Source organism: Streptomyces sp. NPDC004732, assembly GCF_040609235.1.
Classification (GTDB): domain Bacteria; phylum Actinomycetota; class Actinomycetes; order Streptomycetales; family Streptomycetaceae; genus Streptomyces.
Genome location: NZ_JBEXJR010000022.1, coordinates 56,774 through 97,397, shown reverse-complemented (window position 1 = coordinate 97,397; position 40,624 = coordinate 56,774). Strand labels below are relative to the sequence as shown.

At 71.7% G+C, this 40,624-nt stretch carries 41 protein-coding genes and 1 riboswitch (1 of these 42 only partly in view); of the genes, 18 read left to right on the top strand and 23 right to left on the bottom strand.

Annotated elements, in window-relative coordinates:
• Positions 1-158: 158 nt before the first annotated feature.
• The 3 genes from ABZV77_RS40340 to ABZV77_RS40330 all read right to left on the bottom strand — a co-directional run bounded on the left by ABZV77_RS40340 (position 159) and on the right by ABZV77_RS40330 (position 2,272).
• Positions 159-572: a DUF3040 domain-containing protein gene (locus ABZV77_RS40340; protein ID WP_356267970.1), complete on the bottom strand. Its 414-nt coding sequence runs from the start codon at positions 570-572 to the stop codon at positions 159-161.
• Between the two features lie 275 nt (positions 573-847).
• On the bottom strand, positions 848-1,627 hold the full coding sequence (locus ABZV77_RS40335) for a methyltransferase (RefSeq protein WP_356267968.1): 780 nt from the start codon (positions 1,625-1,627) through the stop codon (positions 848-850).
• A 96-nt stretch (positions 1,628-1,723) separates the two neighbouring features.
• Positions 1,724-2,272, bottom strand: a complete 549-nt coding sequence (locus ABZV77_RS40330) for an SAV_6107 family HEPN domain-containing protein (RefSeq protein ID WP_356267966.1) — start codon at positions 2,270-2,272, stop codon at positions 1,724-1,726.
• Between the two features lie 160 nt (positions 2,273-2,432).
• On the opposite strand from ABZV77_RS40330, the gene ABZV77_RS40325 reads away from it, so the two are divergent.
• From ABZV77_RS40325 to ABZV77_RS40305, 5 genes are all read left to right on the top strand, one after another.
• Positions 2,433-3,245 carry an ATP-binding cassette domain-containing protein gene (locus ABZV77_RS40325; RefSeq protein ID WP_356267964.1) on the top strand — a complete coding sequence of 271 codons (813 nt, stop codon included), beginning with the start codon at positions 2,433-2,435 and terminating at the stop codon, positions 3,243-3,245.
• A complete protein-coding gene (locus ABZV77_RS40320; protein WP_356267962.1) occupies positions 3,217-5,301 on the top strand; it encodes a YhgE/Pip domain-containing protein in 2,085 nt (694 codons plus the stop codon). The genes ABZV77_RS40325 and ABZV77_RS40320 overlap by 29 nt, the downstream gene beginning before the upstream one ends.
• 47 nt (positions 5,302-5,348) lie before the next feature.
• Positions 5,349-5,969, top strand: a complete 621-nt coding sequence (locus ABZV77_RS40315) for a TetR/AcrR family transcriptional regulator (RefSeq protein WP_356267960.1) — start codon at positions 5,349-5,351, stop codon at positions 5,967-5,969.
• 630 nt (positions 5,970-6,599) lie between these two features.
• Entirely contained in the window at positions 6,600-7,214 is a 615-nt protein-coding gene (locus ABZV77_RS40310) for a DUF4126 domain-containing protein (protein ID WP_356267958.1), read from the top strand.
• Between the two features lie 63 nt (positions 7,215-7,277).
• Positions 7,278-8,777 (top strand): NAD(P)/FAD-dependent oxidoreductase, encoded by a 1,500-nt coding sequence (locus tag ABZV77_RS40305; RefSeq protein ID WP_356267956.1) that lies wholly within the window; start codon positions 7,278-7,280, stop codon positions 8,775-8,777.
• Positions 8,778-8,820: 43 nt separating this feature from the next.
• Here ABZV77_RS40305 and ABZV77_RS40300 read toward each other — a convergent pair whose 3' ends face one another.
• From ABZV77_RS40300 to ABZV77_RS40280, 5 genes are all read right to left on the bottom strand, one after another.
• Positions 8,821-9,702: a hypothetical protein gene (locus ABZV77_RS40300; protein WP_356267954.1), complete on the bottom strand. Its 882-nt coding sequence runs from the start codon at positions 9,700-9,702 to the stop codon at positions 8,821-8,823.
• Positions 9,703-9,756: 54 nt separating this feature from the next.
• Complete coding sequence (metF, locus tag ABZV77_RS40295; protein WP_356267952.1) at positions 9,757-10,674, bottom strand: methylenetetrahydrofolate reductase [NAD(P)H]; 918 nt, start codon at positions 10,672-10,674, stop codon at positions 9,757-9,759.
• A 103-nt stretch (positions 10,675-10,777) separates the two neighbouring features.
• A complete protein-coding gene (gene thiE / locus ABZV77_RS40290; RefSeq protein ID WP_356267950.1) occupies positions 10,778-11,434 on the bottom strand; it encodes a thiamine phosphate synthase in 657 nt (218 codons plus the stop codon).
• Between the two features lie 97 nt (positions 11,435-11,531).
• On the bottom strand, positions 11,532-11,897 hold the full coding sequence (locus ABZV77_RS40285; RefSeq protein ID WP_356267948.1) for an Rv2175c family DNA-binding protein: 366 nt from the start codon (positions 11,895-11,897) through the stop codon (positions 11,532-11,534).
• Between the two features lie 98 nt (positions 11,898-11,995).
• The gene (locus tag ABZV77_RS40280) at positions 11,996-13,159 is read right to left on the bottom strand and encodes an FAD-dependent oxidoreductase (protein ID WP_356267976.1); all 1,164 of its coding nucleotides are present in this window, start codon (positions 13,157-13,159) and stop codon (positions 11,996-11,998) included.
• 217 nt (positions 13,160-13,376) lie between these two features.
• Positions 13,377-13,490: riboswitch (TPP riboswitch) on the top strand.
• On the opposite strand from ABZV77_RS40280, the gene thiO reads away from it, so the two are divergent.
• The 6 genes from thiO (at position 13,488) to ABZV77_RS40250 (ending at position 19,318) form a co-directional block, all read left to right on the top strand.
• On the top strand, positions 13,488-14,702 hold the full coding sequence (gene thiO, locus ABZV77_RS40275) for a glycine oxidase ThiO (protein WP_356267946.1): 1,215 nt from the start codon (positions 13,488-13,490) through the stop codon (positions 14,700-14,702). Its footprint overlaps the riboswitch before it by 3 nt.
• Positions 14,699-14,911, top strand: coding sequence for a sulfur carrier protein ThiS (gene thiS / locus ABZV77_RS40270; protein ID WP_055570174.1), 213 nt, complete (start codon positions 14,699-14,701; stop codon positions 14,909-14,911). The genes thiO and thiS overlap by 4 nt, the downstream gene beginning before the upstream one ends.
• Before the next feature lie 6 nt (positions 14,912-14,917).
• Entirely contained in the window at positions 14,918-15,712 is a 795-nt protein-coding gene (locus tag ABZV77_RS40265; RefSeq protein ID WP_356267944.1) for a thiazole synthase, read from the top strand.
• Between the two features lie 101 nt (positions 15,713-15,813).
• Entirely contained in the window at positions 15,814-17,772 is a 1,959-nt protein-coding gene (gene pknB / locus ABZV77_RS40260; protein ID WP_356267942.1) for a Stk1 family PASTA domain-containing Ser/Thr kinase, read from the top strand.
• Between the two features lie 58 nt (positions 17,773-17,830).
• On the top strand, positions 17,831-18,715 hold the full coding sequence (locus ABZV77_RS40255; protein WP_356267940.1) for a deoxyribonuclease IV: 885 nt from the start codon (positions 17,831-17,833) through the stop codon (positions 18,713-18,715).
• Positions 18,716-18,805: 90 nt separating this feature from the next.
• Positions 18,806-19,318, top strand: a complete 513-nt coding sequence (locus ABZV77_RS40250) for a DUF4396 domain-containing protein (protein WP_356267938.1) — start codon at positions 18,806-18,808, stop codon at positions 19,316-19,318.
• A gap of 53 nt (positions 19,319-19,371) precedes the next feature.
• Here ABZV77_RS40250 and ABZV77_RS40245 read toward each other — a convergent pair whose 3' ends face one another.
• Positions 19,372-20,004, bottom strand: a complete 633-nt coding sequence (locus ABZV77_RS40245) for a sulfite oxidase-like oxidoreductase (protein ID WP_356267936.1) — start codon at positions 20,002-20,004, stop codon at positions 19,372-19,374.
• A gap of 165 nt (positions 20,005-20,169) precedes the next feature.
• Between ABZV77_RS40245 and bfr the strand changes: the two genes are divergently transcribed.
• A complete protein-coding gene (bfr, locus tag ABZV77_RS40240) occupies positions 20,170-20,649 on the top strand; it encodes a bacterioferritin (protein WP_055568502.1) in 480 nt (159 codons plus the stop codon).
• On the opposite strand, the gene ABZV77_RS40235 is transcribed toward bfr, so the two are convergent.
• Both ABZV77_RS40235 and ABZV77_RS40230 read right to left on the bottom strand, forming a co-directional pair.
• Positions 20,646-20,903: a (2Fe-2S)-binding protein gene (locus ABZV77_RS40235; RefSeq protein WP_356267974.1), complete on the bottom strand. Its 258-nt coding sequence runs from the start codon at positions 20,901-20,903 to the stop codon at positions 20,646-20,648. The two genes, bfr and ABZV77_RS40235, sit on opposite strands and share 4 nt — an antisense overlap.
• A gap of 161 nt (positions 20,904-21,064) precedes the next feature.
• Positions 21,065-22,417 carry a class II 3-deoxy-7-phosphoheptulonate synthase gene (locus tag ABZV77_RS40230; RefSeq protein WP_356267934.1) on the bottom strand — a complete coding sequence of 451 codons (1,353 nt, stop codon included), beginning with the start codon at positions 22,415-22,417 and terminating at the stop codon, positions 21,065-21,067.
• Positions 22,418-22,719: 302 nt separating this feature from the next.
• On the opposite strand from ABZV77_RS40230, the gene ABZV77_RS40225 reads away from it, so the two are divergent.
• The gene (locus tag ABZV77_RS40225) at positions 22,720-24,645 is read left to right on the top strand and encodes an anthranilate synthase family protein (protein ID WP_356267933.1); all 1,926 of its coding nucleotides are present in this window, start codon (positions 22,720-22,722) and stop codon (positions 24,643-24,645) included.
• Here the strand turns inward: ABZV77_RS40225 and ABZV77_RS40220 are convergent.
• The 5 genes from ABZV77_RS40220 to ABZV77_RS40200 form a co-directional block, all read right to left on the bottom strand.
• Positions 24,591-25,595 (bottom strand): 2-hydroxyacid dehydrogenase, encoded by a 1,005-nt coding sequence (locus tag ABZV77_RS40220; RefSeq protein WP_356267931.1) that lies wholly within the window; start codon positions 25,593-25,595, stop codon positions 24,591-24,593. The genes ABZV77_RS40225 and ABZV77_RS40220 overlap by 55 nt on opposite strands.
• Positions 25,596-25,680: 85 nt before the next feature.
• The gene (locus ABZV77_RS40215) at positions 25,681-26,718 is read right to left on the bottom strand and encodes a 6-phosphofructokinase (protein WP_356267929.1); all 1,038 of its coding nucleotides are present in this window, start codon (positions 26,716-26,718) and stop codon (positions 25,681-25,683) included.
• 134 nt (positions 26,719-26,852) lie between these two features.
• Positions 26,853-27,506, bottom strand: coding sequence for a response regulator transcription factor (locus tag ABZV77_RS40210; RefSeq protein ID WP_055568507.1), 654 nt, complete (start codon positions 27,504-27,506; stop codon positions 26,853-26,855).
• Between the two features lie 116 nt (positions 27,507-27,622).
• On the bottom strand, positions 27,623-28,873 hold the full coding sequence (locus ABZV77_RS40205) for a DUF5931 domain-containing protein (RefSeq protein WP_356267927.1): 1,251 nt from the start codon (positions 28,871-28,873) through the stop codon (positions 27,623-27,625).
• A gap of 43 nt (positions 28,874-28,916) precedes the next feature.
• On the bottom strand, positions 28,917-29,678 hold the full coding sequence (locus tag ABZV77_RS40200) for a lysophospholipid acyltransferase family protein (protein ID WP_356267972.1): 762 nt from the start codon (positions 29,676-29,678) through the stop codon (positions 28,917-28,919).
• 132 nt (positions 29,679-29,810) lie between these two features.
• Here ABZV77_RS40200 and ABZV77_RS40195 point away from each other — a divergent pair, with 132 nt between their 5' ends.
• The 4 genes from ABZV77_RS40195 (at position 29,811) to ABZV77_RS40180 (ending at position 33,045) form a co-directional block, all read left to right on the top strand.
• Positions 29,811-30,590: an alpha/beta fold hydrolase gene (locus ABZV77_RS40195; RefSeq protein ID WP_356267925.1), complete on the top strand. Its 780-nt coding sequence runs from the start codon at positions 29,811-29,813 to the stop codon at positions 30,588-30,590.
• Positions 30,583-31,230, top strand: coding sequence for a hypothetical protein (locus ABZV77_RS40190; protein WP_356267923.1), 648 nt, complete (start codon positions 30,583-30,585; stop codon positions 31,228-31,230). Before ABZV77_RS40195 ends, ABZV77_RS40190 begins: the two co-directional genes overlap by 8 nt.
• Before the next feature lie 200 nt (positions 31,231-31,430).
• Positions 31,431-32,057, top strand: a complete 627-nt coding sequence (locus ABZV77_RS40185) for an RNA polymerase sigma factor (protein ID WP_356267921.1) — start codon at positions 31,431-31,433, stop codon at positions 32,055-32,057.
• Positions 32,050-33,045, top strand: a complete 996-nt coding sequence (locus ABZV77_RS40180; protein ID WP_356267919.1) for a CU044_5270 family protein — start codon at positions 32,050-32,052, stop codon at positions 33,043-33,045. Before ABZV77_RS40185 ends, ABZV77_RS40180 begins: the two co-directional genes overlap by 8 nt.
• On the opposite strand, the gene ABZV77_RS40175 is transcribed toward ABZV77_RS40180, so the two are convergent.
• The 6 genes from ABZV77_RS40175 to ABZV77_RS40150 form a co-directional block, all read right to left on the bottom strand.
• The gene (locus tag ABZV77_RS40175) at positions 33,029-33,793 is read right to left on the bottom strand and encodes an endonuclease/exonuclease/phosphatase family protein (RefSeq protein WP_356267917.1); all 765 of its coding nucleotides are present in this window, start codon (positions 33,791-33,793) and stop codon (positions 33,029-33,031) included. The two genes, ABZV77_RS40180 and ABZV77_RS40175, sit on opposite strands and share 17 nt — an antisense overlap.
• A 75-nt stretch (positions 33,794-33,868) precedes the next feature.
• Positions 33,869-34,822 (bottom strand): ROK family glucokinase, encoded by a 954-nt coding sequence (locus ABZV77_RS40170; RefSeq protein ID WP_055568491.1) that lies wholly within the window; start codon positions 34,820-34,822, stop codon positions 33,869-33,871.
• 52 nt (positions 34,823-34,874) lie between these two features.
• A complete protein-coding gene (locus ABZV77_RS40165; protein ID WP_356267915.1) occupies positions 34,875-35,360 on the bottom strand; it encodes a DUF5304 domain-containing protein in 486 nt (161 codons plus the stop codon).
• 34 nt (positions 35,361-35,394) lie between these two features.
• A complete protein-coding gene (locus ABZV77_RS40160) occupies positions 35,395-36,555 on the bottom strand; it encodes an ArsA-related P-loop ATPase (RefSeq protein WP_356267913.1) in 1,161 nt (386 codons plus the stop codon).
• A gap of 156 nt (positions 36,556-36,711) precedes the next feature.
• The gene (locus ABZV77_RS40155; protein WP_356267911.1) at positions 36,712-37,152 is read right to left on the bottom strand and encodes an SRPBCC family protein; all 441 of its coding nucleotides are present in this window, start codon (positions 37,150-37,152) and stop codon (positions 36,712-36,714) included.
• Positions 37,153-37,227: 75 nt separating this feature from the next.
• Complete coding sequence (locus ABZV77_RS40150; RefSeq protein ID WP_356267909.1) at positions 37,228-38,004, bottom strand: metallophosphoesterase; 777 nt, start codon at positions 38,002-38,004, stop codon at positions 37,228-37,230.
• Between the two features lie 298 nt (positions 38,005-38,302).
• On the opposite strand from ABZV77_RS40150, the gene ABZV77_RS40145 reads away from it, so the two are divergent.
• The gene (locus ABZV77_RS40145) at positions 38,303-40,099 is read left to right on the top strand and encodes an AMP-dependent synthetase/ligase (RefSeq protein ID WP_356267907.1); all 1,797 of its coding nucleotides are present in this window, start codon (positions 38,303-38,305) and stop codon (positions 40,097-40,099) included.
• A gap of 223 nt (positions 40,100-40,322) precedes the next feature.
• Here the strand turns inward: ABZV77_RS40145 and ABZV77_RS40140 are convergent, their stop codons facing one another.
• Positions 40,323-40,624, bottom strand: the 3' portion of a protein-coding gene (locus ABZV77_RS40140; protein ID WP_356267905.1) for a glycosyltransferase family 4 protein. The gene runs 841 nt beyond the window's last position; 302 of the gene's 1,143 nt are visible here — the last part of the coding sequence; the start codon falls outside the window, past its right edge — the gene reads right to left on this strand; its stop codon occupies positions 40,323-40,325.

Genomic DNA, 40,624 nt, shown 5'->3' with positions numbered 1-40,624 from the left:
GGGGGGCGGGGCCCGGGCCGTTCGTCCGCGTCTCGCATCTCCCCCCGCGCGGGGTTGGGGGCGCCGGGGCGATGCGGCGGTGGGGGGTGGCCGCCCGATCGGGCGGCCACCCCTCACACATGCATTCGTCTGTTCGGGTCAGCAGCGAACCGCTCGGTTCACTGGCCGCCCTGTTGTTCGTCGCGGCGACGCTGCCACCGCTGCTCGATGCGGTTCATGACGGAGCGGCGCTGCCTCGCCTGCCGTGGGGACGCCTGTCCGCCTGGTGCGGCGGCCGCGCCCGAAGGCTGTTCGCCCGGCTTCGGCGCCTTGCGCCAACCGGTGACGGCGAGCACCGCGCAGCCCAGCATGACGAGGAACCCCACCACGCTGATCCAGATCTGCTGGGCGACCATTCCGGCCATGAGAAGGGCGATGCCCACAAGGAAGCCCACGACCGCTTGGTAGACCCGCTTCCGGGTGTACGTGCGCAGCCCGCTTCCCTCAAGCGCTGTCGCGAACTTGGGATCTTCGGCGTACAGCGCTCGCTCCATTTGCTCGAGCATGCGCTGCTCGTGCTCCGAGAGCGGCACGGAGTCCTCCTCATCGTGCAGTCGCCGGGGCGACCGGGGGTCCCCTTCAGGATAGGCAGGGAATCGCCCCCGTGAAACCCGCCCCTCTGCGCCAACTTCGCCAAACCGGACCTGCACTCCGCTCCGGCTCGCTGAAGCGTGCATTCCCCAGCGGCCGAACCGTCATGCAGAACGGTGTCCCTCGATCATACGGCGCCCGTAGCCCGTTCGGGGGGCCTGTGGCGTACTCCATGTGCGGCTGCGTCCCTGATCAGCCGGTGAACCGCGGGAGCACCTCAGGCCTCGGACGCCTCTCGCGCCTCACCGAGCACGTGCAGCTGCGTGGCCACGGCATGGAAAGCGGGCAGCTCCGCGGCCGCGGCCTCCAGCTGGAGAAGGGCCTCCAGGGCGCCCGGCTCGGTGTCCACGAGGACGCCGGGGACCAGGTCGGCGAAGACCCGGACGCCGTGCACCGCGTCGACGCGCACGCCCGCGGCCTCGACCAGCTCGGTGAGCTGCTCGGCGGTGAAGCGCCGCGGCACGGGGTCACCCGTGCCCCAGCGGCCCGCCGGGTCGGTGAGCGCGGTCTGCGCCTCCTTGAAGTGCCCGGCGAGGGCCCGGGCGAGCACGGCGCCGCCGAGGCCCGCCCCGAGCAGGCTGAGGACACCGGCGGGACGCAGCGCGTCGACGGCCAGGCGCACGCCCTCGGCCGGGTCGTCCACGTACTCCAGGACGCCGTGGCACAGGACCGCGTCGAAGCCGCCTCGCTCGACGACGTCGAAGAGCCCGAGCACGTCGCCCTGGACGCCGCGCACCCGGTCGGCGACGCCGGCCTCGGCGGCCCGGCGCTCCAGCGCGAACAGCGCGTTCGGACTCGGGTCGACGACCGTGACGCGGTGGCCGAGACGGGCGACCGGCACCGCGAAGTTGCCGCTGCCGCCGCCGGTGTCGAGCACGTCCAGTTCGGTGCGCGACTCCCGGCCGGTGACCTTGACCCGGCGGTCGAGGGCGTCTTTCAGGACGTCCCAGACCACGGCGGTACGAAGAGAAGCGCGGGGGCGCATCGGGTCCGACACGGCAGTTGACTCCTCGGCGCGGGGGTGCGGATACCTCCACCCTATTGCCTGCGCCGTGGTGCCAAGGCCATGTGTCCCACCGTGCGGACGCGCCGGTCAGCCCGCGTCCGGCGGCTCCCTTCCCGCGTCCTGCGACTCCTGCCGGGGCTGGGGCAGCACGGGCTGGAGCACGAGCATCCGCTCGACGATGCGCAGGAACATCGCCACGTCGCGAAGGAGGTCGTCGGCGTCGCGGGTGGTGGCGGCCGCCGCTATGCCCGCCTCGGCTCGGGCCCTGCGGGCGGCGCCGGAGGCGAACAGGGCGCTCCACTCGGTCAGTTCGGGGGCTATCTCGGGGAGGACTTCCCAGGCGCTGCGGATGCGCTGCCTGCGGCGCGGGCTCGTCTCCGGGCAGCCCCGCGCGGCCAGCACGGCGGCCGCGGTGCGCAGGGCGGCGAGGTGGGCGGTGGCATAGCGCTCGTGCGGTGCTTCCAGGTGCGCGGCTTCGTCGATTCCGGCGCGGGCCTGGGCGAGCAGTTCGAGAGCGGCGGGCGGGGCGGTCGCGCGGCGCAGGACGGGGTGGACATCGCTCGCCGGGCCGGTCAGTGAGGGAGCAGGGCCGACGGCGCGGTGCCGGTGGGCGGCTGCTGCGGAAGTGCTGGCCATGACGAACCTCCTGTCGTCGTGTGACGGCGCAGTGGCCGTATGTGCTCATCGTGGAGTACGCCACTGACAATCGGCTCTGACCTGGGACTTTGCCTCGATCGAGGGTTCGGGCTTACTTTTGAACTGACCAGTCAGTTCAAAAGAAGGGGCAGGGGGGACTGTGGACGGTCCGACCGACGGCGCGCGCGGAGCCGCCGTCACCGCCGAGGACTTCGGGCTCAAGGGGCCGCGGGGCTGGGCGTTCCGCGGCATCGGGATCAAGGCGGAGCCCGGGGCGCTGATCGCGCTGGAGGGCCCTTCGGGGTCGGGCAGGACCTGTCTGCTGCTGGCGCTCACGGGGCGGATGCGCGCCACCGAGGGCCACGCGTCCGTGGGCCGCTTCCGCCTGCCCAAGCAGCTGGCCGCGGTGCGCAGGATCAGCGGACTCGGGCCGGTGCCCGGCGTCACCGATCTCGACCCGGCCCTGACCGTCGCCGAGCACCTGCGGGAACGGGCGCTCCTGGAGCGGCGGTTCGGCGGTTCGCTGCGCGGGCTCCTGCGGCCCCGCAGCGAGCGGGTGAACGAGACGCGGCTGCGCATCGACACCGCGCTGGCCGCCGTCGGGCTCGACATGGAGACGCTGCCCAAGGGGCGGCGGACCGCCGTGCGCGACCTGGAGAGGCTCGAGGCGCTGCGGCTCTCCGTGGCGCTTGCCCTGGTCGGACGACCGCGCGTGCTCGGCGTCGACGACACCGACCTGAAGCTCTCCGACGTCGAACGGGCCGAGGCCTGGGGCATGTTGAAGTCCCTCACGGACGGCGGGACGACCGTCGTGGCGGTGTGCAGCGAGGCGCCCCAGGGCGCGGTCGTGGTCCGCACCGGCCCCCGCCCCGAAGCGCACACCGACGAAGCACACACCAACGAAGGCACCGACGAACGCACCGACGAGGACAAGGAGACGGCGGATGCGCTCGCCGAAGCTCGCCGCGCTTGAGCTCAGGCGCTTCGGCAGGGGGAAGCTGCCGCGTGCCGCGCTCGTCGCGCTCCTGCTGCTGCCCCTGCTGTACGGCGCCCTGTACCTGTGGTCCTTCTGGGATCCCTACGGCCGCCTCGACCGCATCCCCGTGGCGCTCGTCAACGACGACAAGGGGGCCTCCGCGCAGGGCAAGAAGCTCGCGGCGGGCGACAACATCGTCGAAGGGCTGCGCGACAGCAACACCTTCGAGTGGCACGAGGTGAGTGACGCCGAGGCGCGCAAGGGCGTCGAGGACGGCACGTACTACCTGTCCCTGACGATGCCCACGGACTTCAGCAAGCGCATCGCGTCGAGTTCGGGGGACTCTCCGGAGACGGGCGCCCTGAAGGTCCGCACGAACGACGCCAACAACTACATCGTCGGGCAGATCTCGCGGACGGTCTTCTCCGAGGTGCGCTCCGCCGCGTCCACGAAGGCCTCGCGCTCCTTCCTCGACAAGATCTTCATCTCGTTCTCCGACATCCACGGGGCGACGAAGAAGGCCGCCGACGGCGCCGACCGGCTGGACAGCGGCATCGGCAAGGCCGAGAAGGGCTCCAAGGACCTCGCGAACGGCCTGGGGGACGCCAAGGACGGCAGCGGCGACCTGGCCGGGGGCATCAAGAAGCTCCACAAGGGTGCGGGCGACCTGGAGGTCGGCTCGAAGAAGGTCGCGGACGGTACGCAGCAGCTGGCCGACAAGGTCAACGGCACGGCGGACCAGGTGCGGCCCTTCCTGAAGGACAACGGCAAGACGATCGGGGACACGGCACAGCTCGTCGCCGACTCCTCCAAGGCGATGCGCCACCACCTGTCCACCTGGGTGAAGCTGGCCCCCGGGGCGGCCGAGGGCGCCAAGGACGCCTCCCGGATCATCGGCGAGTTCTACACCCAGCAGTGCGAGAAGGCCCCGGTCCCGGACCCGCACTGCGCGAAGTTCAAGGACGCCAAGAAGTCCGCGGAGAACGTGTCGGCCATCGCGGACGACATGAACACCGTGGTCAAGGACCAGAACAGCGACGTCAAGCAGCTCGACAAGCACCTGGCCACGCTGGAGAAGAAGTCGCAGGCGCTCGCCGACCGCGCCCCGCACCTCGACGAGGACCTGAACAGCGCCGTCACGCAGATCAACGACCTCAACAAGGGCGCGGGCAAGGTCGCCAAGGGCGCCACGAAGATCCACACGGGCCTCGGCACCGCCAAGACCGGCGCCGGGGACCTCGACGAGGGCATCGGCAAGCTGGAGACGGGCGCGAACGACCTCAAGGGCGGCATGTTCAAGCTGGCCGACGGCTCCGGGAAGCTGTCCGGCGGGCTGCACGACGGCGTCAAGAAGATCCCGGACTACGACAAGAAGGACCGCGACGAGCGCACCGGCGTCATGGCCGACCCCGTGCAGCTCGCCTCCCAGTCGATGCACAAGGCGCCCAACTACGGCACGGGATTCGCCCCGTACTTCATCCCGCTGTCCCTGTGGGTCGGCGCGATGGTGGCGTACATGCTGATCCAGCCGCTCAACCGGCGCGCGCTCGCCGCGGGCGCCTCCGCATGGCGCATCGCGCTGGCGGGCTGGCTCCCGGTGGCCGCCCTGGGGGTCCTCCAGACCGCGGCCCTGCTCTCCGTCCTGCACTGGGGCCTCGGCCTGCAGATGGCGCGGGCGGCGGGGACGGTGGGCTTCCTCTGCCTGGTGACGGCGTGCTTCGCGGCGATCGTGCAGTGGCTCAACGCCCGCTTCGGAGCGGCCGGACGGATCCTCGTCCTCGCCGTGCTGATGCTGCAGCTGACGTCGGCGGGCGGCACCTACCCCGTTCAGACCAGCCCCGGCTTCTTCAGTGCGATCCACCCCTTCCTGCCGATGAGTTACGTCGTCGAGGCGCTCCGGAGACTGATCACGGGCGGCGGCCTCGGTCCCGTCTGGCAGGGCTGCGCGGTGCTGACGGCGTTCACCGTGGGCGCCCTCGCGCTCACGGCGCTCTCCGCGCACCGCAAGCAGGTGTGGACCCTCGACCGGCTGCACCCGGAGCTGAGCCTGTGAGCACGGCGGAGCGGGGACGGCCTGCGGAACCTGTGAGAATCAGGCCCATGGACAGCAGTGCAGGCAGCACCCGCCGCGAGGCGACCCGGCAGAAGCTCTACGAAGCCGCCGTCACCCTCATCGCGGAACAGGGCTTCTCGGCCACGACGGTCGACGAGATCGCCGAGCGGGCCGGAGTCGCGAAGGGCACCGTCTACTACAACTTCGCGAGCAAATCGGTCCTCTTCGAAGAGCTGCTGCGGCACGGCGTCGGCCTGCTCACCGCCTCCCTGAAGGAGGCCTCCGAGGAGGCGGCGAGGAGCGGCGGCCGCAAGGTCGACGCCCTCGACGCGATGATCCGGGCGGGCCTGGTCTTCATCAACCGCTACCCGGCCTTCACCCAGCTCTACGTCGCCGAGCTGTGGCGGACCAACCGGGCCTGGCAGTCCACCCTGCTGGTGGTCAGGCAGCAGGCCGTCGCGGTGGTCGAGGACGTGCTGCGGGCCGGGGTGGAGAGCGGCGAGCTCAGCGAGGAGATCGACATCCCGCTGACGGCCGCCGCACTCGTCGGCATGGTGCTGGTCGCCGCGCTCGACTGGCAGGCCTTCCAGCCGGAGCGCTCGCTCGACGACGTCCATGCGGCGCTGTCGCGGCTGCTGCAGGGCCGGGTCAGCGGCACGCGCGCGTAGCCCTGCGTTTCCGGTTTCCGCGGCACGGCAAAAGGCGCCGGTGCGGTGCCCCCTGTTCCCAGGCGGCACCGCACCGGCGCTTTCTTCGTCCCCCCGTAACCCCCGTGCAACCCCCGTATGGTCGTCCCCCCGAGTCACCCCCGTACCTCGCTCCCGCCGTGTGGCGGGGGCGAGCGGCCAAGGGCGCGGCGCCGTTCCGCCGCCCCGTGTCGGCGGTACCGGCGCTGCGCCCTTCTCCGTGCCCCACACTCTTCCGTCTCCGCAGGTGGGGGCCCATCCGCGCGCGTACTCATCTCACTCACTAGGTACGGATACTCAGACACCCGTGCTCATCCCCAGGCCGATCCGGTCATTCGCTGTGCCGTGCCTGCTCACGTGCGGGAACAAGCGGGGCCCTTGGGCCTGGTGGGGTGGGGCCATAGGTCCTTGGTGCTTTACTCCGCGCCATGAACAGGCAGATGGTTCTGGCCGCAGGCTTTGGTGCCCAGTGCTTCTGAGGGCGGACACGTACGGCCATCTGACTCCTGGCACTGTGGACACCGCCGTTTCGGTGTTGGATGTGGCCATGGCTGCATGACGCCACCTCAGCACCCGAGCTAACAGACTGCGAAGTCGCAGGTGGGAGGCATAGTGTCGGTGCTCCCCCTGGTGTTCACCAGCGGCTGGGCGAGCGGGATCAACGCGTACGCCGTTGTCCTGCTGCTCGGCATCTTCGGAGCGACCGGTGTCAGCGACGAGGTGCCCGAGGCGCTCCAGCGGCCCGATGTGCTGATCGCGGCCGGAGTGCTCTTCCTCTGCGAGGCCGTCGCCGACAAGATCCCGTACGTCGACTCGGTCTGGGACACGGTGCACACCGTGATCCGGCCGGTGTCCGGCGCCGTGGTGGGGGCGCTGCTCGCGGGCCAGAGCGGGTCTCTCTCCGACCTGGCGGCGGGCGCCGTGGGCGGGTCGACCGCGCTGGCCAGCCATGCGGTGAAGTCCGGCACGCGGATGGCGATCAACACCTCGCCCGAGCCGTTCAGCAACTTCGTGATGAGCACGGCCGAGGACCTCGGGGTCGGCGGCCTCATCAGCTTCGCGATGTTCTATCCGGAGGCCGCGGCGGTGATCGCGGCCGTGCTGCTGGTGATCGGCCTGTTCCTGATGTTCTTCCTCGTCTCGCGGATCCGCCGGTTCCTGCGGCGCAGGGCCCAGCGGCGCGAGGAGAAGCAGCTCGCGGGCCGCACGGGGGCGCCGCCGCCCTGAGCGTGCCCCGCCCGGACCGGGGTCGCGGCGTGACTGTCAGTGGCTGCCGATAAAGTCCCTGGCATGGCACGGATTGTGGTGATCGGCGCAGGTCTCGGCGCGATGTCGGCGGCGGCCCGGCTGGCCGTCGCGGGACACCGGGTGGTGGTGTACGAGCGCGGGCAGACGTTCGGCGGCGCGGTGGGCCGCGTCGAGCGGGACGGCTTCGCCTTCGACACCGGACCGGGGCTGCTCCTCCTCCCCGCGGTCTATCGCGACTTGTTCGTCAAGACGGGCAAGGAGCCCCTGGAGAAGTGCGTCGAGCTGTCCCAGGTGGAGCCCGCCGTGCGCCATGTCTTCGCGGACGGCACCACGGCTGACCTGCCGAACGCCTCGCGTGCGGGCGTGGGCGAGGCCCTGGACACGGCCCTCGGCGCGGGCGCGGGCGCCCGCTGGTCGGCGTTCATGAACCGTGCGAGGGAGGCCTGGGACCGCACCCGCCGCCCCCTCCTGGAAGAGCCCCTCTGGCCGAACTGGGAGGTGCTCGCCGACCGCGAGCCCTATCCCTCGGTGCCGCTCAAGCGCCTGCTGCGCCGCGAGCGCCGCGCGGCCACGCTCAGCGAGGTCGGCGAGCTGGAGCTGGGCGGTGACGCGCGCCTGATAGCGCTCCTGGAGCAGTTCGCGCTCGCACACGGCCTGGATCCCCGCACGGCCCCGGCGAGCGCCGCGGTCCTGCCCTACCTGGAGCAGACGTTCGGCACCTGGTCGGCGCGGGGCGGCATGCACGCCCTGGCCCGCGCGGTGCACGAGCGGTGCGTGGCCCGGCGGGTCGAATTCGTGTTCGGCGCTGCGGTGACGCGGATCGTCGAGAAGGACGGCCGGGCGGCGGGCGTGGAGCTCGCGGACGGCACCACCGCGGAGGCGGACTTCGTGGTCGCGGGCGTCGCGCCCACAGCCCTGGACGCCATGCTGCCCGGTGTGAACATACGGGCGGAGGGTGACGTCCCGGCGCGTTCCGGCCTGCCCAGCCGCCTGACGGTCCTCCTGGCCCTGTCCGGCGCGCGCCCCGAAGGCGCCCCCCTGCGCACGGTGCTGCACTCCGCCGACCGCCAGGACGAGCTCGACCGCCTCTTCGGCGAGCGGCCCGGACTGCCCCTCTCCCCCACGCTCGCGGTGCTCCGCCCCGACGACCCGGAGCTGACGCCGGACGCCGCGCACGAGGCGGTGACGCTCACGGCGACGGTGCCCGCGCACCTGGAGGTCACGGCGGAGGACGTGGAGCGGGTGATCGCCCGCGCCGAGGCCGTGGTCCCGGAGCTGCGGAGCCGTCTGCTGTGGCACGAGGTCCGCACCCCGGCCGACGTCGCGGAGGCCACCGGAGCCGACGGCGGCGCCGTCCCCGCCCCGGCGCTCGCCGCGGCCGACGGGAAGCTCCTGCAGCCGTCCAACAGCACCCGGCTGCCGGGACTGTTCGCGGTCGGCGGCTGGGCCCACCCCGGCGGCGGCCTGCCCCACGCGGGCATGTCGGGCACGCTGGTCGCGGGGCTGATCGTCGAGGGCCCGGAGTTCCGCGGCTCCCGGTGACCGCCCCGCCGGGCCCCGCGATGGCTCAGTGGCGGTACGTGGCTCAGTAGCGGTACTGCTGCTCGTTGTAGCCCGAGCCGTCGTAGTCCCCCGCGTGGCCGCCCTGGTAGGGGTAGGGCTGCTCCGGCGGGAGTTCACCGCTGTACGGCTCGTCGGTGGTGCGCTGCTGGGGCACCCAGACGCCGCCGGGCGGGGTGTCCTGGTACGTCCCGCCGAGCCCGCCGCCGTAGGTGTCGCCTCCGTAGGGGGCGTACTGCTGCTGGTCGCCGTAGGTGTCGTAGCTCTGCCGGGCGCCGTAGGTCTGCGTGCCGATGTACGGGTCGGAGTACGCGGCGTACTGCTGCTGGCCGGTCTCGTCGTATCCGTAGTTCTGCTGGTCGTAGCCCGCGTAGGCCGCCGCGTCGTAGCCGTAGCCCTCGCTCTGGTGGGCGTCGCCCGCGGTGGGCGGGGCGTAAGGCGCGTCGCTGTACACGCCGTACTGGCCGGTGTCGTCGGGCATGGGTTCGGGCGCGTACACCCCGCCCGCGGGGAGGTCCGGGTCGTGCGCGGGGACGTCAGGGCCGTGCGCGGGCGGCGGCGGGACCTCTTCGTATTCCAGGTCGGAGACCTGCAGCGTCGGCTCCTTCGCGGCGCCCCGCCGCGGCGCCCTGCGGCGCTTGCTCAGGCCCGGCTGCCCGCCGAGCGCCCAGCCGGTGGAGAAGCCCTTGCGGAACGACAGCGTCACGTACGTCTGGCCCGTGGCGAAGGCGATGGCGCCGAGCCCGATGATCCACACCGACGGGATCAGCACCCCGACGACGACACCGAGGAAGCCGCCGAAGGCCAGCAGGCGCCAGCGCAGCCTGGCCTTGTACTGCAGCAGCACCTCGCCGAGCAGCCACAGCGCGACGAATCCGAACGCGATGTAGAGGACCGTCCAGCCCATGTACGCCCCTCTCCCCTGCGGCCGCCCGCTGGTACGGGTACGGGTACGGCCGATTCAGGCCTGGTGGTGCAGGCCCAGATTTTCGTAGATTTCCAGCGTCGCCGTGGAGTTGTTGAGCGTGATGAAGTGCAGTCCCGGCACACCTTCGGCCAGCAACCGCGCGCAGAACTCCGTCGCGAACTCGATGCCAATGGAGCGTACAGCGGCTGGATCGTCTTTGACCGCGAGGATCCGCTCTTTCAGCTCGGGCGGGAACACGGCGTTGCTGAGCTGGGGCAACCGGTCGAGCTGGCGGACGTTGGTGACCGGCATCATCTCGGGGATGATCGGCGTCTCGCAGCCTGCCGCCTCGACGCGGTCGCGCAGCCGCAGGTACTCCTCGGGGTCGAAGAACATCTGCGTGATCGCGTAGTCCGCGCCGGCCCGGCACTTGTCGATGAAGTGCCGGGTGTCGGACTCCCAGTCGGGCGAGCGCGGGTGCATCGCGGGGAAGGCGGCGACGCCCACGCAGAAGTCGCCGGACTCCTTGATGAGTTCGACCAGCTCGGCGGCGTAGGTGAGGCCCTCGGGGTGCGCGATCCAGTCGCCGAGCGGGTCGCCGGGCGGGTCGCCGCGGACCGCGAGCATGTTCCTGATGCCCGCGTCCGCGTACTGCCCGATGATGTTGCGCAGCTCGGCCACGGAGTGGTCGACCGCGGTCAGGTGCGCGACGGGCGTCAGCGTCGTGTCGGCGACGATCTGCTGGGTCTCCTTGACCGTGCCGGTGCGCGTGGAACCACCCGCTCCGTAGGTCACGGAGACGAAGTCCGGGGCGGCCGCCTCGACCCTGCGCAGCGCGTTCCAGAGGTTCCGCTCCCCCTTCGGGGTTTTCGGCGCGGAGAACTCGAACGAGAACGTCGTCTTACCGGTCGCGAGCATGTCGCGCACGGTGCGTGCGCGGTCAGTCCTGGTCGAAGCTGTGCCTAGGGCCATATGGGCAGGTTAGCCAGGCCGTGGCGGTCACCCAACCGGACCCTGGAGTTTTGGCCGGTTTGCCGGTTTCTTGTCCACGGATCGGACACTCCCGGGCTGTTGCTCACACAGACGTACGAAGCCGCTTCGCGAACTCGGCCGCGGCCGCGCCCGGGTCGTCCGCCTCGGTGATCGCCCGCACGACGACGACGCGCCGTGCGCCTGCCTCGAGCACCTCGTCGAGGTTGTCCGCGTCGATGCCGCCGATGGCGAACCAGGGGCGGTCCGTGCCCAGCGAGGCCGTGTAACGGACCAGGTCGAGGCCCGGGGCGTGGCGGCCCGGCTTGGTCGGCGTGGGCCAGCACGGGCCCGTGCAGAAGTAGTCCACACCCTCCTGGACGGCGGCCGCGGCGGCCTCCGACTCGGCGTGGGTGGAGCGGCCGATCAGCACGTCGTCGCGGCCGCCGAGGATGGCGCGGGCCGCGGGGACCGGCAGGTCGCCCTGGCCGAGGTGCAGCACGTCGGCGCCGATGGCGTGGGCGACGTCCGCGCGGTCGTTCACCGCGAGGAGCTTGCCGTGCCGCCGGGCGGCGTCCGCGAAGACCTGGAGGTGCTCGAGCTCTTCAGCGGCCTCCATGCCCTTGTCGCGCAGCTGCACGATGTCGACGCCGCCCGCGAGGACGGCGTCGAGGAACTCGGGGAGGTCCCCCTGGCTCCTGCGGGCGTCCGTGCACAGGTAGAGCCGGGCGTCGGCGAGCCGGTCGCGGTGGTCGGCGGCCATGGAGAAGTCCCCCCGTTGTCGGTGGCGTGCGGGCCGCGTGGTGTCACGCGGCCCGCACGCCGGACGATGTGTTCAGGTCAAACGGCCTTGCGCCTGCTCAGACGGCGAGCGCCTGGGCGCGGCGCTTCACCTCCGTGCCGCGATTCTCGCTCAGCGCCTGCGCGGGGGTGCCGGGCAGGGTCGGGTCGGGGGTGAAGAGCCACTCGAGCATCTCTTCGTCGGAGAAGCCGTCGTCCCTCAGGAGCGTCAGGGTGCCTGCGAGGCCCTTGACGACCTTGTCGCCGTCGATGAAGGCGGCCGGCACCTGGAGCGCACGGTTCTCACCGCGGCGCACAGCGATCAGCTGGCCCTCCTTGACCAGCTGGCGCACGCGGGTCACCTCGATCTCCAGCATCTCCGCGATGTCGGGGAGGTGCAGCCAGTCGGGGACGAGAGCATCAGTCTTTGCGTCAATCTCGGTCACGGGTCCAGCGTATCTCTGGCAGGCGGCCCGCACCGGATGGCGTCGTCCCGCTACGGAACGGCCTTGTCGTCCTGCTACAGAACGGCCTTGCCGCCCCGCTACAGAACCGCCTTCTTGAGCGGCACCGACGGATCCGCCGTCAGCGTGGGATCCAGCCGTGCGGCCGACTCGATCAGCTTGCGGCCCTGGGCCAGGTCCCTGGGGCGGCCCACGGCGAGGACCGCGACCAGGGCGCCGTCCCGCAGCCAGCACACCGACCAGGCCATGCCGCCGGGGTCGCCCCGCCACACCATCTCGTCCGCCCCGGCATGGTGACCCGCGTACTGCACGAAGCGGCCGAACTGCTCCGACCAGAAGTACGGCACGGGGTCGTACGCGGCGGGCGTCTCGCCGATGATGTTCGCCGCCACCGTGCGCGGCCCCTGGAGGGCGTTGTCCCAGTGGTGCACGAGCAGCCGCTCGCCGTACCGGCCCGAGGGGAAGGAGGAGCAGTCGCCGACCGCGTACACATCGGGCGCCGAGGTGCGCAGGCCCTCGTCGGCCACGACCTCGCGGTTGCTGCCCAGCTCGATGCCGGAGCCCGCGAGCCAGCCCGTCGCGGGCCGCGCCCCGATGCCGACGACGACGGCGCCCGCGGGCAGCCTGGTCCCGTCGGACAGGACGACGACGCCGGGTTCGACGCTCTCCACGCGCGCGTGGGTGCGCAGCACCGCTCCGGAGTCCGCGTACCAGCCCGCCATGGGGGCCGCGACCTCCTCCGGCAGCGCCCCCGCGAGCGGTCGTCCCGCGGCCTCGACGACGGTGACGGAACAGCCCGCCTCGCGCGCGGCCGTCGCGAACTCCGCGCCGATCCAGCCCGCCCCGACGACCACCACGTCGTGCTGCGCCGCGAGCACCGGGCGCAGCCGCTCGGCGTCGTCCAGGGTGCGCAGGAGGTGGACCCCGGGGACGCCTTCGGTGCCGGGCAGCCGAATCGGTTCGGCGCCGGTCGCCAGGACCAGGACGTCGTACCGGAGTGGGCCGTCGGCGGTGTCCAACTCATGGGCGTCGGGGCGCACCCCGGTGACGTCGCGGCCCAGGCTCAGCTCGATGCCGAGCGCCTCGAAGTCGATGTCGAAGGCCGATCCCTCCGCCTTGCCGAGCAGTACCGCCTTGGACAGCGGCGGCCTGTCGTAGGGCTGGTGCGGCTCGGCCCCTACGAGGGTGACCGAGCCCGCGAAACCCTGTTCGCGCAGGGCCACCGCGGTCTGCACCCCGGCCATCCCCGCGCCGACGATGACGACGTGGCGCTCCGCCTGTCGCGGCTTCCCGCGCTGCTGCTGCTCGCTCTGCCTCTGCTGCTCGCTCACCCGATCACTCTAGGGCGGTTGTCGAGGGCGCCCTCAGATGTGGTCGGGGAGATCTCTGACACAACGTCACCGCCCATACCCGGACAGCTCCCCTACTGCCGCACGAAGCGACGGGCTAGGGTGGCCCGTGCAGAGCACTCGCGGGAGCCCGGACGCACCGGGCTGAGAGGGAGGCTGGGACGGCCTCCGACCGTACGAACCTGATCCGGGTCATGCCGGCGAAGGGAGGGGCTGGACGCCCATGCATTCACGTACGACACCACCATCCGCCGCCTCTGACGTCCTGGTCGTCGGAGGCGGCATCATCGGCCTGGTCACGGCCTGGCGGGCCGCCGGGCGCGGACTGTCCGTGGCGGTCGTGGACCCCGCTCCCGGCGGCGGCGCCGCCCAGGTCGCGGCGGGCATGCTGGCCGCCGTCACCGAACTGCACTACGGCGAGCAGACCCTGCTCGGCCTCAACGTCGAATCCGCCCGCCGCTACCCCGCCTTCGCCGCCGAACTGGCCGAGGCGACCGGGCACGACCTCGGCTACCGCGCGTGCGGCACGCTCGCCGTCGCGCTGGACTCCGACGACCGCGCCCACCTGCGCGAACTGCACGACCTGCAGCGCCGGTCCGGCCTCGCGTCCGAGTGGCTGACCGGCCGCGAGTGCCGCCGTCTTGAGCCGATGCTCGCGCCGGGCGTACGCGGCGGGCTGCGGGTCGACGGCGACCACCAGATCGACCCGCGGCGGCTCGCGGGGGCGCTCGTGGTGGCCTGCGAGCGGGCCGGTGTGGTCTTCCACCGCGCCATGGCCGAGCGCCTCTCGGTCGTACGGGACCGGGCGCGCGGCGTCGTCCTCGCGGACGGCACCGAGCTGGGCGCGGACCTGACCGTGCTGGCGGCGGGCAGCCTCAGCGGGCGCCTCGCGGGCGTCCCCGACGACGTCCTGCCGCCCGTGCGGCCCGTGAAGGGCCAGGTGCTGCGGCTGACGGTGCCGAAGCCGTACGCGCCGTTCCTGAGCCGCACCGTGCGGGCCGTGGTGCGCGGCAGCCACGTCTACCTCGTGCCGCGCGAGAACGGCGAGCTCGTCGTGGGCGCGACCAGCGAGGAGCTCGGCTGGGACACCACGGTCACCGCGGGCGGCGTGTACGAACTCCTGCGGGACGCGCACGAACTCGTGCCCGGCATCACCGAGCTGCCCCTGACCGAGACCTGCGCGGGACTGCGCCCGGGCTCTCCCGACAACGCGCCGATGCTCGGCCCCACGCGGCTCGCCGGACTCCACCTGGCCACCGGGCACCACCGCAACGGCGTCCTGCTGACGCCCGTCACGGGTGACGTCATGGCGCATGCCCTGACCACGGGTGAACTCCCCGAAGAGGCACTCCCGTTCACCCCGCGCCGCTTCGACGGCGCCACCCCCGAAACCCTCGCCCCGCCCCGCACCCAGCACGTCACGGAGCAGCCCGCATGAGCACGCCTTTCGCCGTTTCCGTCAATGGGGAAGAGCGCGATGTGGCCTCGGGCACCACGCTCGACGCCCTCGTGGCCACCCTCTCCTCGGCGCACTCCGGTGTCGCCGCCGCCCTCAACGAAACCGTCGTCCCGCGCGCGCAGTGGCCCACCACGGCGCTCTCCGCGGGCGACCGCGTCGAAGTACTCACCGCCGTCCAGGGAGGCTGAACGACCATGGCAGACGACCCCTTCGTCATCGGCGGGCTCACCCTCTCCTCGCGCCTGATCATGGGCACGGGCGGGGCGCCGAGCCTCGACATCCTGGAGCGGTCCCTCGTCGCGTCCGGCACGGAGCTGACCACCGTCGCGATGCGCAGGCTCGACCCGGGCGTCCAGGGCTCGGTGCTCTCCGTGCTCGACCGGCTCGGCATCCGCGTCCTGCCCAACACCGCGGGCTGCTTCACTGCGGGCGAGGCGGTCCTCACCGCCCGGCTCGCGCGTGAGGCGCTCGGCACCGACCTGGTGAAGCTGGAGGTGATCGCCGACGAGCGCACCCTGCTGCCCGATCCGGTCGAGCTCCTGGACGCCGCCGAGACCCTGGTGGACGACGGCTTCACGGTCCTGCCCTACACGAACGACGACCCGGTGCTCGCGCGGAAGCTGGAGGACGTGGGCTGCGCGGCGATCATGCCGCTCGGCTCGCCCATCGGCTCCGGGCTCGGTATCCGCAATCCGCACAACTTCCAGCTGATCGTGGAGCACGCGCGCGTGCCGGTGATCCTCGACGCGGGCGCGGGCACGGCATCCGACGCGGCGATCGCGATGGAGCTGGGGTGCGCGGGCGTGATGCTCGCCTCCGCGGTGACGCGGGCGCAGGAGCCGGTCCTGATGGCCGAGGCCATGCGGCACGGGGTCGAGGCCGGACGCCTGGCGCACCGGGCGGGGCGGATTCCGCGACGGCACTTCGCCGAGGCGTCGTCGCCCGCCGAGGGCATGCCGCGCCTCGACCCGGAGCGCCCCGCGTTCTGAGTACCCCCCGGGGGCTCCGCCTGTTACAGCTCGGCTGCAGTCCGGGCGTGGGGGCGCCCGCCCGGGACGAGGTGTCCGTGGCGGCTCGTAGACTCCCCTGCGTGGACACGACCCTTCAGGACCCGCTCGTCGGGCAGCTGCTCGACAGCCGTTACCGCATCGACGGGCGCATCGCGGTCGGCGGGATGGCCACGGTCTACCGGGCCGTGGACACCCGCCTCGACCGCGTGCTCGCGCTCAAGGTGATGCACCCGACGCTGGCGGCCGACGCCTCCTTCGTCGACCGGTTCATCCGCGAGGCCAAGTCGGTGGCCCGCCTCTCGCATCCGAACGTGGTCGGCGTCTTCGACCAGGGCACGGACGGGTCGTACGTCTACCTCGCGATGGAGTACATCGCGGGCTGCACCCTGCGCGACGTCCTGCGCGATCGCGGGGCCCTGCAGCCGCGCGCCGCGCTCGACATCCTGGAGCCGGTCCTCGCCGCGCTCGGCGCCGCGCACCGCGCCGGGTTCGTGCACCGCGACATGAAGCCGGAGAACGTCCTCATAGGGGACGACGGCCGGGTGAAGGTCGCCGACTTCGGGCTCGTCCGCGCGGTGGACACCGTCACGAACACGACGGGCACCGTCCTCGGCACCGTCTCCTACCTCGCCCCCGAGCAGATCGAGCACGGCACGGCGGACACCCGCGTGGACGTGTACGCCTGCGGGGTCGTGCTCTACGAAATGCTGACCGGCGCCAAGCCGCACTCCGGGAACTCCCCCGCCCAGGTCCTCTACCAGCACCTCAACGAGGACGTGCCGCCCCCGTCGGCGGCCGTCCCCGGGCTCGCCTTCGCCCTCGACGAGCTGGTCGCCTCCGCCACGGCGCGCATCCCCGACATCCGTCCGTACGACGCGGTGGCGCTCCTCGCCCAGCTCAGGGAGGCGCGGGCCACCCTGACCGAGGCGCAGCTCGACGCGGTGCCGCCGCAGGCGCACGCGGCGGCGCAGGACGGCTCCGAGGACCGCACGAGCGTGATCCCGCGCGCGGCGCGCCCCGTCCAGCTCCCGCTGCCCACCGACGGCGAGCAGGGCGGCCAGGACGCGCTGAACCGCACCAGCATCCTGGCGACTCCGCCCCCCGGCCCGCCCGCTCCGCCCGCCCCCGCCCGCGCCTCCCGCAGGCGGTTCGACCCGCGCCGCCGCACCCTCGTGGTCATAGCCGGCGTCCTGCTCGCCCTCGGCATCGGCACCGGCGTCTGGTACATCAACTCGGGCCAGTTCACGAAGGTCCCGCCGCTCCTGGCGAAGACCGAAGCGCAGGCGAAGCAGCGGCTGGACGACGCCGGGCTCGACGTGAAGGGCATCAAGCGCACCTACAGCGACACGGACAAGCGCGGCACGGTGATGAACACGGACCCCGCGCCGGGCGCCCGCATCCGGCAGAACGACGGGGTGACCCTGACCATCTCGCTGGGCCCGGAGACCGTGAAGGTCCCGGACGTCAAGAACATCCCGCTGGCCAAGGCGAAGAAGGAGCTGGAGAACTCCGGACTCGAACCGGGCATGGTCACCAAGAGCTTCAACGAGGACATCGACAAGGGCTCCGTGATCAGCACGGACCCGCGGGCGGGCTTCACCCGCAAGGCGGGCTCGGCCGTCGCCCTGGTCGTCAGCAAGGGCCGCCCGGTCGAGGTCCCCGACGTGACGGGCGAGTCCGAGGAGGACGCCACCGCCGACCTCGAGGACGCGGGCCTGAAGGTCGAGATCGCGCCGTCGCGGGTCAACTCCGACGAGGACAAGGGCGATGTCGCCGCGCAGTCGCCCGTCGCGGACAAGACGATCGCCGAGGGTGACACGGTCGAGCTGACGATCTCCAAGGGCCCGCCGATGATCGAGGTCCCCGACGTCACCGGCATGAGCGTCGACGAGGCCACGGAGAAGCTGGAGGGAGCGGGCTTCGAGGTCGACGAGGACCGCGGCCTGCTCGGCATCTTCGGGGACACCGTCAAGAAGCAGTCGGTGGACGGCGGCGACACCGCTCCCAAGAATTCGACGATCACCATCACGATCCGCTGAGCCTCCCGCCCGGGGACCCCTGCGGGGGCCTCCCCGGGCGCGTGCCACCCTTGACGGCGTGAGCAGCAACAAGTCCCCCAGCGCAACGTCCCGCAACCCCGTCGGCGGCCATGTCCCGGTGGCCGGCGGACTCGCCTCCGTCGGCCTCTCGTACGCCCGTGAGCTCGGCGCGGAGACCGTCCAGGTCTTCGTCGCCAACCCGCGCGGCTGGGCGACCCCGCCCGGCAACCCGAAGCAGGACGAGGAGTTCCGCGCGGCCTGCGCCGCCGAGCGGATCCCCGCGTACGTCCACGCGCCGTACCTCATCAACTTCGGCTCGCACACCGAGGCGACCGTCGACAAGTCCGTGGACTCCCTGCGCCACTCGCTGCGCCGGGCGCGCGAGATCGGCGCCCTCGGCGTCGTCGTGCACACCGGCTCCGCGACCGGCGGCCGGGAGCGCGCCGTCGCCCTGGAGCAGGTGCGCGACCGCATGCTGCCGCTCCTCGACGAGCTGACGCACGACGACGACCCGTTCCTGCTCCTGGAGTCGACGGCGGGCCAGGGCTCCTCGCTCTGCTCCCGCACCTGGGACTTCGGCCCGTACTTCGAGGCGCTGGACTCCCACCCCAAGCTCGGGATCTGCCTGGACACCTGCCACATCTTCGCGGCGGGCCACGACCTGACGGGCCCCAGCGGCATGAAGCAGACCCTGGACCTCCTCGTGGACACGGTCGGCGAGGGCCGCCTGAAGCTCGTGCACGCCAATGACTCCAAGGACGTCGTCGGCGCCCACAAGGACCGCCACGAGAACATCGGCACCGGCCACATCGGCGAGGAGCCCTTCCGCGAGCTGATGCTCCACCCCGCCACGGAGGGTGTGCCGCTCATCATCGAGACGCCCGGCGGCAAGGAAGGACATGCGGCGGACGTGGCACGCCTGAAGGAGCTGAGGAGCGTCTAGCCGCCCCCGAAGCTCCTTGAGGAATACCCCCGGGGGGTATACGGTTCTTGCCAGACGGCAGGAACCGCTATCCGACGTTGGGGGCACCTCATGCAGCACGACGCGCACGCCGGGCACACGCACCACCAGCACCACAGCCACAGCCACAGCCACGGCGGCGACGGCAAGGTCAGCTGGCGCATGGCGGCGCAGGCCACCCTCCACTGCCTCACCGGCTGCGCCATCGGCGAGGTGCTCGGCATGATCATCGGCACCGCGCTCGGCTGGGGGAACATGCCGACGATGGTGCTCGCGATCGTGCTCGCCTTCGCCTTCGGCTACGCCCTGACGCTGCGCGGCATCCTGAAGGCCGGGGTCGATTTCAAGACGGCGTTCCGGGTCGCGCTCGCCGCGGACACCCTGTCCATCGCCGTCATGGAGCTGATCGACAACGGCGTGATCGCGCTCTGGCCGGGCGCCATGGACGCGCACCTGGCGGACGCGATGTTCTGGTGGGTCCTGGCCATCGCCCTGGCCGCCGCGTTCGTGATCACCACACCGGTGAACAAGTGGATGATCGGCCGCGGCAAGGGCCACGCCGTGGTGCACCAGTACCACCACTGACGTGCCGGGACGGCCTTACGCAGGACCAGAGATGCAGGGCTAGAGGTACAGGACTAGAGCTCGGGGCCGTCCCCGGGCTCTTCCTGGTACGAGTAGCGCTGCTCGCGCCAGGGGTCGCCGAGGTTGTGGTAGCCGCGCTCCTCCCAGAAGCCGCGGCGGTCGGCGGTCATGTACTCGACGCCGCGGACCCACTTGGGGCCCTTCCACGCGTACAGATGCGGGACCACGAGCCGCAGCGGGAAACCGTGCTCCGCGGTGAGCAGTTCGCCGCCCTTGTGCGTGGCGAGAATCGATCGGTCGGAGGCGAAGTCCGCCATCCGCATGTTCGAGCTGAAGCCGTACTCGGCCCAGACCATCACATGCGTGGCATTGGCCGCGGGCGGCACGATCTCCAGGAGCGTCCGGGCCGGGAGCCCGCCCCACTCGGCGCCCAGCATGCTGAACTTCGTCACGCAGTGCAGATCGGCGACCACGGAGTCGTACGGCAGGGCGGAGAACTCGTCGTGCGACCAGCAGTGCTTCTCGCCGTCCGCCGTGGCCCCGAAAACCCTGAACTCCCAGCGCTCGGGCCGGAACTTCGGCACCGGGCCGTAGTGCGTGACCGGCCAGCCGCGCTGCAGCCGCTGACCCGGCGGAAGCTCCGGCTCCGCTGCCTGTCGAGATGCGCGTTCCGCCGGCTGACCCATGGCTCCATCCTGACAGACCCGGGGCGGTGGACGTGACCAGCCGGAGCGCGGGCAGCACCGATCGGGGCAACTCCTACTAAGCGTGCACTTACTGGACGCCCTCCGAACACCGGTGCAAGGATGCGCGCTACCTGCCCAGTCACCCGCGTGGAAGGAGCCTCTGCGATGCAGGGCGACCCCGAGGTCATTGAATTTCTCAACGAGCAGCTGACCGCCGAACTCACGGCGATCAACCAGTACTTTCTCCACGCCAAGATGCAGGAAAACTTCGGCTGGACGAAGCTCGCGAAGTACACCCGGTCCGAGTCGTTCGACGAGATGAAGCACGCGGAGGTGCTGACCGACCGGATCCTGTTCCTCGACGGCCTGCCCAATTATCAGCGGCTCTTCCATGTGCGCGTGGGCCAGACGGTCACGGAGATGTTCCAGGCCGACCGCCAGGTCGAGGTGGAGGCGATCGACCGCCTGCGGCGCGGGATCGAGGTGATGCGCGCCAAGGGCGACATCACATCCGCGAATATCTTCGAGTCGATCCTTGAGGACGAGGAGCACCACATCGACTATCTCGACACTCAGCTCGAGCTCGTCGAGAAGCTGGGTGAGGCGCTCTACATCGCGCAGCTCATCGAGCAGCCGGAGGGCTAAGCGGCCTCGTCCAGGCCGGGGGCCAGGCTGGCTTCCAGGCCGGTGAGCGCCGGTTCTCCCTGGTCCACGAGGTCGCGGCGGGGGCATGCGCCCCGGCCGAGCAGCGCCTGGATGCGGCGCACGCACGAACCACAGTCCGTGCCCGCCTTGCAGGCCGACGCTATCTGGCGGGGGGTGCAGGCACCGTCCGCCGCGTGCTTCTTCACCTGCGCCTCGGTGACCCCGAAGCAGTTGCAGACGTACACGCGGTTCACCTCGCAGACGGAACAGTCAGGACTCATCGGTAGCGCCGTCCCGATGAATCGGTGAGGCTAACCTAACCTTACCCGCGACATCCTGCACGCAAAAGCCCCGGATACGCCGGTGGGGCGCGGATCACACGGATCCGCGCCCCACGCTTACGTACGGAGGAGAACTACTGGTCGCGGTACATCTCCGCCACCAGGAACGCCAGGTCCAGCGACTGGCTGCGGTTGAGCCGCGGGTCGCAGGCCGTCTCGTAGCGCTGGTGCAGGTCGTCGACGAAGATCTCGTCGCCGCCGCCCACGCACTCGGTGACGTCGTCACCGGTGAGCTCGACGTGGATGCCGCCCGGGTGGGTGCCGAGGGCCTTGTGGACCTCGAAGAAGCCCTTGACCTCGTCGAGCACGTCGTCGAAGCGGCGGGTCTTGTGGCCCGATGCCGCCTCGTAGGTGTTGCCGTGCATCGGGTCGGTGATCCAGGCGACGGTCGCGCCGGACGCGGTGACCTTCTCGACGAGCTCGGGCAGCTTGTCGCGGACCTTGTCGGCGCCCATGCGGACGATGAAGGTCAGCCTGCCGGGCTCGCGGTCGGGGTCGAGACGCTCGATGTACTGCAGCGCCTCCTCGGCCGTCGTGGTCGGGCCGAGCTTGACGCCGATGGGGTTGCGCACCTGGGCCGCGAACTCGATGTGCGCGTGGTCCAGTTGACGGGTGCGCTCACCGATCCAGACCATGTGGCCCGAGGTGTCGTACAGCCGGCCGGTGCGGGAGTCGGTGCGGGTCAGCGCCGATTCGTAGTCGAGGAGCAGCGCCTCGTGCGAGGCGTAGAACTCGACGGTCTTGAACTCCTCCGGGTCGGTGCCGCAGGCCCGCATGAAGTTCAGCGCGTTGTCGATCTCGCGGGCCAGCTGCTCGTACCGCTGGCCGGAGGGGGACGACTTCACGAAGTCCTGGTTCCAGGCGTGCACCTGGCGCAGGTCGGCGTAGCCACCGGTGGTGAAGGCGCGCACCAGGTTGAGCGTGGAGGCGGACGCGTTGTACATCCGCTTCAGGCGCTCGGGGTCCGGGATCCGGGCCTTCTCGTTGAAGTCGAAGCCGTTGACGGAGTCGCCCCGGTAGGTCGGGAGCGTTACGCCGTCGCGGGTCTCGGTGCCCTTGGAACGCGGCTTCGAGTACTGCCCCGCGATGCGGCCCACCTTCACGACGGGCACGGAGGCCGCGTACGTGAGGACGGCGCCCATCTGGAGCAGCGTCTTCAGCTTGTTCCGGATGTGATCGGCGGACACGGCGTCGAAGGCCTCGGCACAGTCGCCGCCCTGGAGGAGGAACGCCTCTCCCTTGGCGACAGAGGCCAGTCGGGCGCGCAGCTGGTCGCACTCGCCCGCGAAGACGAGCGGCGGATACGACTCGAGGTCCGCGATCACATCGCGCAGAGCCTCGGCATCGGGGTACTCGGGCTGCTGCGCCGCGGGCAGGTTTCGCCAGGTGTTGCCACTGGAAGCGGTGGTCTTAGCGTTCACGGTCACCTCGTCAACACTACGGGGTGATGCGCCCCGTCCATCCCCCCGCTCACGAAGTGAGACGGAGGAGACACCATGGAGTGATTGCTTCCCCTTGAGGTGTCCCGTGGGGCGTCCCGACGATGCGCTAGGGTGCGGGTCATGCGTACGCAGACGACGAACCAGAACTGGTGGTGGCCCGCTTCTCCGGCGGCCCACTGACTCTGCGCGCACACAGACTCGCGAAGGCCGCCCGAGGGGCGGCCTTCAGTGTTTTCCGGACTTCGCCGGGAGCGGGCCGTTCCTCTCCGAGTGAGAAGGAACAGCCCATGCAGCCAGCACAGCAGCCGACACAGCAACTGACAGAGCTCCTGGCCGACGATCGCCCGTTCGCCCTGCTGCGCCGCCGCACGCCGGGCCACGACCACGACACGGTCGAGGTCCTGACCGGCCCCACCGGAACGTACGAGCGGCTCGCGGACATCCCCGAAGGTCTCGCCCTGGTGCCCTTCCGGCAGATCAGGGAGCGCGGCTTCGACGTCCGCGACGACGGCACACCGCTGACCGTGCTGACCCCCGAGGAGCGGTACGAACTGCCGCTCGCCGATGCCCTTGCGGCGCTGCCCGCGCACGACGTGCGGGTCGAGGGCGGGGCCTTCGACGTGGACGACGCGGCGTACGCGGACATCGTGGGGCGGGTCCTGCGCGAGGAGATCGGCCGGGGCGAGGGCGCCAACTTCGTCATCCGTCGTACGTACGAGGGTGAGATCCCGGGGTTCGGCAGGGCCGACGCCCTCGCGCTCTTCCGGCGGCTGCTCGTGGGTGAGCGGGGCGCGTACTGGACGTACGTCGTGCACACCGGGGACCGGACGCTCGTCGGGGCCAGCCCCGAGGTGCATGTGCGGATGTCCGGCGGGACCGTCGTCATGAACCCGATCAGCGGGACCTACCGCTACCCGGCCGACGGGCCCACCCCCGACGACCTGCTCGCCTTCCTCGCCGACGGCAAGGAGATCGAGGAGCTGTCGATGGTCGTCGACGAGGAGCTCAAGATGATGTGCACGGTCGGCGACATGGGCGGTGTGGTGATCGGGCCGCGGCTGAAGGAGATGGCCCATCTGGCGCACACCGAGTACGAGTTGCGGGGCAAGTCGTCGCTGGACGTGCGGGACGTCCTGAAGGAGACGATGTTCGCGGCGACCGTCACCGGGTCGCCGGTGCAGAACGCCTGCCGCGTGATCGAACGCTACGAGCCCCTCGGGCGGGACGGTGTGGGCCGGGGCTACTACGCGGGCGCCCTCGCGCTCATCGGCAGGGACGCGGGCGGCGCGCAGACGCTGGACTCCCCCATCCTCATCCGGACCGCCGACATCTCCGCCACCGGGCGGCTGCGGGTGCCGGTGGGCGCCACCCTGGTGCGCGGCTCCGACCCGATGAGCGAGGTCGCCGAGACGCACGCGAAGGCGGCGGGCGTGCTGGCCGCCCTCGGCGTGCGCCCAGGGCGCCCCCGCAACGAGGAGGCGCGGCCCGCCCTCGCCGACGATCCCCGGGTGCGGGCGGCGCTGGACGGCAGGCGCGCGGCCCTGGCGCCGTTCTGGCTGCGGATGCAGGAGCGCACGGGCGAGCTGACCGGACACGCGCTCGTCGTGGACGGCGAGGACACGTTCACGGCGATGCTCGCGCACGTCCTGCGCTCCTGCGGCCTTCGGGTGTCGGTGCGGCGGTACGACGAGGAGGGGCTGCGGGAGGCCGTGCTCGCGCACGAGGGGCCCGTGGTGCTCGGCCCCGGTCCCGGCGACCCGTCCGACCTCGCCGACCCGAAGATGCGGTTCCTGCGCGCCCTGGCGGCGGAGGTGATCGGCTCCCATGAGCACGGCGTGCTCGGCGTCTGCCTCGGGCACGAGCTGATCGCGGCGGAGCTCGGCCTGGAGATCGTGCGCAAGGAGGTGCCGTACCAGGGCGCGCAGACGGGCATCGACCTGTTCGGGCAGGCCGAGACGGTCGGGTTCTACAACAGCTTCGTGGCGCGCTGCGACGACGAGGCGGCGATGGAGCTGGCCGCGCACGGCGTCGAGGTCAGCAGGGACGCGGCGAGCGGCGAGGTGCACGCGGTGCGCGGGAGCTCCTTCGCGGGCGTGCAGTTCCACCCGGAGTCGGTGCTGACGCTGCGCGGGGCCGGGATCGTGCGGGAACTGCTCGGTCAGCTCCTGGCCGAGGCCGGGACGAGGACGTTCTCGGAGCGGCGGCCCGCCTGATAGTCCAGGACGTTGCGCACCGTGGTGTCGATGATCTGGCCGACCGCGTCCACGGTGTAGTACGCCTGGTGGGAGGTGACCACGACGTTCGGGAAGGTGACGAGGCGGGCCAGGGTGTCGTCCTCGACGACCTCCAGGGACTTGTCGAGGAAGAAGAGGCCCGCCTCCGCCTCGTAGACGTCCAGGCCCACCCCGGTGAAGCGCCCCGCGCGCAACTCTCCGACCAGGGCCTCGGTGTCGATCAGGCCGCCGCGGCTGGAGTTCACCAGGATCGCGTCGTCCTTCATGGTGCGCAGCGCCTCGGCGCCGATGAGGTGCTGGGTGGACGGGAGCAGCGGCACGTGCAGGCTGATGAGGTCGGCCTCGGCGAGGAGTTCGGCCTTGTCCACGTACTCCATGCCGAGCTCGGTGCAGGCGGGGTTCTCGGTGACGTCCCAGCCGAGCAGGCGCATGCCGAAGCCGTGCGCGATACGGGTGAACGCCTCGCCGATCTTGCCGGTGCCGAGCACCCCGGCCGTGCGGCCCCGCAGGTCGCGGCCCATCAGGCCGTCGAGGCGGAAGTCGAAGTCGCGGGTGCGGTTGCTCGCGCGGACGATGCGGCGGTTGACGGCCATCGCGAGGGTCCAGGCGAACTCGGCCACGGAGTAGGGCGAGTAGTACGAGACGCGGGCGACGGTCAGGCCGAGGCGCTCGGCGACCTCCAGGTCGATGTTGTTGAACCCGGTGGACCGCTGGGCGATCATCTGCGTCCCGCCCGCCGCGAGGGTCTGCAGGACGCGGTTGTTCAGCGTGGCGTTGACGCTGGAGGAGACGATCTCGTACCCGGCGGCGATGGGGGCGGTGTCCTCGTTGAGGAACACGTCCAGGCAGCGGACGTCGTGGTGGCCGTGGAAGGCCTTCTCGATCAGCGGCTTCTCGTCCGACTGCACGCCGAACGCGAGGATCTCCATGGGCGTGAGTCTATGTACCGGCTCCGGGGACGGCACCCGGAAGCGGGGCCGGGGCCGTCCCGTCGTGCTGCGGCTGCGGGGCCGGTCAGCCGAAGAAGACGCCGACCTCCTGGTACAGCGCCGGGTCCACCGTCTTCAGCTTCGCCGTGGCCTGCGCGATCGGGACGCGGACGATGTCCGTGCCCTGGAGGGCCACCATCTTCCCGAAGTCGCCGTCCCGCACGGCCTCGATCGCGTGCAGCCCGAACCGCGTGGCGAGCCAGCGGTCGAAGGCGCTCGGGGTGCCGCCGCGCTGGACGTGCCCGAGGACCGTGGTGCGCGCCTCCTTGCCGGTGCGCCCCTCGATCTCCTTGGCCAGCCACTCGCCGACCCCGGAGAGCCTGACGTGCCCGAAGGAGTCCTGCGTGCCGTCCTTGAGGACCATCTCGCCGTCCTTGGGCATCGCGCCTTCCGCGACGACGACGATGGGGGCGTACGACGCCTTGAAGCGCGAGGTCACCCAGGCGCAGACCTGGTCGACGTCGAAGCGCTGCTCCGGGATGAGGATGACGTTCGCGCCGCCCGCGAGGCCGGAGTGCAGGGCGATCCAGCCCGCGTGGCGGCCCATGACCTCGACGACGAGGACGCGCATGTGCGACTCGGCGGTGGTGTGCAGCCGGTCGATCGCCTCGGTCGCGATGCCGACCGCGGTGTCGAAGCCGAAGGTGTAGTCGGTGGCGGAGAGGTCGTTGTCGATGGTCTTCGGGACGCCGACGACCGGGACGCCGTACTCGTCGGTGAGCCGCGCGGCGACGCCGAGCGTGTCCTCGCCGCCGATCGCGATGAGGGCGTCCACCTCGTACTTGGCGAGGTTCTCCTTGATGCGGCGCACCCCGTTCTCCACCTTGAGCGGATTGGTGCGCGAGGAGCCGAGGATGGTGCCGCCGCGTGGCAGGATGCCGCGGACCGCGGGGATGTCGAGCGGGACGGTGTCGCCCTCCAGCGGACCGCGCCAGCCGTCCCGGAAGCCGACGAAGTCGTAGTCGTACTCCTGCACGCCCTTGCGGACGACGCCCCGGATGACGGCATTGAGCCCGGGGCAGTCGCCGCCTCCGGTCAGTACGCCGATTTTCTTGGACCCCATGGAAAAGTCCCTTCGCCTCAGTGACCTGATGCGCATCACGCTAATGGTGATCCAGGTCACTCAGGGACGGTATGAACAGCCAATTCCCTTGTCGCACTGGGGAGTTGATCATGCACGTTCACTCGTACGAGGGGTCAGGCGTCGTCGGGCTTGTCGATGCCGCGCTCTATCGCGTACCGCACGAGCTCCACCCTGTTGTGCAGCTGGAGCTTGCCCAGGGTGTTCTGGACGTGGTTCTGCACGGTGCGGTGGGAGATGACCAGGCGCTCGGCGATCTGCTTGTAGCTCAGGCCCTTGGCGACAAGGCGCAGGACCTCCGTCTCGCGGTCGGTGAGCTGCGGGGCCTTGGGGTCGTCGGGGGTGCCGGTCGCGGGCTCGGTGGCCAGGCGGCGGTACTCGCCGAGGACCAGGCCCGCGAGGCCCGGAGTGAAGACCGCGTCGCCGACGGCCGTGCGGCGCACCGCGTCGATCAGCTCCTCGGTGGACGCCGACTTCAGCAGATAGCCGGTGGCGCCGGACTTGACCGCCTCCAGGACGTCGGCGTGCTCACCGCTCGCCGAGAGGACCAGGACGCGCAGCGCGGGGTTGGCGCCGACGAGCTCCTTGCAGACCTGCACGCCCGGCTTCAGCGGCAGGTTCAGGTCGAGGACCAGCACGTCGGGGGCGGCGGCCTGCGCGCGGCGGACCGCCTGCTCGCCGTCGCCCGCGGTGGCGACCACGTCGAGGCCCGCCTCGGCGAGGTCACGGGCCACGGCGTCGCGCCACATGGGGTGGTCGTCGACGACCATGACCTTGATCGGAGCGGCCGTCCGCCCGTCCGCCGCGGGGCCGGTCGCTGTGTTCTCCGTGGGACCCGTGACCCCTGCGGCCCCATTGGCCGGTTCCTGCCGCTGCTGCTGCTCGTTCATCTCGCCTTTCCTGCCTTCCCCCGTGCGTCCCGCGCCGCTGCGCGCGGCACTTTCAGTTCCACTTCCGTCCCCTGGCCCGGCACCGAGATCAGCTCGGCCGTGCCCCCGATGTCCCGCAGCCGCCCCCTGATCGACAGGGCCACGCCGAGGCGGCCCTCCCCCTCGGCCTCCGCGAGCCGCCCCTCCGGGATGCCGGGGCCGTCGTCCCTGACCGTCACGATCACCTCGTCGGGCTCGTCCTCGACCAGGATCCACGCGCGGGCGTCGGCGCCCGCGTGCCTGCGGACATTGTCCAGGGCGGCACCGACAGCGGCGGCCAGCTCCCGCGCGGCCCCCGGCGCCAGGAGCACCGGCGCCCCGGGCTCGGAGAGGGTGACCAGCGCCCCCGCGTGCGGGACCAGGAGCGAGCGCAGATCGCAGGGCGCCGCGCCGTCCGGCTCGGCCGGGTCGTTGTCGGGGACCTCTACCGCGCGGACGACGGCGCCCTGCGAGATGTCCTCGGACGCGTGCGAGGCGGGCACCATGCCCCCGGCGACCAGGGTGCGCAGCGCGACCTCCTGCTCGCCCGCGAGCCGCCCGAGCTCCGCGGCCTCGCCGCCGATGGCGGTGCCGCGCCGCTGCACCATGGCCAGGACCTGGAGGACGCTGTCGTGGATGTCGCGGGCGAGCCGCTCGCGCTCGCGGGTCGCGGCCTCTATCTCCAGGGCGCGGGCCAGGGTGCGCTCGGAGGCGCGGGCCAGCTCCACCACGTAGCCGATGGCGATGGAGGCGATGCAGACCAGCAGCACGTTGTGCAGGGTGTCGCGGCTGAACGCGCCGCGCTGCACCACGTTGGCGACACCCACCAGCAGGGACGCCGAGGCCGCCCAGCGCCAGCCGCCCTTGATGGCGAACGCGAGCACGGAGCCCGCGGTCCATATGGAGGGCAGGGTCGGGACGCCGTCGATGATGCGCTGCTGCGAGTCGGCGAGCGGCGTCAGCAGGATGCCCACGAGGGCGACCGTCAGGTCCGCGACGAGGAAGCGCCGGGTGCAGCTCGCCGCGTTCGCGACGCGGGGCAGGGTGGCCAGGGTCCAGGGGGCGAGCACCGCGTAGTAGGCGACGGCCAGCCAGGGGCGGTCCAGCTTGTCGTGTGCCGCCACGAAGAGCCCGATCGCGTACAGCATCGTCAGGACGCGGTAGGCGGTGAGCGCACGCCACAGCGGCTGCTCGACCGACATCCTCATGACTTTTTCGCGCTTGGCCATGTCCCCCGCCGCCGCCCGTGTGCCCACCCCTGAACGGACGCGGCTAGGAGCCGGTCCGTTCCTTCTGCCCGTCATCGGCCTTCTCCGCCGCCTCGGCCTTCTCCGCCGCCTTGGCCGCCTTCGCCGCATCGGTGATCTGACGCTTCGCGGCCGTCGCGTACATGTCGACGTACTCCTGGCCGGAGAGCTTCATGATCTCGTACATGACCTCGTCCGTCAGCGCGCGCAGCACGAAGCGGTCCTGCTCCATGCCCTGGTAGCGCGTGAAGTCGAGCGGCTTGCCGATGCGGATGCCGGGGCGCATCAGCTTGGGCATCACCTTGCCGGGCGGCTGGATCTTCTCGGTGTCGATCATCGCGACGGGGAGCACGGGCGCGCCCGTGGCCAGTGCCACGCGGGCGAGGCCGCCCGGCTTGCCGCGGTAGAGACGCCCGTCGGGCGACCGCGTGCCCTCGGGGTAGATGCCGAAGAGCTCGCCGCGCTCCAGGACCTCGATGCCGCTCTTGATGGCCGCCTCGCCCGCGCCGCGCCCGCCGGAGCGGTCCACGGGGAGCTGGCCCACGCCCTTGAAGAAGGCCGCGGTGAGCCTGCCCTTCACACCGGGCGAGGTGAAGTACTCCGCCTTGGCGATGAAGGTGACCTTGCGGTCGAGGACCGCGGGAAGGAAGAAGGAGTCCGAGAAGGAGAGGTGGTTGCTCGCCAGAATGGCGGGACCCTCGGCGGGGACGTTCTCAAGGCCCTCCACCCAGGGCCTGAAGCCGAGCTTCAGCGGCCCTCCGATGGCAACCTTCATTGCGCCGTAGATCAAACCGAGTGCCTCCTGTTTCTGTGGATCAGACCTTAACCCGGGGTACGGCCAATGGGCCCGACGACCCTGGTCGGTGTCAGTCCGGTCGCGTACGGTGAAGTACTCCCACCTCTCACGAAGGAGACCGAAGTGCCGGTCCTCCCCGGAGCCGAGCCGTACCGCCACGAAGGCGGCGAGGTCGGCGTCCTCCTCTGCCACGGCTTCACCGGATCCCCGCAGTCGCTGCGCCCCTGGGCCGAGTACCTGGCGGAGCGCGGCCTCACCGTCTCGCTGCCGCTGCTGCCCGGCCACGGCACACGCTGGGAGGACATGCAGGTCACCGGCTGGCAGGACTGGTATGCCGAGGTGGAGCGCGAGCTGCGGTCGCTGCTCGACCGGTGCGCGCGGGTCTTCGTCTTCGGGCTCTCCATGGGCGGGGCGCTCGCGCTGCGCCTCGCGGCGAAGCACGGGGACGCGATCAGCGGCCTCGTCCTGGTCAACCCGGGGAACAAGGTGCACGGCCTCGCGGCGCACGCGCTGCCCGTCGTGCGCCACCTCGTGCCGAGCACGAAGGGCATCGCCAGCGACATCGCCAAGCCCGGCTCCGAAGAGATCGGGTACGGCCGGGTGCCGCTGCACGCCGCGCACTCCCTGCGCCGCTTCTTCCAGGTGGTCGACGCCGAGCTGCCGCAGGTGACCCAGCCGCTGGTGGTCCTGCACAGCCCGCACGACCACGTCGTGCCGCCCGCCGACTCGGCCCGGATCCTCAGCCGCGTCTCCTCCACGGACGTCGAGGAGATCCTGCTGGAACAGAGCTACCACGTCGCGACGTTGGACCACGACGCGGACCGGATCTTCGAGGAGAGTTACGCGTTCATCGGCCGGCTCGCCCCCAGCGTCGGTAAGGAAGGGACGGCCACCGGTGGCTGAGCACGAGGCGGACCGCGAGGACAGTCGCGAGCCCGAGAAGAGCAAGGTCCCCCAGGACGGGGTGCCCGGGGAGGGCGCTCCCGCGGACGGGGTGCCCCTGGACGAGGATGCCGCCTGGCGGGCGATCGTCGCGGGGTACGGCGAGGAGCCCGTGGACCCGCCGGGCGCCAAGCCCTTCAAGTCCATCGAGGACCTGGCGCTCCTGGAGACGGAGACGAACGGCCCGGCGAGCGGCTCCGGCGAGCCCGTCGCGGACCACAAGCCCGGCGGCGACAAGCCCGGCCCCGACAGACCGCTCGGCAGCTCCGTCTCCTTCGCGCCCGGCATCGGCGGCCCGCGCGACTACACCACGCCGGAGCCCTCCGAGAAGGACTTCGACGCGGACGACGAGGGGCACTTCGTGCCGCCCGAGCCGCCGCCGCTGCCCGACGCCGACGTGACGGCCAAGTTCGCCTGGCTCGGTGTGCTCGGCGGCCCGCTGCTCATCCTGCTGGCCGTGCTCTTCGGCTGGCAGATGACGTGGTGGCTGACGACGCTCGGCATCGGCGGCTTCCTGGGCGGTTTCGCCACGCTCGTGATGCGGATGAACAGCGGGGACGACGAGGAGGACGAGGACCCGGGACGCGGCGCGGTCGTCTGAGGCCCACCCCCACATAACCCCCGTCACCCTCGCAACCCCCGCCACCCACAGCCTCTGGGGCCCGTCCGGAACCTCTCCGGACGGGCCCCGCGCATGTCGCGCACCCCGATGGAACCCGATCGGGCCGAGCGGCGAAGAAGGGGTGAACCACCGAACGAGCCCAAGCCTTCGAGGCGTTCAGACGAACGAAAGGAGCCCCGATGACCGTCGACCCCGGCGTCCCCCTTCGAACGGGGCAGCGCACTTGCGACAAGAGCGACGCCTGGTCCATCGAGCGGTCCCGGGATGAGCCCGAGCAGTTCGCCGCCCTCTACGACCGGCATGCCGACGCCGTGTACCGGTACGCGGCACGCCGGCTCGGTCCCGAGGCGGCGGAAGACCTGATGGCCGACACCTTCACCACCGCCTTCCAGCAGCGGCACCGCTACGACCTGGCGCGGGCCGACGCCCGCCCCTGGCTGTTCGGCATCGCGACCAACCTCATCGGCAGGCACCGCAGGGCCGAGGCCCGCCGTTTCAAGGCGCTGGCCAAGGTGCCCGCCCCGGTGCCGCACGACGAGCCGGTCGCCGACCTCGCGGTCGCCCGCGCGGGCGCCGAGGGGCTCCGCGGCGACCTGGCCGCGGCCCTGGCCGGGCTCTCCGCCCGGCACCGCGACGTGGTCCTGCTGGTGGCCTGGGCCGACCTCAACTACGAAGAGGCGGCGCAGGCGTTGGGGGTGCCCGTCGGCACCGTCAGATCGAGGCTGCACCGGGCTCGCAGCACATTGCGCGAAGCACTGGGCGGATCCGATCCGACAGCTTTCCAGGAGGCACACGCCCATGAATGAGCTCGATGAACTGCGCGACTGGGACGCGGGCGCTCCCCCGCTCGACGACGACACCCGCCACCGCGCGCGGGTGCGCCTGTTCGCCGCGATGAACGAACCGGCCGCCCCGGTACGTCCCCTCTGGCGCCGCCCCGTGCTGCGCATCGCCGTCGCGGGGACCGTCGCGGCCGCCGTGGCGGGCACCGTGCTGGTCTCGGTGAACAGTGGCGACGACGAGGAGGCCCGCGCCAAGCCGCCCGGGAACAGCGCCCCGTCGATGCGCAACGTCAGCGCCAGGGCCGTGCTCAACGGCGCGGCCGCCTACGAACGGAAGCACGAGAAGACCGTGGCCCCGCGCGACGACCAGTACATCTACACGAAGGAGATCATCAAGGAGACCGAGAAGGACACGGGAGAGGTCGAGCGGCACGTCGACGAGAACTGGCGTTCCGTGGACGGCTCGAAGCGCTCCTGGGTCATGGAGATCGGCAAGGGCTGGTGGTCGGAGCCGCTCAAGGAGAACGAGGGGATGTGGCCCCCGCAGGACTGGGGCACCCTGAAGAAGCTCTCGACCGACCCGGAGAAGCTGATCCTCTCGCTGCTCCACAAGAGCGGCCCGAACGACAAGAACGACTCCCTGGACGAGATCACCGACCAGGAGTGGTCGGACATCCACTTCAGCCTCGCCGGTCTGCTGAAGCTGGTCCCGGTGATGCCGAAGGGGCTGCGCCCGGCCGCGTACGAGGCGCTCGGCATGGTCCCCGGGGTGAAGGCGGTCCCCGGCCAGCAGGACGCAAAGGGCCGCACGGGGGTGGCGATCACCTACGACGACCCGACGCGGCAGGGCTCGTCGTTCGGCGGCTACTTCATCTTCGACCCGGAGACGTACGCGTTCCTGGGCTTCCGTGACACCCGCACCTCGGGTGACGGCAAGAACATGAAGACGTACACCCAGCTCTCGTACCTCGACAGCTGGGCGATCACCGACAAGGTCAAGCAGCGGCCGTAGCGGCCGGGACCCTGAGGGCGGCCAGGACCGGAAGGTGGTCCGTGGCCGCCCTCAGGTCTGCCCTGCTCACCCCGGGGAGGTCCAACGGCACGCCGCAGCCGAGGACTTCGACGCCGGAGGTCGCGAAGACCGCGTCGATGCGCTGGTGCGGGTCGTCCGGCGTCGAGGTGTTCTCGCTGCCCCAGGGCCTGGCCGTCCAGCAGTCCTGGAGCGCGGCGGCGAGCCTGCGGAACGTCCGGCCGCCCGGCCGCTCGTTGAGGTCGCCGCCCGCGACCGCGTGCGCCACGCCCATCCCGGCGAGCCGGTCGAGCAGCATCCCGCCCTGCGCGTACCGCTCGTCGCTCTGCAGGCTCAAGTGGCAGCTCAGGACGCCGATCCTGGCGCCGCCGAAGCGGACGACGGCGGTCGCGAAGCCGCGCCGGTGCAGCCCGGGGGTGAGCGGGAGCAGGACGTCCTCGGTGCGCTCGACCGTGGCGCGCAGCGAGCAGAGCAGCGCGGGCCCGGCCGCGGAGCCGCCGCCGGAGAGGATCACCAGGTCGGCCGCGCGCGCCAGGCGGGCCAGCTTCTTGCGCCAGCGGAAGAAGCGCGGGGCCTCCTGGACCAGGACGAGGTCGGGGGCGCAGGCGGCGATGACCCGGGCGAGCGCCGCGGTGTCGTCGCGCATCGAGCGGATGTTGTAGCTGAGCACCCGGATGACGGCCGAACCGTCGGCTTCGGTGCGGGAGTTGGGGAGCGGTTCGCTGACCATGGCGATCAAGATACGACAGTGCCCGCCGCTCCCGGAGAGGACGCGACGGGCACCGGTGCGCCGAGCGGCGCGGAATCACATGACGGGGTCGGGCTCCCGCGCCAGGTCCGCCGCGCCGACCAGGCCCGCCTTGTTGCCCAGCTGGGCGGCGATGACCTCGGCCTCGGGGCGCCAGGCGGCGCCGACGAGCCAGCGCTTGAAGGACTTGCGGATCGGGTCGAGGACCAGTTCGCCCTCGTCCGAGAGGCCGCCGCCGACGATGAAGGCGGACGGGTCGAAGAGCGACGCCAGGTCGGCGAGGCCCGCGCCCGCCCAGCGGGCCAGCTCGCGGTAGGAGTCGATCGCGACGGCGTCGCCCTGCCGGGCCGCCATCGAGATGTGCTTGCCCTCGACGCCCTCGGGGGTGCCGTCGCCCAGCGAGAGCAGGTACTCCGCGTTCTCGGGGGTGGCGTTGGCGCGCTGCTTCGCGTACCTCACGAGGGCGCGGCCCGACGCGTACTGCTCCCAGCAGCCCTGGCTGCCGCAGCCGCAGAGCAGGCCGTCCGGGACCATCCGGATGTGGCCGAACTCGGCGGCCACGCCGAAGTGGCCGCGGCGCAGCTTGTTGCCGATGATGATGCCGCCGCCGAGGCCGGTGCCGAGCGTGATGCAGATGACGTTGCGGTGGCCCTTGCCGCCGCCGAAGCGGTACTCGCCCCACGCGGCCGCGTTCGCGTCGTTCTCCACGACCACGGGCAGCCCGACGCGCTTCTCGACCTCTTCCTTGAGCGGCTCCTGGCGCCAGTCGATGTTCGGCGCGAAGTACACCGTGGAGCGCTGCCGGTTGACGTACCCGGCGGCGCCGATGCCGACGCCGACGATGTCGTGCCCGGCCCGTGCGCCCGCCACGGCGGAGGCGATCGCGTCGACGATGGCCTCGGAAGTACCAGGGGTCGGCACCTTGAAGGTCGAGAGGATGTTGCCGTCCTCGTCGACCACTCCGGCCGCGATCTTGGTGCCGCCGATGTCGACGCCGATGGTGAGTCCCATGAATCCCTCAGTTCGATCGAGCCCCGCTACGGCCCACCGTACCCGAGGGGGGTCAGTCCAGATCGATGTGTTCGCCCGCCGAGGAGCCGCCGTCGCGAGGATCCCGGGCCGGTGCGCCGTCCTCCGTGGCGCCGCCCGTACCGCCGCCGCGGGTCCACCGGTTCTCCTGGCCCTCGACCGCCGAGCGGTAGGCGGCGAGCAGCTCGGATCCGGCCGCGGCGAGGTGGTCGAAGACGTCGGGGTTGCGCTCGATGACCGGCTCGACGACGGCCTTCGCCTCTCTGGCGACCTGCTTGAGGGTCTGCTCGACGGCGCCCTGCGCGACCGCGCCGAGCAGCGGCGCCTGCAGTCCGGAGAGCTTCTCCGACACGGCGTCGACGAGCTTGCGCAGCTCCTCGGCGGCGGAGCCGGGCGGGGGCCCGTACTGCGCGCGGCGGCGGGCCTTCTCCGCCGCGAGATCCTCGGCGCACGCCTGCTCCCAGGCGTCGGCGTGACTTTCCTGGGGTTCCGGGGCTTCGCGCTCGGTGCCATCGCTCATGCCACTCGACGTTACCCGAATGGAGGTACGGCGTTCACCGCTCGCGCGGCCACAGATCCGGGTCGGGCGTGAAGCGCACCCGCAGCTCGCCCTCGCGCAGCCCGGCCCCCGCGACGGTGCAGCGGCGCAGCGCGGACGGCAGGGTGACGATGCGGCGGTAGGGGCCCGCGGTGACGACGAGTTCGTCGCCGCGCCGGATCAGGCCGAGCTGCTCGCGGGTGACGCCGGGGAGCGGGATGTGCCAGACGTAGGTGTGGCCGCTGTCGTCGGCGGGGGCCTCGGTGACGGGCCAGGCAGCGGGCGCGGGGGCCGCGGCGGGCGCCGTCAGGCCGAGGGCCGCGAGGTCGTCGGCGCCGCGGGGGTCGTGGCCGAGGTGCGGGACCCGGCGGACGTGGTCGTACGTCGACTCCCACTCGTCCAGCGTCTTGTGCTGCTGGGCGGCGAGTCCGGCGAGCCAGGTGTCGGGGCTCGCGTCCGGCAGGATCCGGTTGGCGACGACGAGGTCGGTGCGCAGGCCCTGCAGGGCCAGGCCGGTGGCGGCGGTGCGGATGGCGTCGGCGCCCGCGGGGCCCGGTTCGGCGACCAGGCGGACGGTGGTGGCGGGGTCCTCGATCACGCGCTGGACGGCGGCGAGTTCGTCCGCCCTGCGGGCGGCGGTCTCGTACAGCCAGGCGGCGGGCATCGGGACACCGGCGAGGCGGCCGAGCATGGGGCGCAGGGCGCGGGCCGCCTGCCGCTCGGGCGGGAGCAGCCTGCGCAGGTAGCGGCGGAGCTGCTCGGGCAGGGCGAGGGTCGCGAGGGTCCTCGGGGTGGCGGGGAGGTCGACGACCACGGTGTCGTACGCGTCGTCGCGGGCGGCGTCGCGCAGGGCGCGCAGCAGGGCCAGCTCCTCGGCGCCGGGCAGCGGTGTCAGCTCCTCGCCGTCGAGCCGCTCGGCGCCGAGCAGGTCGAGGGCGGAGGCGGCACGTTCCTGCAGGGCGAGCAGGTCGTCGCGGAAGCGGTCGTCGGGGGCCAGGCGCAGGGCGGTGGGCCCGGGCTGCGCGTCCGGGGCGCCGAGCGCCGCGCCGAGGGTGTCGGCGCGGTCGGCGGAGATCACCAGGGTCCGGTGGCCCGCTCGCGCCGCGGCGAGCGCGGTGGCGGCGGCGACGGTGGTACGTCCGGAGCCGCCGGGGCCGGTGACGAGGAGGGTGCGCATGGTGGTGAACGGTACGTCAGGCGGCGGGGCGGGTGCGGGGGCGCCCACTCGCCGTGGGGGGCTGCTTCGTTTGCGGCTCCCGGTGCGTCGGGGTTGCTCGCGCAGTTCCCCGCGCCCCTGAAGCCCGGGCTGCGCCCGGCTTCCCCCTCGGTGCCCTCAGGCTTCCTTGGACTCGACCCGCTTCTTGAGGCCTGCCAGGGCTCGGTCGATGATGACCTTCTCCGCCTTGCGCTTGATCATGCCGAGCATCGGGATCTTGACGTCGACGGTGAGGCGGTAGGTGACCTCGGTGCCGGAGCCCTTGGGCCGCAGCAGGTAGGAGCCGTCCAGCGAGCGCAGCATCTGGGACTTCACGAGGGTCCAGCTGACCTCGTCGTCGCCGGTCCAGGTGTAGCCGAGCGTCTGGTCGTCCTTGATCGCGCCCGCGTCCATGACGAGACGGACCTGTTCGGCACGGCCCCGCTCATCGGTGGCGAGCACCTGGGCCTCCTTCACCTCTCCGGTCCAGTCCGGGTAGCGAGCGAAGTCGGCGATCACTCCCATGACCTCGGCCGGTGCCGCCTCGATCGTGATGCTCGAGCTGGTGTGTTCCGCCATCGCTGTGGCTCCTCCAGATGCGGTCCGGGATGAGGGGGGTTGTGCAACGCGTGAAGGCTACCGCGCGCCAGGTGGTCACCACTCCAGGGCCCACGGCCTTGACGTCCCGGCGAAGTGCCCGACGTTCACGCACTCCGTCGCCCCGATGCGCATGCGCCGGACCAGCGGCTGGTGGACGTGGCCGAAGAGGGCGTACTTGGGGCGGGTCCTGCGGATCGCTTCGAGCAGCGCCCGGCTGCCCCGCTCGAAGCGGCGCGCCACGGTGTCGTAGAGGAGCTCGGGTACGTCCGGCGGGATGTGCGTGCACAGGACGTCGACCTCGCCGACCGCTTCGATCTTGGCCGCGTACTCCTCGTCGCTGATCTCGTAGGGCGTACGCATCGGGGTGCGCAGCCCGCCGCCGACGAACCCGAAGACACGGCCGCCGATCTCGACGCGCTCGCCGTCGAGGACGGTGATGCCGTCCCCGGCGTACTCGGGCCACAGGGAGGGGATGTCGACGTTGCCGTAGGTGGCGTAGGTCGGAGTGGGGAAGGCCGCGAACATTTCGGCGTACTGCTTGCGGACGGCGCTCTCGATCGCCGCGCCCCGCTCGCTGTCGATGGCCCCCCACAGTTTCCGGCCGAACTCCCTGGCCTCGTCGAAACGGCGTGCCGTGCGGAGTTCCACCAGCCTGGACGCGTTCTCCGCGCCGAAGAGGTCGGGGAAGATGCCGCGCGAGTGGTCGGCGTAGTCGAGGAAGAGGACCAGGTCGCCCAGGCAGACCAGCGCGTCCGCGCCGTCCCCCGCCCGCGCGAGGGCTTCGGTGTTGCCGTGCACGTCACTGACCACATTGACCCGGAAAGCTGGCATGCCGATCACCCTAGGACGGCCGCCTCGCGGACGGTAGAGGCCCATTACAGCGGCCGGACCTGCGGTTACTTCCGAGTCGGGAAGACGGTGGCGTACTGTGCGATTCAGACCACGACGACGTGTGACGCACCGAACATCTGGGCCTGCCCCCCTACCGAACCAGCCATACCGATGGGTAACGTCCGGGCAGTCCAGTAGTGCTCAGCCCCCCACTCGACTGAGCACCTGCCCGATCTTGGACCGCACCGTCGCAGCACACAACGTCGTGGCGCCGGCGCCCTATGTAGGAGCAGCAGTCTTGCGCGAGTTCAGCCTTCCGGCCCTGTACGAGGTCCCTGCGGACGGCAATCTGACCGACATCGTCCGGAGAAATGCCGCGCAGCACCCGGACGTCGCCGTCATCGGCCGCAAGGTCGACGGCCGCTGGCAGGACGTCACAGCCAAGGCCTTCCTCGCCGACGTGCGCGCCACCGCCAAGGGTCTGATCGCCGCCGGAGTGAGTCCGGGCGACCGCGTCGGCCTGATGTCCCGCACCCGGTACGAGTGGACGCTCCTCGACTTCGCCATCTGGAGCGCGGGCGCGGTCACCGTCCCCGTGTACGAGACGAGCTCCGCCGAGCAGATCCAGTGGATCCTCGGCGACTCCGGCGCCGTGGCCTGCATCGTCGAGCTGGATGCCCATGCCGCCGCCGTCGATTCGGTGCGCGACCGGCTGCCCGCCCTGGACAGCATCTGGCAGATCGACAAGGGCGGCGTCGAGGAGCTGCACCGCACCGGCGCCGACGTCCCGGACACGACCGTGGACGAGCGCAGCGCGGTCGCCGGGGCCGACGACCCGGCCACCATCGTCTACACCTCGGGCACCACGGGCCGCCCCAAGGGCTGCGTCCTCACCCACCGCAGCTTCTTCGCGGAGTGCGGCAACGTGGTGGAGCGCCTCAAGCCCCTCTTCCGTACGGGCGAGTGCTCGGTCCTGCTCTTCCTGCCCGTCGCGCACGTCTTCGGGCGGCTCGTCGAGGTCGCCGCGCTGATGGCGCCGATCAAGCTGGGCCACGCACCCGACGTCAAGAACCTCACGGACGAGCTCGCCTCCTTCCGGCCGACCATGATCCTGGGCGTGCCGCGCGTCTTCGAGAAGGTCTACAACTCGGCGCGCGCGAAGGCGCAGGCCGACGGCAAGGGCAAGATCTTCGACAAGGCCGCGGACACGGCCATCGCGTACAGCCGCGCGCTCGACACCCCGTCGGGTCCCTCCCTCGGTCTGAAGGTCAAGTACAAGGTCTTCGACAAGCTGGTCTTCAGCAAGCTGCGCGCGGTCCTCGGCGGCCGCGGCGAGTACGCGATCTCCGGCGGCGCCCCGCTCGGCGAGCGCCTGGGCCACTTCTTCCGCGGCATCGGCTTCACCGTCCTGGAGGGCTACGGCCTGACCGAGTCCTGTGCGGCCACCGCCTTCAACCCGTGGGACCGCCAGAAGATCGGCACGGTCGGCCAGCCGCTGCCGGGCTCCGTGGTGCGGATCGCCGACGACGGCGAGGTCCTGCTCCACGGCGAGCACCTGTTCAAGGGGTACTGGAACAACGAGGGCGCCACCGAAGAGGCGCTCGCCGACGGCTGGTTCCACAGCGGCGACATCGGCACCCTCGACGAGGACGGCTATCTGCGCATCACCGGCCGCAAGAAGGAGATCATCGTGACGGCGGGCGGCAAGAACGTCGCTCCCGCCGTGATCGAGGACCGCATCCGCGCGCACGCCCTGGTCGCCGAGTGCATGGTCGTCGGCGACGGCCGCCCGTTCGTGGGCGCGCTCGTCACGGTCGACGACGAGTTCCTCGGCCGCTGGGCCACCGAGCACGGCAAGCCCGCCGACTCCACGGCGGCCTCCCTCCGTGACGACGCGGATCTGCTTGCGGCGATCCAGAGCGCGGTGGACGACGGCAACGCGGCGGTCTCCAAGGCGGAGTCCGTACGCAAGTTCCGGGTCCTCGGCTCCCAGTTCACGGAGGAGTCGGGGCATCTGACGCCTTCGCTGAAGCTGAAGCGGAATGTGGTGGCGAAGGATTACGCGGACGAAATCGAGGCGATTTACCGCGGGTAGCGTTGGCGGGGGCGCCCACTCGCCGTGGGGGTGCTGCCTCGTGGGCGGCTCCCGGTGCGTCGTGGCCGCTCGCGCAGTTCCCCGCGCCCCTGGGAGCGTGGGCTGCGCCCAGCTCCCACCAGCTCCCCCCTGCCCCTCCCCGTCCTCCTCCGCCCCCTGGAGGCGGCGGAGCCGCCTTTCAGGGGCGCGGGGAACTGCGCGACCAGCCCCCACCGGCGGTCAGCTACAGGAGTTCCTTCAGCCTCTCTGCCAAGAGGTCCCAGCGCCACTTTTCCTCGACCCAGGAACGGCCCCGCTCCCCCATCCGGGAGCGAAGCTCCGCGTCGCCGAGCAGGGCGACGATGCGATCGGCCGCATCCTCGGGCACGCCGCCCCGGACGACCCAGCCCGTCTCGCCGTCGAGCACCGCGTCCGGCGCCCCGCCGGAGTCGCCCGCGACGACCGGCAGGCCCGTCGCCGACGCCTCCAGGTAGACGATGCCGAGGCCCTCGACGTCCAGGCCCCCGCGCCGGGTCCGGCAGGGCA

Bases quoted from the DNA above. Each gene is read 5' to 3' on its own strand.
- ABZV77_RS40330 (WP_356267966.1), bottom strand. From the start codon at position 2,272: ATGGCCAGCACTTCCGCAGCAGCCGCCCACCGGCACCGCGCCGTCGGC.
- ABZV77_RS40320 (WP_356267962.1), top strand. From the start codon at position 3,217: ATGCGCTCGCCGAAGCTCGCCGCGCTTGAGCTCAGGCGCTTCGGCAGG.
- ABZV77_RS40315 (WP_356267960.1), top strand. From the start codon at position 5,349: ATGGACAGCAGTGCAGGCAGCACCCGCCGCGAGGCGACCCGGCAGAAG.
- ABZV77_RS40305 (WP_356267956.1), top strand. From the start codon at position 7,278: ATGGCACGGATTGTGGTGATCGGCGCAGGTCTCGGCGCGATGTCGGCG.
- ABZV77_RS40300 (WP_356267954.1), bottom strand. From the start codon at position 9,702: ATGGGCTGGACGGTCCTCTACATCGCGTTCGGATTCGTCGCGCTGTGG.
- metF (WP_356267952.1), bottom strand. From the start codon at position 10,674: ATGGCCCTAGGCACAGCTTCGACCAGGACTGACCGCGCACGCACCGTG.
- thiE (WP_356267950.1), bottom strand. From the start codon at position 11,434: ATGGCCGCCGACCACCGCGACCGGCTCGCCGACGCCCGGCTCTACCTG.
- ABZV77_RS40280 (WP_356267976.1), bottom strand. From the start codon at position 13,159: ATGGCCGGGGTGCAGACCGCGGTGGCCCTGCGCGAACAGGGTTTCGCG.
- thiO (WP_356267946.1), top strand. From the start codon at position 13,488: ATGCATTCACGTACGACACCACCATCCGCCGCCTCTGACGTCCTGGTC.
- thiS (WP_055570174.1), top strand. From the start codon at position 14,699: ATGAGCACGCCTTTCGCCGTTTCCGTCAATGGGGAAGAGCGCGATGTG.
- ABZV77_RS40265 (WP_356267944.1), top strand. From the start codon at position 14,918: ATGGCAGACGACCCCTTCGTCATCGGCGGGCTCACCCTCTCCTCGCGC.
- ABZV77_RS40250 (WP_356267938.1), top strand. From the start codon at position 18,806: ATGCAGCACGACGCGCACGCCGGGCACACGCACCACCAGCACCACAGC.
- ABZV77_RS40245 (WP_356267936.1), bottom strand. From the start codon at position 20,004: ATGGGTCAGCCGGCGGAACGCGCATCTCGACAGGCAGCGGAGCCGGAG.
- bfr (WP_055568502.1), top strand. From the start codon at position 20,170: ATGCAGGGCGACCCCGAGGTCATTGAATTTCTCAACGAGCAGCTGACC.
- ABZV77_RS40225 (WP_356267933.1), top strand. From the start codon at position 22,720: ATGCAGCCAGCACAGCAGCCGACACAGCAACTGACAGAGCTCCTGGCC.
- ABZV77_RS40220 (WP_356267931.1), bottom strand. From the start codon at position 25,595: ATGGAGATCCTCGCGTTCGGCGTGCAGTCGGACGAGAAGCCGCTGATC.
- ABZV77_RS40215 (WP_356267929.1), bottom strand. From the start codon at position 26,718: ATGGGGTCCAAGAAAATCGGCGTACTGACCGGAGGCGGCGACTGCCCC.
- ABZV77_RS40210 (WP_055568507.1), bottom strand. From the start codon at position 27,506: ATGGTCGTCGACGACCACCCCATGTGGCGCGACGCCGTGGCCCGTGAC.
- ABZV77_RS40205 (WP_356267927.1), bottom strand. From the start codon at position 28,873: ATGGCCAAGCGCGAAAAAGTCATGAGGATGTCGGTCGAGCAGCCGCTG.
- ABZV77_RS40185 (WP_356267921.1), top strand. From the start codon at position 31,431: ATGACCGTCGACCCCGGCGTCCCCCTTCGAACGGGGCAGCGCACTTGC.
- ABZV77_RS40180 (WP_356267919.1), top strand. From the start codon at position 32,050: ATGAATGAGCTCGATGAACTGCGCGACTGGGACGCGGGCGCTCCCCCG.
- ABZV77_RS40175 (WP_356267917.1), bottom strand. From the start codon at position 33,793: ATGGTCAGCGAACCGCTCCCCAACTCCCGCACCGAAGCCGACGGTTCG.
- ABZV77_RS40170 (WP_055568491.1), bottom strand. From the start codon at position 34,822: ATGGGACTCACCATCGGCGTCGACATCGGCGGCACCAAGATCGCGGCC.
- ABZV77_RS40165 (WP_356267915.1), bottom strand. From the start codon at position 35,360: ATGAGCGATGGCACCGAGCGCGAAGCCCCGGAACCCCAGGAAAGTCAC.
- ABZV77_RS40160 (WP_356267913.1), bottom strand. From the start codon at position 36,555: ATGCGCACCCTCCTCGTCACCGGCCCCGGCGGCTCCGGACGTACCACC.
- ABZV77_RS40155 (WP_356267911.1), bottom strand. From the start codon at position 37,152: ATGGCGGAACACACCAGCTCGAGCATCACGATCGAGGCGGCACCGGCC.
- ABZV77_RS40150 (WP_356267909.1), bottom strand. From the start codon at position 38,004: ATGCCAGCTTTCCGGGTCAATGTGGTCAGTGACGTGCACGGCAACACC.